This is a genomic window from Streptomyces sp. NPDC029674 (assembly GCF_044903205.1).
In the GTDB taxonomy this organism is placed as follows: Bacteria; Actinomycetota; Actinomycetes; order Streptomycetales; family Streptomycetaceae; genus Streptomyces.
The window spans coordinates 1-57,671 of sequence record NZ_JBJDPY010000030.1; the positions used below are offsets into that span (position 1 = coordinate 1).

The window sequence follows — 57,671 nt, forward strand, 5'->3', positions numbered from 1 at the left end:
CTTGTCGCCGCGGCCGACCCAGCGGCCCGCGGCCATGGCGGCCGCCTCGGTGACCCGGACGAGCTCCAGGGCGAGGTTGCGGTCGGGAGCCTCGGGGGAAACCTCGAGCTCGGACGGGAGATGATGCTCGGTCATCGGAGCGCACCTTTCTGCTGATACGACGACGGCCGGATGAGGGATTGTGAACGACTCTATCCGTAGGCCGACAAAATGAGCAGAGGGGCCCACGCATGAGCGGCCCCGGGCGGCGACGGAGATGGCGATGGAGATACCGGGGGAAGGGGCCCGGCCGACGCCTGAGAACATGGGGGCGTGGCAGGAAGACAAGGCACTCAGACGGTCAAGAACATGCTGTGGTCGTTGGTGGTGATCGTGCTCGCCGCGGGCGTGATCTACCTCTTCATTCCGCACGACGAGTCCAAGAGCTCGGTGAAGCGGGTCGACTACCGCGTGGAGCTCCTGACGGCCCGGCGGGCCGCGGCGTACCCGGTGGCGGCGCCCGAGGGCCTGCCCAAGACGTGGAAGCCGACGTCCGTGCGGTTCAACGGCGCCGAGGACGACGCGTGGCACCTGGGCTTCCTCGACCCGGACGAGGAGTACGTCGCGGTCGAGCAGTCGACGGAGAAGCCGTCCGCGTTCATCAAGAGGGTCACGCAGAACGCCTCGAAAACGGAGGCCGCCGACGAGATCGCCGGCCGCACCTGGCAGCGGTACGAGGGCTCGAAGTACGACGCCCTGGTGATCGAGGGGGAGGGCGCCACGACGGTGGTCACGGGCACGGCGTCCTTCGGTCAGCTGGCGAAGGTGGCGGAGTCACTGAAGATGTCCTGAACCACCTGGCCGCAGACACGGCTGCAGACACGGCCGCAGACACGGCTGTAGACACGCGAAAGGGCCCCCGGCGGCGTGCCGGGGGCCCTTTCGTGCGCCGTGCGTCAGACCGTCGTGACGACGTCGTCGTAGGCCAGGCGCGGGGAGCGCGGGAACCAGGCGTCCTCGCCCGGCTTGCCGATGTTGACGACCATCAGCGGGGTGTGGTCGTCGTCCAGGAACTCCTTCTGGACGCCGGCGAAGTCGAAGCCGGTCATCGGGCCCGCGGCCAGACCGGCGGCGCGCACGCCGACGATGAAGTAGCCGGCCTGCAGCGTGGCGTTGACCAGCGCGGCCTGCTCGCGGACCGGGCGCTCCGCGAAGAAGGCGTCCTTGGCCTGCGGGAAGTGCGGGAACAGCGCGGGGAGCTCGTGGTGGAACTCGTTGTCCGCGGAGAGGATCGCGACGAGCGGCGCGGCGGCCGTCTTCGGGCGGTTGCCCTCCGCCATGTGCTGGACCAGGCGCTCGCGGGCCTCGGGGGAGCGGACCAGGGTGACGCGCAGCGGCGACTGGTTGAAGGCGGTCGGGCCGTACTTGACCAGGTCGTAGATCGCCTGGACCTGCTCCTCGGTGACCGGCTCGTCCGTGAAGGTGTTCGCGGTGCGGGCCTCGCGGAACAGCAGGTCCTGGGCGGCGGGGTCAAGGGCGAGAGACATGGATCAACCTTCTTCGACGTACGGGGTGTGTCGGCCGGGCCCGTTTCCGAGCCCGCCACAACGACAGTACGCCGGTGCTGTTCAACTTTCAATCAAAACTGGAGCTGGGTGATCCGGTTCACAGCGCGCAGGTCGGTGCTGTACTGCCTCAGGAGTCGGTGTCCGCGTCCTCGTCCACCTCGGGCCCCGCAAGGGCCGCGTCGAGCCGGGCCCGGGCGCCGTCCAGCCAGCGGCGGCAGATCTTCGCCAGCTCCTCGCCGCGCTCCCAGAGGGCCAGCGACTCCTCCAGGGTCGTCCCGCCGGTCTCCAGGCGGCGTACGACCTCGATCAGCTCGTCCCGCGCCTGCTCGTAGCCGAGGGCGTCCGCGGAGCCCGCGGCCTCGTCCGTCTTGCTGGTCATGCGCCCACCCTAATTGTCGACTCGTACGGTCCGTACGGCTCGTACGGTGAATTCGCCCTCGGCCACGCGCGCCCGCAGCTCGTCGCCGGCGTCCACCTCCTCCGGCGCGCGGACGACCGCGCCGTCCGGCTTCTGCAGCACCGCGTACCCCCGCTGGAGGGTCGCGGCGGGGGAGAGGGCCACCACGCGCGCGTGGGTGTGCGTCAGCTCGGAGCCCGCCCGGTCGAGGAGGTGCCCGAGTGTGCGGCGGCTGCGGTCGACGAGCGCCGAGACCTGCTCCTCGCGCTCCTCCACCATCCGGTGCGGGTGCTCCATGGACGGGCGGCCCAGAGCGTGCGCGAGGCCGCGGGTCTCCCGGTCCAGGAAGGCGTCCATGCTGCGCCGGGCGCGGTCCCGGAGCCACTGCACGCGCTCGTACTCCTCGCCGACGTCCGGCACGACCTTCTTGGCCGCGTCGGTCGGCGTCGAGGCGCGCAGGTCCGCCACGTGGTCGAGGAGCGGGTTGTCCGGCTCGTGGCCGATCGCGGAGACGACGGGCGTACGGCACGCGGCCACGGCGCGCACCAGCTGCTCGTCCGAGAACGGCAGCAGGTCCTCCACGCTGCCGCCGCCGCGCGCCACGATGATCACGTCGACCCCGGCGTGGGCGTCCAGGTCCTTCAGGGCCTGCACGACCTGCGGCACGGCGTGCACTCCCTGCACGGGGACGTTGCGCACCTCGAAGCGGACGGCGGGCCAGCGGTGCCTGGCGTTCTCCAGGACGTCGCGCTCGGCGGCGGAGGCGCGGCCGGTGACGAGCCCGATGAGCTGCGGCAGGAAGGGCAGCGTCTTCTTGCGCTCCGGCGAGAACAGGCCCTCCGCGCCGAGGCTCTTCTTCAACTGCTCGATCCGCGCGAGCAGTTCGCCGACGCCGACCGGCTTTATCTCGGCGGCCCGCAGCGACAGCTGCCCCCGGCGCTCGTACCACTCCGGCTTGGCGCGGACGACGACGCGGGCGCCCTCGGAGACGACGTCGGCCACCGCGTCGAACACCTGGCGGTAACAGGTGACGCTCACCGAGATGTCGTGTGACGGGTCGCGCAGCGTCATGAAGACGACGCCGGCGCCGGGCCTGCGGGACAGCTGCGTGATCTGTCCCTCGACCCAGATGGCGCCGAGCCGGTCGATCCACCCACCGATGAGCCGCGATACCTCCCCCACGGGGAGGGGCGCGTCCGCGGACGTGTTGAGAGCCATGCGCCGAGCGTAGTCGGGCCGCTCGGCCTTTGGCGGTGTCGTGTCTTGCCGCCTGCCTGGCGCGGGGGCCTGCGCGTGTACCTGCGTCTGCCTCTGGCCGGGTGCGGGCCGTCCGTGGCTGGTCGCGCAGTTCCCCGCGCCCCTGGGGACCCCGGCCGAACGCACGACCGAGAGGCGCGCCCCTCAGGGGCGCGAGGAACTGCGCGCTCAACCCCCACCGTCCCGCACACGGGGGTGCGGTCCGGGCCACCCCCAGGGGCGCGGGGAACTGCGCGCTCAGCCCCCACCGACCGGCACACGCGGTGCGGTCCGAGCCACCCCCAGGGGCGCGGGGAACTGCGCGCTCAGCCCCCACCGACCCGCACACGCACAGCGGCCCGATCCACTCCCAGGGGCGCGGGGAACTGCGCGACCGCCCGAGAGCGACCCGCAGGCGCACGGGCGGCAGGACGGGGCGGGGCCCGCCGAGGGCCGGGCTCCGCACGAGAGGCCCGGCCCGCGAAGAGGTGCCCTACGCCTTCGACGCCCCCGCGCCCGCACCGCGATCCGCCCCCTGAGCCACCAGCACCACCAGCCCCACCCCCAGCCACACCGCCCCCACCACCTGGGCGGAGCCCGACGCCTCCCAGATGACCGCCACCACGATCGCCGCACCCAGGACCGGCACGAGGAGGTGGCGCCACCAGGAGAACGCCGCGTCGCGGTGGCGGACCGCGAACCAGCCCACCACGCTCGCGTGCAGCAGCAGGAACGCCGTCAGGGCGCCGATGTCGACCACCGACACCAGGTGGTCCATGCCGTCGTCGCGGCGGGCCGCCCACACCGCGGCCACCAGCGTCACCACGGCCGCGCACAGCAGCGCGACCCGCGGCGTACCGGAGTCCGTCTTCGACAGAACCCTCGGCAGCCGCCGGTCCCGCGCCATCGCGAAGAGCAGCCGCCCCGCCGCGGCCTGCCCCGCCAGCGCCGCGAACGCCGCGCCGATCGCCTTGCTCACGGCCACCAGGTCGTGCAGCCACGACCCGGCGGCCGAGTCCACCGCGTCGTAGAAGGCCGTGCCCTGCTTGCCCGGCTCCGCCGCCAGCTCGGCCGACGACAGCGGCTCCAGAAGGGCCACCAGATACGTCTGGGCGACGAACAGGACGCCCGCGAGCGCCAGACAGAGCAGCACCGCCCGCGCGACCTTCGCCGAACCGCCCGTCACCTCCTCGGCGAACGACGCGATGGCGTCGAAGCCCAGGTACGACAGGACGGCGATCGACACCGCGCCCACCACCGCCGACAGCGCGAACGCCCCTTGCGAACCGTCACCGGACAGCGGCGAAAGCCAGCCCCGCTGCGCCCCGTCCCGGATCAGCACCACCACGGCGGCCACGACGAAGACCAGCAGCACCACGACCTCCATCGCGAGCACCGCGAAGCCCACCCGCGCCGCCGTCCGCACGCCCCACAGGTTCAGCGCGGTCGTGATGAGCACCGCCAGCGCCGTCCACACCCACCGGGACACCGACGGCACGAGCGAGTTCATGGCGATACCGGAGAAGAGGTACGCGACCGCCGGGATGAGCAGGTAGTCGAGCATCGCCATCCACCCGGCGATGAACCCGGGTCCTTTCCCGAGCCCCGCGCGCGCGTAGGCGAAGACGGACCCCGCCTGGGGGACGACGCGGACCATCTGGGCGTAGCTGAATGCGGTGAACGCCATCGCGACCGTGGCGATCAGATAGACGAGCGCGACCGCGCCGTGCGACTTCGCGTCGAGCGTCCCGAAGACGCCGACCGGCGCCATGGGGGCGATGAAGAGCAGCCCGTAGACGACGAGGTCCCGGAAGCCGAGACTTCGCCGCAGCCCGTCCCCCCGAGGGGGCTCGGCGCTCCCCGCGGGCTCGGCATGGGCTCCCGTACTGGCGGACTGTCCGGACATCGTGCCTCCGTGCCTCCGTGGAGCGCCGTAAGAGCGACGCGTAGATCAACGCAGGTCCCCAGTCTCCCCAACCGGGCGATCTTTGACGCGCTGGACGCGGCCTTACGATGGGGGGCATGACTGCTACGCCTGGCTCCCGCCGTGTCCTGCTCGCCGCTCCCCGTGGCTACTGCGCGGGCGTGGACCGTGCCGTGATCGCCGTCGAGAAGGCCCTGGAGCAGTACGGGGCCCCGATCTACGTCCGCCACGAGATCGTCCACAACAAATACGTGGTGCAGACCCTGGAGAAGAAGGGCGCGATCTTCGTCGACCGGACGGCGGAGGTCCCCGAGGGCTCCATCGTCATGTTCTCCGCGCACGGCGTCGCCCCGACCGTCCACGCGGAGGCCGCCGAGCGCAAGCTGGCGACCATCGACGCGACGTGCCCGCTGGTCACGAAGGTGCACAAGGAAGCGGTCCGGTTCGCCAAGGAGGACTACGACATCCTCCTCATCGGGCACGAGGGCCACGAGGAAGTCATCGGTACGTCGGGTGAGGCGCCCGACCACATCACGCTGGTCGACGGCCCCGAGGACGTCGCGAACGTAGAGGTCCGCGACCCGGACAAGGTCGTCTGGCTCTCCCAGACCACTCTCTCCGTGGACGAGACCATGGAGACGGTCGACGCCCTGAAGGGCAAGTTCCCGAACCTCCTCTCGCCGCCCAGCGACGACATCTGCTACGCCACGCAGAACCGCCAGACCGCGGTCAAGAAGCTCGCCGAGGACGCGGAGCTGGTCATCGTCGTCGGCTCCAAGAACTCCTCGAACTCCATCCGCATGGTCGAGGTCGCCCTGGACGCCGGCGCCGCCGCCTCCCACCTCGTCGACAACGCCGACGAAATCGACGAGGCCTGGCTGGAGGGCGTCACCACGGTCGGCCTGACCTCGGGCGCCTCCGTCCCGGACGTCCTGGTCGACGGCGTCATCGAATGGCTCGCCGAGCGGGGCTACGAAGACGTGGAGACGGTCAAGACAGCCGAGGAGTCCATCACCTTCTCCCTCCCCAAGGAGCTCCGCAGGGACCTGCGCGCCGAAGCGGCCGAGCTGTCCCAGCGCTGAGGGTCGTCCCAGCGCCGAGCGCGCGGGAGCCGTACGGTGGGAGCCATGCAGATCTTCGGTGTGGACATCGGCGGATCCGGGATCAAGGGCGCTCCCGTGGACCTGGATCGTGGAGACCTGACAAAAGAGCGGCACAAGGTACTGACCCCGCATCCGGCGACGCCGGAGGCCGTGGTCGACGGTGTGTGCGAGGTCGTGGAGCACTTCGGCTGGAAGGGGGCCATCGGAGCGACCTTCCCCGGCGTCATCACGGACGGCACGGCGCGCACCGCCGCCAATGTGGACAAGAGCTGGATCGGCAAGGACATCCGCGGCCTGCTCTCCGAGCGGCTCGGCGGCGTCCCCGTCACCGTCCTGAACGACGCGGACGCGGCGGGCGTCGCCGAGATGCACTTCGGCGCGGGCCGCGACCGCAAGGGCACGGTCATCCTGCTCACCCTCGGCACGGGCATCGGCAGCGCGCTCTTCACGGGCGGCCGCCTCGTACCGAACACGGAGCTCGGCCACCTCGAACTGAACGGCCATGACGCGGAGAAGAAGGCTTCCTCCAAGGCGCGTGAGGACGACGACCTGAGCTGGGAGCACTGGGCGCACCGCGTCCAGAAGTACCTGGCGCACGTGGAGATGCTGTTCTCCCCGGAGCTGTTCATCATCGGCGGCGGAGTGAGCCGCAAGGCGCACAAGTTCCTGCCGCTCATCGAGGGCATCTCGGCGGAGATCGTCCCGGCGCAGCTGCAGAACAACGCGGGCATCGTGGGAGCGGCGATGGCGGCGGCCGAGGCGTAGCCTCTCCGCGCGTACGCAGCTTCCCCGCGCGTACGCGGACCTCCCGCTTCCTAGGCGGTGGGCAGGCGCTTCCCGGGGCTCGGGTTCGGGCTCGCCCCCGAGCCCGCACCCGCCGCACCCGCACCCGGCCCCTGCGAGACGGACCGCTCCTGCCTCCGCTGCGCCATCAGCCTGACCTTCCGTACGGTCACGACGAGCCCGGCGACGAGCGTTCCTGCGTACAGCCAGCCGGCGTGCAGGGCCAGCGTGGTCACGAGCCCCATGAACTGGCCGCCGAACCCGCCCGTGCCCCCCGAGACGGGCAGCACGCCGGCCGCGAAGCCGATCGGCACGCTCACCGGGGCGGTGATCAGGTCAGCCGGCCGCACCCACAGGGCCGTGAGCGCCGCCACGGGCAGGAACAGCACGCCGTACGCGACGACGGAGTCGCCCGCGACCAGGCGGATCAGGCAGGCGAGCAGGAACATCACCGCCGCGCAGAAGACCCCGCTGCCGAGCCCGGTCAGCCGGGGGTTGGGCATGCGCCGCACCGAGCGGTACAGCGTGCGGTACAGCGGTGCCCGGCGCAGGGCACGCAGGAACGGCGGGGCGGGACGGCGCGGCCCCGGCGCGGCCCGGTACACCGTGCCGGGCTGCTGGGGCCCGCCCTGTGGGGGCAGCGGTGCGGTCCGGCGCGGCGGCCGGGCCGGCGAGGCGGTACCGGAGGCGGACCGGGTGGCCTTGGGGCTGGACTGAGGGGGACGCGTCCTGTGTTGCTCCACTGGACCAACCTAGGCGGGGTACGGCGCCGAATCCGGCGCGGGACACGCCCTTGGGACGACCTTGGCCATGCGTTCGAAGCGGGGGCGACGGGCAGGCGGGGGCGGCGACGGCACGCCGTAGACTGGGGGATCGCCCCACGGTCGCTCCGGCCCTCCGGGCCGTCCACCCACACAGCCCTCACGTACGGGAAGTCGCAACGTGTCGCTCACGATCGGAATCGTCGGTCTGCCCAATGTCGGCAAGTCGACCCTGTTCAACGCCCTGACCAAGAACGACGTGCTGGCGGCCAACTACCCGTTCGCCACGATCGAGCCGAACGTCGGCGTGGTCGGCGTCCCCGACCCCCGCCTCACCAAACTGGCCGAGATCTTCTCCTCCCAGAAGGTCCTCCCGGCGACGGTCGACTTCGTCGACATCGCGGGCATCGTGCGCGGCGCGAGCGAGGGCGAGGGCCTGGGCAACAAGTTCCTCGCGAACATCCGCGAGTCGGACGCGATCTGCCAGGTCATCCGCGCCTTCAAGGACGAGAACGTCGTACACGTCGACGGCAAGGTCTCGCCCAAGGACGACATCGAGACGATCAACACCGAGCTGATCCTCGCCGACCTCCAGACCATCGAGAAGGTCCTGCCGCGCCTCCAGAAGGAGTCGCGCATCAAGAAGGACATCGCTCCGAAGGTGGCGGCGGTGGAGGCGGCCAAGGAGATCCTGGAGAAGGGCGACACCCTGTTCTCCCAGGGCATCGTCCAGGGCTCCGGCAAGGAGGAGCTCCTCCACGACCTGCACCTCCTCACCACCAAGCCCTTCCTCTACGTCTTCAACGTGGACGAGGACGAGCTGACGGACGACGACTTCAAGGCCGAGCAGCGCGCCCTGGTCGCCCCCGCGGAGGCGATCTTCCTCAACGCCAAGCTGGAGTCGGACCTCGCGGAGCTGGACGAGGACGAGGCCCTCGAACTCCTCCAGTCGGTGGGCCAGGAAGAGCCCGGCCTCGCCACCCTCGCCCACGTCGGCTTCCGCACCCTCGGCCTCCAGACCTACCTCACGGCAGGCCCCAAGGAGTCCCGCGCCTGGACGATCCCCCAGGGCGCCACGGCCCCCGAAGCGGCCGGTGTCATCCACACCGACTTCCAGAAGGGCTTCATCAAGGCCGAGGTCATCTCCTTCGAGGACCTGGTAGAGGTCGGCTCGGTCGCCGAGGCCCGCGCGAAGGGCAAGGCGCGCATGGAGGGCAAGGAGTATGTGATGCAGGACGGGGATGTGGTGGAGTTCCGCTTCAACGTGTAGCGGGTGACTTAGCGCTACGTCGCTGATCTGGCAGACGGGCAGATCAGGGAGGGTCCGACTCTTCGGGGTCGGGCCCTTACTTTTCCCACATTGGTCGGGTATCCGCAGAGGAGCCCAGCCCCAGGCGCAACACGCGCTGCCACCGATGTGACCACCGGTACGACAGTCAACACCGCCAGGTACGCTCGAACACATCGTCAACGCGGCCCGACGGGCTTCCGCTCCACCCCGTGGAGTCTCGAAGGACATGCCCCCACCCGCACGACTTGTTTCGTGCTGCCCGGGGGGAAGTCCTTGTTGTTCCGCGCGTCTGCGAAAACGGTCGCCGCCATGGCGCTCGACAGTTCGCTCTATCTTCACCTCACCGAGCAGTTCACCCACATGCACGGTTACCGGCCCAGCCCTTCGGAAGCGCGGTCCTGGGAGCGGAGCATCCCCGCGCTGACCGCCGCGCTCAATGACGCGGGACTCGGTGATGTGGAGGTCCTGCTCGAGTACGCGCTCCCGATGAACAGCAAGCGAGCCGACGCGGTCCTCGCCGGGATTCACCCACGCACGGGCGATCCTTCCTATGTTGTGGTGGAGCTCAAGCAGTGGAGCGATGTAGTCCCGGACGAGGACGACCCGGTCCTCTGCCACGTCGCTGCCTATACTCAGCCGGTCCTCAACCCCATCGAGCAGGTGCGCCGCTACTGCACGTACCTCGTCAACTTCAACGGCGCTGTCGCCGGCCACCCGGAGAGGGTCGGGGGAGTGGCTCTCCTGCATAACGCAACCGAGTTCGATGTGGCTGCACTGCGCGAGATCGAGTCCGACCAGTGGGGCCAGTTGTTCGCGGGCGACACCCGCGGTGGGTTCATCGACTACGTGCGTGCCCGGCTCAGCCCTGACTGTCCGGGCGCTGCAGTCGCTGACGCGCTGCTCGCCGGCAAGACGGTGCCCTCCAAGCAGCTGATGGCAGTCGCGGCACAGGAAGTCCGTGAGAGGGAGCAGTTCGTACTCCTCGACGAACAGCAGGTCGCTTACCGCAAGGTCCTCAACGCGGTACGCAGGGCCCAGCATTCCGACCACAAGGAGGTCGTGGTCATCACCGGTGGTCCTGGCACCGGCAAGAGCGTCATCGCGCTCTCCCTGCTCGGCGAGTTGTACCGGCGAGGCGTCCCGGCTTTGCATGCGACCGGGTCGCAGTCCTTCACCAAGACGATGCGCAAGGTCGCGGGTGCCAGGAAGCGCGAAGTGCAGGATCTCTTCAAGTACTTCAACAGCTTCATGATGACGGAGAAGAACAGCCTCGACGTCCTGGTCTGTGATGAGGCCCACCGCATCCGTGAGACATCCGCCAACCGGTACACGCCGGCCGCACGCCGGACCGGCAAGCAGCAGATCGACGAACTGATAGACGTGGCCAAAGTGCCCGTCTTCCTGCTCGACGAGCACCAGGTCGTGCGCCCGGGCGAGATGGGCACGGTGGAAGACATTCGAGCCGCAGCGGCACGCAGGGGGCTGAACTGCCCCGTCATAAGGCTGGAAAGCCAGTTCCGCTGCGGAGGGAGCGACGCCTACCTGCGCTGGGTGGTGCGGCTTCTGGGGCTGGAGCCCGGCGGCCCGGTGGTGTGGGACCCGGATGACCGCATGCAACTCCTGTTGGCCGAGAGCCCGGAAGAGATGGAAAGTTTTCTGGACGACCGCCGCGGCCAGCGCTACAGCGCTCGTATGTCAGCAGGCTACTGCTGGCCGTGGTCCCCGGAGCCCAAGCCGGGACAGCCCCTCCCGGCAGACGTGAGGATCGGCGCCTGGGCGCGCCCCTGGAACCTGCGCGGCGACCGTTCCGTCTCCGGCGCACCGCCGTCCGCCCTGTGGGCCACGGACCCGGCCGGTTTTGGACAGATCGGTTGTGTCTACACCGCCCAGGGCTTCGAGTACGACTGGTCCGGCGTCATCATCGGCCCTGATCTGGTGTGGCGCGGCGACCGATGGGTGACGGACCGTACGGCGTCCAAGGACCCGGTGTTCAAGCGATCGACACCCGACGCCGATGTGGAACGCCTGATCCGCAACACGTACAAGGTGCTGCTGACCCGCGGGATGGTCGGCACTGTCCTCTACTCCACGGACCGGGAGACGCAAGAGAGACTGAGAGAACTGGTGGGCGCCAGGCCGCGCGCGGCTGTCACGGCGTAAACGACCGGCCTGAACGACAGCTTTTTCGCCAACTTGCCGCCAACGTGCCATGAGGCGGCGGGCGGAGTTCGCGTGGGCCGCCGCGCTCCCTAAGATCACTTCTACCAATTGCGGCCCGACGGGCTTCCTCTATGCGAGGACACGCCCCCACCCGCACGAGTCACTCGTGCCCTGGGGGGATCACCTCGTGTCCATGCTCCTGCTGAGGCTGTCTGCGCAGGACCTGCTCACTTTGAACTCGCGGCGGCGGATGGTGCCGCATCTCGCCGCCAGGTACCAGCACTTCCGAGGGCGCGACGTCTCCGGTACAGAACGGAAGGCATGGGCCGAGAGTCTGGTCGAGTTGGCGGAAGACCTCGTTGAGGCGGAGCGGGGCAACGTCGAGATGGTCGTCGAGTGCGCGGCGACGGTCGACGAACCGAAGAAGGGAGAGCCGCCCCTCATCGACGTCGTGCTCGTGGGCCGACATCCGGAGACGCGTCTGCCGTCGTACCAACTCGTCGAGCTGAAACGCTGGTCGATGGTGACGCAGGTGGAAGCCGCCACCGCGAAGCTCGTGAATGTACCGGGGTACAAAAGCCCCAAGAAGCACCCTGCGTTGCAACTCAGGAACACATACCAACTGTTCACCGGGCCCCAGGGGCCACTGCGTGGCATCACCGTCGAATGCGGCGGGTTCGCGTATCTGCACAATGCCACCGACGACTCGGTTCGACCGTTGCTCGATACACTGGCCCCGACCGGAGCCTATGAGCGTGTGTACACCCGGGACAGCCGCGACCAGCTCCTTGCGGACCTGCGACGGCATTTCGCGGAGGACGGCGCGGATTCCGAGGCCGAGCAGCTCCTGCGGTTCATGAACCTGCGCAACACGCCGCTTCTCGACGCGATGATCAGATCTCGTGGTGAGGACACGGTGTTCACTTTGCGTGGACAGCAGAGGAAGGTGGCGGCGAGCGTTCTGGAAAGAGCCGCCCTGGTTCTCGGTGATCCCGATCAGCCCGCCCCGCCGTCGGACGACGGACGAGCCGTGTTCATCGTAACGGGCGGTGCGGGTACCGGAAAGAGTGCGGTGGGTCTGCAGCTCAGAGCCGAATTCGAGGCAGCCGGACGCACGGTGAAATACGCCAGCGGCAGCCGTGCGTTCAACGGAGCGCTCCAGGAGCAGGTGGGCTACACCGACAAGGAGTTCGAGGAGAGGTTCGCCTACTTCAGTTCCTTTGTGGCCCCTCCGGCCCCTCCCTTGGACGTCCTCATCTGCGATGAGGCGCATCGCTTGAGAGAGCGAACCACCGACATCTATCAGCGAGAGGAGAAGACGGGCAAGCAGCCTCAGGTGGACGACCTGCTCGATTCCTCCCGCCTCACTGTGTTCTTTCTCGACGAGAGCCAGTCCGTGCGCCCCAAGGAGGTCGGAACGGTGAGCCTGATCGAGGAAGCCGCAAAAGCGCGGGGAATCACTCCACTCCGCTATGGGCTCAGGGAGGAATGGCGCTGCGGTGGCAGTGACGCCTACATCCGCTGGGTGCGGGCTGTCCTCGACATCGAGGCAGGAACCACCGAGTGGACCCCCGACGGTTTGATGCATGTCGAAGTCGCGGACAGTCCGGAGGAACTCGAGCACATCATCAGGGCCGAGGCGCAGGCGGGAGCGACGGCTCGCATCGTGGCCGGCTTCTGCTGGCCGTGGACCGAGCCGGTGGGGCAGGGGAAGTCCGCACGTCTGGAGGCGGACGTGCGGATCGGCGACTGGCACCGACCGTGGAACGCCAAGGGCGACTCCTTCCGCGAGAACGGAGCGGTGCCGCCGTCCACGAAATGGGCAGTGCACCCGTACGGCATCAACCAGATCGGCTGCGTCTACACGGCTCAGGGCCTCGAGTGGGACTGGTGCGGGGTGGTCCTTGGCGAGGACATGGTGAGACGCGACGACCGCTGGGTCTACCGCAAGGGGCAGTGGCGTGAGGATGCGGAAAGCGGGGTCAAGCGTGTCAGAGTGCCTGGTTCGTTCGACAGGAAGCTCCGTGAGGGGACGGGAAGCGAGGAAGAGAAAGCGGAGGAGTTCGCCCGGTGTGTTCGGCACGCTTACCACGTGCTCATGACCAGGGCGAGCCGTGCGACGGTGCTGTACTCCACGGATGAGGAGACACAGGCGTACCTCAAGAGTCGCGTAGGTGATGTGCAGATACACGGCCTGCGGCCCACGTGGGAAAGCCTCCCTGCCGAGGCACGGGTACCGCATCTCCCCAGCCCGAAGAGGAAGGGGAACGACACCCCTCCAGGGCAGGAACTGCTCTTCTGAAGGTTCCTCGTCGTGTGGTGAAGCCGGAAAGGCTTAAGAGTGGCGGGCTCGCCGGGCCCGCCACATGCCTGCCTCAGATGAGGTGGCGCGCTGCCACCGCCAGCGCCTCCCACACGAGGTTGGAGATCACGCTCGCGGCGACGCCGGCCAGGATCTCGCGGATCCAGGGACGACGCGCAGGCTTGTACTCGACCGGTTCCATAAAAGCCCACTCCATGGTGTGAGTTCGGAATGGTAGGAACGGGCCGCCCTACCGGGCATCCGCCCCATTCGTCACTCACAGCCAGCGGACTGGACCGCGGACTCCGCCTCGTACCCTCCGGGAAGGTGCGCAGCAGTAAAAGCCTATCTCACGGGGCGCGGCCTCTCGCCAGGCCAACGACCCGGCCGCCGACTGGAGTTAGCGCTTGAGAACGGCCGAGATGGGCTCCCCTACGAGCAGTGGGGTCGCACACCGGCTTCGACGGCTGCTGCCTGCCCGTCCACCCGGGGAGCAAGGCGAACGAATACTGCCTGTCAGTGGGGCGCGATAAGGTCAACCAGGAGCTTTGGCCCGAAAGGGCGTGAGGAGACAGCGGAGGTCGGACGGTGGCGGCAAGAGACTCGCGTCCGGTGCCCAAGCCCGGACCCCCGCGTCCGGCGCAGCAGTGGTTCCAGGACCGGCCCTCCCCGTACCCCTGGGAGCAGGACGCTCTCGACCACGTACGTCGCCTGATGCCGGCCGCCGAGCCGTACCGCGCCTGGGCGACGTTCTCCTTCACCGCGCAGTCGGGCCGTATCAACGAGTGCGACCTGCTGATCGCAGTACCCGCCGGCCTCTACCTGGTCGAGATCAAGAGCCACCCAGGGCGGCTGGAGAACAACGGATCCACCTGGAACTTCCACGGTTCCGACCGCACCCGGACGATCAACAACCCGCTCCACTTCAACGACGCCAAGTCCAAGGACCTCAAGAGCAGGCTCCTGTGGGCGGCGCGCAAGCTGGGCATCCCGGAGCGGTCGGTGCCGCGTGTGGAACCGGCGATCTTCCTCTCGGCTCCGGATCTCGAGAGCCATCTCGACGATGTCCAGAAGGTCAAGGTCTACGGTCGTGACGACCGCCCCACCGGCCTGAAGCGCATCTGGCAGGACTTCCTCGGTCTGCCACCGGACCGCCCCGACCGTCGCATCACGCCCGACTTCTCCCGGGACACCCTGCCGCGTCTGCTGAAGGCCATCGGCGTCCAGCAGTCCACGGCCCATCTCAGGTTCGGCGACGCATGGAAGCTGCAGCCGCACCCCCTGGACCGTGGGCACTCCTGGGAGGACCGTCTGGCCACGCGCGACGACGGACTCGTGCAGGAGGAGGGTCGGGTCCGCATCTATCTGGTCGGCCATATGGCCACCGAGGCGGCGAAGAAATCGACCGATCGCGCGGCCCGACGCGAGTACCAGGTCCTGCAGGGCATCACGCACCGCGGCATCGTCGAGGCCGTCGAGATCCGCGAGCACCAGGGCGGACCCGCGATCCTCTTCCGGCACCGACACACGGATCTGCGTCTCGACCAGTACCTGGCCACCTACGGGGGAAAGCTCACCCCAGAGATCCGCCTCGACCTGGTACGGCAGCTCGCCGAAGCCGTCCGCTACGCGCACAACCGCGCCCTGTACCACCGGGCCCTGGCGGCCAGCTCCGTCTACGTCTCCTTCCGGTCCGACGGGGCGCGCCCCGAGTTGCGCATCACCGACTGGCAGACCGCTGCCCGCGACTTCGACAGCAACGCCACCTTCTTCCGCTCCATCGGAGGTTCGGCGCTCGACGCCGCTCTGATCGAGGACGCGGCCCGCCTCTATCTCGCTCCCGAGACCGACCAGCCGTATGCCGATCCGGCCGACCTGGACATGTTCGGGCTCGGCGCGGTCGCGTACCTGGTCCTCACCGGACAGCCTCCCGCCACGCAGCGCAGCGCGCTGAGCGAGCGGCTGCGTACGGACTCGGGGCTGCATCTGTACGCCGTCGCCGACGGATTCTCGGACGCGCTCGACGACCTGATCTTCAAGGCCACTCGCTCCGACGTCAACGAACGCCTTGGTTCCGCCGAGGAGTTCCTCGACCTGCTGGACAAGGCGGAGCGCGCCAGCGTGCTGCCCGAGGCACCCACGGCCGTAGGGGTTGATCCCCTGGAGGCGCTGCCCGGTCAGTCGCTCGACGCGGAATGGTCCGTACGCCGCGTCCTCGGCACCGGCGCCACGGCTCGCGCCCTTCTCGTGGAGCGCGCGGTCGAGGACGAGGACGGCGACGTACAGATCGACGATTGGGTCTGGGCGGAGCTGGCAGGTCACGTACATCGACTGGAAACGCAAGCGGTGCTTCGTCGAACCCGTCGACGGCGGTGGCCGAGCGAAGTGGAGCGGTGCCGGACTCGACTTCGGCATCTCTTTCGAGCTGACGCGCGCAGTACGGGAAGTACTCCTCGGAACGAACCCGCCGGTGGACCTCACTACGCGTGCGGAGAGGTATCTGGCCGAAGCGCGTGAGCGCTTCATGGAGGAGGTACATCCCGGAGGCACGGTGATCACCCGGGGCTCGGGCGATTACGTGAAGTGGTGGACATGGGCCGGCCATCGGGCGAACGCCACACTTGCGGCGACGCTGGCTGAGGTCGCCGTACCTGCTCAGCAGATCAACGATTGTTGGATCCGTCTGCGTGAGGACCTCACCCCCGACGCCTGGAAACAGGTTTCGGTTGCCGCCTCTGACCACCTGTGCCTGCCGGAGGTCGACGAGCGGGCAGTCAAAGGGCTGAAGTTCGCGGATGCGTTGCCACCCAGGCTCGCCGAATCGACGCTGGCGAGGCGGCTGGCGGATCTGGAGTCGGCAGCGCGAGTGCTTTCTGAACCGGTGCGGTTCGTTGTGCGACCACGATGAGTACGTGAGTCGACCAGGAGCTGCGTCAGAGCGTCAGTCTTCGGGCAGGCAGGCTTTTTAGCGAGCCTCACACGAGTCGGCCAGGCGGGTTCACGCCGTCCGCAGTACGACGATGGCCGGACGATTGGCCACAGCCGCTGGCTGACGACCGGTGAGGGTGGGGGCCTGCTCGGCCAGAGCTTCGAGCATCTGTGGACCGACGCCCACGGATGGTGGGTAGCGTTGGCGGGTCGATTCTTCTACATCCGGCATCACATAAGGGGGGCGGGCTCACCGAGCCCGCCCCCCTTATGTTGCGTCCGTCTGCCGGGTCAGACCCCCGCGTAAGAGTGCTTGCCGCCGAACAGGAAGTTCACCCCGTAGTAGTTGAAGAGGTAGGCGGCGAAGGCGGCCAGGGCGATGTAGGCGGCTCGGCGGCCCTTCCAGCCGGCTGTGGCTCGGGCGTGGAGGTAGCAGGCGTAGCCGACCCAGGTGACGAAGGACCAGACTTCCTTGGGGTCCCAGCCCCAGTAGCGGCCCCACGCGTCGCCGGCCCAGATCGCGCCCGCGACGATCGTGAACGTCCAGAGCGGGAAGATCGCGGCGTTGATCCGGTACGAGAAGCGGTCCAGGGTCGCCGAGGCGGGCAGGCGGGACATGATGTCGTTGCCCGCGACGCGGGCCCAGAGCACCAGGCGGGCGCTGACCGGGCCCTTCTTGTCGCGGAGGGCGAGGGCCAGGCCGCGCTCGGAGGCGGCGACGCGGCCGTCGGTGAGGCGGACCTCGTACCGGTCGCGGAAGAGGTAGACCAGCGCGGACAGCGCGCCCAGGTAGAGCGTCGCGCCGCAGAAGATCGCCGTGGAGACGTGGATCCACAGCCAGTACGAGTGCAGCGCCGGGACGAGCGGGGCGCTGTCGGTGTAGAGCCAGGTGACGGCGATGCCCAGGTCGAGCAGGACGGTGGTGACCAGCGGCAGGCCGATCCAGCGCACGTCCTTCTTGAGGAAGAGCAGGGTGAGGTAGACGCCGACCGCCACCGTCGCGAAGGTGGTGGAGAACTCGTACATGTTGCCCCACGGCGCCCGGCTCACGGAGAGCGCCCGGCTCACCACGCCACCGGCCGCGATGAGGAAGGCGAGGGTGGTGAGGGAGATGGCGATGCGGCCGTACAGGTCGCCCTGCGTGTCGTCGCCGTGCGCGCCGGGGCCGTCGGCGATGTCGCGGGTCTCGGAGCGTGAGCGTTCGATGACCTTGGGGCGTTCCAGGACGGCGGTGCCGCCGCCCTCGGCCGCCTGTGCCCGGGTCTTGCCGCCCGCGGCGCCGCTCGCCTCCTCGGCCACGAGTGCGGCGGCCGTGCGCCCGACCTTGCTGCGACTACCGAAAATCCATTCGGTGATATGGGCGAGGAAGGCCAACGTGTAGACGGCCATTGCCGAATAGATCAGCACATTACTGATATTCGCCAAGTTCTCGTTGGCGGCCAGATTCATTTCTCGACCCCTTTGGAGGATTCAGACTGCGGCCCGGGCACGCTCCGCACCCGTGGGTGAGCCTAGCCTCCGCGACAGTCGGGACGGCAGCCGGGGGGCAGGTGCGGCTGCGTCGCAATGTCCGTCTTATTGCGGGCAGTTGGGTGGGGGAGGTGGCGGCGGCCGCCGTTGGGCGGGGTGGTTTCGGGTTCAAGTGGTGCGCGGCAAAGGGCGCGTGGGTTTCGGGCGGGCGCGGGTGCCCCGGGCGCCGGGCGGGTTGACGGTCAATCAGGGCGCGTGATTCAATCGATCTTGATTCGATCAAAAATCGAGCGAGCTGTGCCCGGCACCCTTAGGTGTGCCGCATGCTGTGTTTCGTGGGGACCCGTCAACGGGGGCCGGGTTCCCATTCTGTGCGTGACAGACGCGTGACAAGCGCGTGATGAGCCGATAGCCCCGTTCCGTTTCCGAAGGGGGAATTCGGCCCGGTCGCCGGTCGTGCCGAGTGTCAGCCTATGCGTGCAGCAAGTGATAAGGGTGCGGGGCGTGGTGCCGGGATCGAGGGCGGATCTCTGCACGGGTCTCTCGAATCGCCCGTGATCGAGTCCATGAACTTCCTCAACGAGATCTCCCACCGTTTCCCGGAGGCCCTCTCCATGGCCGCCGGACGGCCGTACGAGGGGTTCTTCGACACCGAGGACGTACACCGTCACCTCCGGGTCTTCGAGGACCACCTGCGGTCGGAGTACGGCGGGGACGAGGCCCGGGTGCGTCGCACGATGCTGCAGTACGGGCGGACCAAGGGGATCATCCACGACCTGGTCGCGAAGAACCTCGCCGTCGACGAGGACATCCACGTCGACCCGGAGAGCGTGGTCGTCACCGTCGGCTGCCAGGAGGCGCTCTTCCTCACGCTGCGCGCGCTGCGCCGCAGCGACAAGGACGTGCTGCTCGCCCCGATGCCCTGCTACGTGGGCGCGACCGGCGCCGCAGAGTTGACGGACATGCGGGTGCTGCCCGTCCGGGAGAACCCCGACGGCATCGACCTCGACGACCTGGTGCGGGTCGTCGAGGAGGCCAGGGCGGCCGGGCTGCGGCCGCGCGCCTGCTACGTGGTGGCGGACTTCGCCAATCCGTCGGGCGCCACCCTCGGGGCCGTCGCCCGCGAGGCGCTGATCCGGCTCGCCGAGGAGCACGACTTCCTCATCCTGGAGGACAACCCCTACGGGTTGTTCCACGCGCCGGACAGCGCGCCGCTGCCCACGCTGAAGTCGCTCGACGGCGACCGGCGCCGCGTCGTCTACCTCGGGTCGTTCGCCAAGACCGGACTGCCGGGCGCCCGCGTCGGGTACGTGGTCGCGGACCAGCGGGTGCGCAGGGACGACGGTCGCGAGGACGGCGTACTGCTCGCCGATGAGCTCGCGAAGATCAAGAGCATGCTCACGGTGAATACGTCACCGGTCGCCCAGGCCGTCATCGGCGGCAAGCTCGTGGCCAACGGCTACAGCCTGCGCGCGGCCAATGCCCGGGAGGCCGAGCTCTACCAGGGCAACCTGCGGCACGTGCTCGATGAACTGGCCCGTAATTTCCCCGAAGGTACGCAGCCCCGCGTGACCTGGAACACGCCGGCCGGTGGATTCTTCGTCGTCCTCACCGTTCCGTTTCCCGTCGACGACGCGCTCCTCGAACACTCCGGCCGCCACCACAAGGTCCTGTGGACGCCGATGCACCACTTCTACGGCGACGGAAATCCGCGACCTCAAATCCGGCTTTCCTTCAGCTATCTGTCACCGGAAGAAATCACGGTCGGAATCGACCGGCTCGCGCTGTTCATTCGCGAGCAGTGCGACCTCTGAGCTCTCCAGCATATTGATAAGGAATGTCATGAGTCCCTTGGGCGATCTGCGCGTCGATCACGTCGGTTTCGCGGTCGGTGATCTCGCCGAGGCAACGAGCTTCTTCGTGAACAACTACGGCCTGGATGTGTACGCGCGGGCCACGGACGACACCGTCGGCATGGCCGCCGTCGGCCGCGAGGGCATACGCCTGCTGCTCACCGACGCGCGCGGCTCCGACCACCCGGCATCCGCCTACGTACAGCGGCACGGTGACGGTGTGTCGGACATCGCGCTGAGCACCGCCGACGCCGCGGCCGCCTACGCCGAAGCCGTACGGCGCGGGGCCCGCCCGGTGGCCGAGCCGCGCGAGCGCGACGGCGTCGTCACCGCGACCATCGGCGCGTTCGGCGACGTGACGCACACCTTCGTGCAGCGCGCCGGAGCCGGGGAGCAGGGTGCGGACCGTTCGCTGCCGGGTCTGACCCCCATGGCCGGGGGAGAGGCGGAGGCCGGGACCGGAGCGGGGGCCGGCGTCGGGCTGCACACCATCGACCACTTCGCCGTCTGCCTCGAAGCCGGTCAACTGGACGACACCGTCGCGTACTACGAGTCCGCCCTCGACTTCGAGATGGTCTTCACCGAGCGCATCGTCGTCGGCGGCCAGGCCATGGACTCCAAGGTCGTGCAGAGCCGCTCCGGCGCGGTGACGCTCACCCTGATCGAGCCGGACACCTCCCGGGAGCCCGGCCAGATCGACAAGTTCATCAAGGAGCACGGGGGCGGCGGCGTGCAGCACATCGCCTTCGCCACCGACGACATCGTCCGCGACGTGAGCCTCCTCGGCGCCAACGGGCTGCGCTTCCTCAGCACGCCCGGCACGTACTACGAGCAGGTGCCCGAGCGGCTCGACCTGCGGCGTCACTCCGTCGAGGCGCTGCGCGAGCTGAACATCCTGGTCGACGAGGACCAGGACGGCCAGCTCCTGCAGATCTTCACCAAGTCGGTCCACCCGCGCGGCACGCTCTTCTTCGAGGTCATCGAGCGGCTCGGCGCACGCACCTTCGGCAGCGGCAACATCAAGGCCCTGTACAGCGCCGTCGAGCTGGAGATGGAGCGGGCGCGGCAGGAGGACGCGGGCGCATGACCGTGCCCGCGCACGAAGTGGACCGCGGGGCCGCCGCGTTGACCGTCGCCGAGGTGGCGCGGCTCGCCGCCGGCCGGCTGCCCGCCGACATACGGGACTTCGTCGACGGCGGCAGCGGCGACGAGTCCACCCAGGCCGCCAACCGGGCCGCCCTCGACGCGGTCCGCCCCGTGCCGAGGGTGCTCGGCGGCACGGGCGAGGCCGACACGTCCGGCACGCTGCTGCGCAGTGCGGCCGCGCTGCCGCTGGCCGTGGCCCCGATGGCGTACCAGCGGCTGCTGCACCCGGACGGCGAGCTCGCCGCGGCACGCGCCGCGCGCGACGCCGGGACCCCGTACATCATCAGCACGCTGAGCAGCCATCCGATCGAGGAGATCGCCGCGGCCGGCGGGGTCTGCTGGTTCCAGCTGTACTGGATGCGCGACCGGGGCGTGGTCCTGGACCTGGTCCGGCGCGCGGAGGCGGCCGGGTGCGAGGCGCTGGTCGTCACCGTCGACGTGCCGCACATGGGCCGCAGGCTGCGCGACGTGCGCAACGGGTTCACGCTGCCGGCGGACGTACGGGCCGCCAACCTCGGCCCGTCGCCCGGGACGGCCGCGCACACCCGGCAGTCCGGGGCCTCCGCCGTCGCCACCCACACCGCGCTCGCCTTCGACCCGGCGATCGGCTGGGACGACCTGGCGTGGCTGCGCGAACGGACCACGCTGCCGCTGGTGCTCAAGGGCATCCTCGATCCGCGGGACGCCGTGCGTGCCGTCGGTGCCGGTGCGCAGGGCGTCATCGTCTCCAACCACGGCGGCCGCCAGTTCGCGGCCGCGCCGCCCAGCGTCACGGCGCTGACGCCGGTGCTCGACGCGGTCGGCGGGCGCTGCGCGGTCCTGCTCGACAGCGGGGTGCGGACCGGCGCCGACATCCTGCGCGCCCTCGCGCTCGGGGCCGACGGCGCGCTGTGCGGGCGGCCCGTGCTGTGGGGGCTCGCCGTGGACGGCGAGGACGGCGTACGGCACGTACTGCGGCTACTGCACGCCGAGTTGAGGGAGGCCCTGCTCCTGTCGGGCTGCCCCGACCTCGCGGCGGCGCGCGACCTCGACGTCGTACGGCTCTGAGGCGGCGCACTAGGGTACGAATACGGGAAGGGGGCGGCCGGATTCAGTTCCGGCCGCCCCCTTTCCCGTACTCCTAACGGTGGTTACACAGCCGCCAGCTGCGGGAACAGCGCGACGTCCGCCGCCGCCCGCAGATAGTCGGCGCCCGTGGTGCCGCCCGTGCCCGGCACCCGGCCGATGATCTTCATCGTGACGCCCCAGTGGGTGCGCTTCATGCCCCGCCAGGCCGCGTCCAGGGCGCGCATGGCCTCTTCGAGGCGCCGCGCGTCCGCCGTCGGCCAGCCGCCCGCGCGGGCCAGGAACTCCTCCTGCAACGTGCTGTCGAGGGTGAACAGCGGCCCCTTCTCCGGGGAGTGCGCCTCACCGGCCCGCTTCGCGCTCGCCGTCTCGACCAGCTGGTAGGGCCGGGACTGGATGGCGCTCGCGCCGTGCGTGTGGTCGCGTATCACCGCGAACGACTCCGGCGGCATCGTGGTCAGGACCCGGTACAGCGGGGACGTCGCACCCGTGAGGCGGGTCGTGGCCGTCTCCAGGTACGCGGCCGCGTCGGCGGGCCGGTCCGTGCGCACCGCCTCGACGGCGAACGTCAGCTGCCTCGCCACCCGCGCGAAGAGCCGCTCGAACAGCTGGATGGAGCGGATGAACATCCGCTCGTCGTGGACCGTCGTGACCGGCAGCAGCGCGATCTCCACGGCCCGCAGCAGCGCGGGCGGCGCCTCGGCGCGCAGCGCGGCGACGGCCTCGCGCGCGGCCGGCGCCGCCGCGTCGGGCCCGCTGTCGCCGAGCGCGGCCCGCACGGCGTCGAGCGGCGCGGGGTCGGCGAGGGCCATCGGCGCGTACTCGGGCAGCCGGACGAGGGCCCGCAGGACCGCGGTGGTCCGGGTCCGCTGCCGGTCGCTGTCCCCGGCCGCGGCGAGCGCGTCGGTCTCGCACACGACGAGGTCGGCGAGGAGCACCGCCGTCAGCAGGTCGTCGGCGTGCTCCGTCGCCCGCGGGCTGCCGTCCGATCCCCACTCGGCGACGCGCAGGACGTCGTTGCCCGCGTACGAGACGTAGTTCATCGGCCGGTCGGTGAAGGTCAGCGGCAGCCAGGTGTCGAACAGCCAGTTGTCCGGCGACGACCAGGGCCGGGCGCGGCCCGCGCACTCGATGCCGAGCCTCGTGCCGCGCAGCAGGGCGACCAGCTCGGGCGCGGCCGCGGCCTTGCCCACCTGCTGGTAGTAGCCGACGACGTGCTCGTACGGGAAACCGCCGAAGTCCTGCCGGCCCTCCCCGAGCACCTGGTGGGACCAGGCGGTCACCGCGTCGACCGCTGTCCGCAGCGCTTGTGCGCGGCTCGCCCGGGTGCCGAGGCCCAGGGCCGTGCCGCCGACGCCGATCTGCCCGTCCTCGCGGTGGTCGGCGGATCCCCCCACCGGCGTCTTCTCCGTCATGTTCACGCTCTCACCAATTCACCAGTCACTTGTGTCACCAGGTCCCCGTCGCCCGTGTCACGCGTCGGCGCGGTCCGTATCCGCGCTCATGGCGTCGATCAGGCTCTTGGGGCGCATGTCGGTCCAGTTGTGCTCGATGTGGTCCAGGCACGCCTGCCGCGTGTCCTCGCCGAAGACGCGGTCCCAGCCGGCGGGCACCTCGACGAAGGACGGCCAGAGCGAGTGCTGGCCCTCCGCGTTGACCAGGACCAGGTACGTGTCGTTCTCGTCCTCGAAGGGGTTCGTGGCCATGTCGTTCTCCTAATTGCTGAGCGCTAGATGCGGTCGTTCGCGTGTGAGTCGAGAATCGGAGCGATGACGTCCAGGGCCGCCGGCGTCGTCATCTCCAGGTGGGTGCAGTCCACTTCGAGCTCGTGGATCTCGCCCGTCACGTGGGCGTCCCACGCCTTCGTGGCGTACGGGTGCGAGCCGGTCGCCCGCCCGGAGCGGAACGCCAGTACGTCCCCGCGGAAGACGCCGGGCGTGAACCGGTCCGCTATGCGGCGGTTGTTGGCGGCCACCCGGTGCAGTGCCGCGATGCCGTCCTCGCCGAGGCCGGCGAGCGGGCTGTCCTGCTCGCGGAGGAGCGCGGCGACCCGGGCGGTCGAGAGGGGGCCGGTGTCCTCGGTGGGCCCGGCCGCGGCGGCGAGCACGGTGAGGATCTCCTGCAGCAGGTCGCCCTCCTGCTCCGCGTCCTGCGGGGCCTCCCAGTGCGAGGGGTACGAGTCGAGGAGCGCGAGCAGCTCGACCTCCGCGCCTTCGCTCTGCAGCCGGGTCGCGATCTCGTGCGCCACCAGACCGCCGAACGACCAGCCGACGAGCCGGTACGGGCCCTGCGGCCACACCTCACGGATCCGGGCCACATAGTCGGCGGCCATCTCGGGAAGGCCGGCCGCGGGAGTGTCGGCGGGGTTCAGGCCGCGCGCCTGCAAGGCGTACACGGTGGCGTCCGGGCCGAGCCGGGTGATGAAGCCGGTGTAGCACCAGCCGATGCCGACCACCGGATGGATGAGGAAGTACGGGGCCGGGGCGCCCGCGTCCTTGCCGCCGCGTCCCTCGCGGAGCCGCAGCAGCGGCGCGAACGGGTCGTCGTCGGCCGGGTCCTCGCCGCTGTCGCCGCCGTCCTGGCGCAGGCGCGCGGCCAGGGCCGCGACGGTCGGGGCCTCGAAGACGCTGCGGATCGACGCGGCGGTGCCCAGCTCGGCGCGGACGCGGTTCACCAGGCGGGTGGCGAGCAGGGAGTGCCCGCCGAGGTCGAAGAAGTCGTCGTCGACGCCGACCTCGTCGACACCGAGCACCTCGGCGAACAGGCGGCACAGCGCCGCCTCTTGAGCGGTGCGCGGTGCGCGCCCGGTAGTGCCGCGGCCCGCTGTGACGCCGGGCGCGGGCAGCGCCTTGCGGTCCAGCTTGCCGTTCGGGGTGAGGGGGAGGGCGGGGAGCGGGACGATGGCCGCGGGGACCATGTAGTCGGGGAGCAGGGTGCGTACGTGGGTGCGCAGTTCCTCGGGGTCGATGGCCTGCGCCGGGTCGGCCGGGACGGCGTACGCGATGAGGCGCTTGTTGCCCGGGTGGGCCTCGTGGACCACGGCCACGCTCTGTGCGACCGAGGCGTGCCGGGTCAGGGCCGCCTCGATCTCGCCCAGTTCGATGCGGTAGCCGCGGATCTTCACCTGGTGGTCGGTGCGGCTCAGGTACTCGAGCGTGCCGTCCGGGGACCAGCGGACCACGTCGCCCGTGCGGTACATGCGGGACCCGGCCGGGCCGTGCGGGTCGGCGACGAAGCGGGACGCCGTGAGGCCCGGCTGGTCCAGGTAGCCCCGGACGAGGCCTTCCCCGGCGAGGTACAGCTCGCCCGGGACGCCGGGGAGTACGGGGCGCAGGGCGCTGTCGAGGACGTAGGCGCGGGTGTTGCGGATGGGGCGTCCGATGGAGGGACCGGTCTGTGAGGCCGAACCGTCCTGCGTGGATTCTCCCCCGACCCGGGTGAGGGTCGCCGCCGTCGACCAGACGGTCGTCTCCGTCGGCCCGTACAGGTTGGTGACCTCCGCGCCCGTACGCGTCATGCGCTCCGCGAGGTCCGGGGGCAGGGCCTCGCCGCCCACCAGCATCCGCAGGCCCTCGGCGGCGGACGCCCGCTCCGTGAGCAGCGCGTGCCACAGCGTGGGCGTGGCCTGCATGATCGTCGCCCCGCTCGCCTCGATCAGGCCGGCGAGGGCCGCGGGGTCGACGACGGAGGACCGGTCGGCCACCACGACGCTTGCCCCGTGCAGCAGAGGCAGGTGCAGTTCCAGGGCGTGGATGTCGAAGGCGACCGTGGTCACCGCGAGCATCCGGTCCCCGGTGCCGAGCGGGAACCGCTCACCCATCGCCGTGAGGAAGTTGAGGAGGCTGCGGTGCGGGACCACCACGCCCTTGGGCGCGCCGGTGGAGCCCGAGGTGAAGATCGTGTACGCCGGGTGGTCCGGGCGCAGCGGGGCCACCCGCTCCTCGTCCGTGAGGTCCCGTCCGGCGTGACCGGCGGCCTCCGCGCGGAACTCCGCGCCGTCCAGGCAGAGCGCGTCCACTCCCCCGGGGAGTCCCGCCGCGCTCTCACGGGTGGTGAGGACCGCCGCCGGGCGGGCGCCCGCGAAGACGGCCGCGACCCGGTCGCGGGGGTGGGCGAGGTCGACCGGGAGGTAGGCGGCGCCCGCCTTCTGGACGGCGAGCAGCGCGACGACGAGGCGCGGGGAGCGCGGCACGGCGAGAGCGACGACGCTCTCCGGGCCGATGCCGCGCGCCACCAGGAGGCGGGCGACACGGTTCGCCTCGGCGTTCAGCTCCGCGTAGGTGTAGTTCTCGGAGGCGGAGTGCTCGGAGGTGTAGTTCTCGGGGGTGTGGTTCTCGGGTTCCTCGTGCCACAGGGCCACGGCGTCCGGTGTGCGGGCCGCCTGCTCCTCGAAGAGGGCGGGCCAGCACCGCTCCGACGGCTCGGCGGCGGTGTCGTTCCACTCGGTGAGGACGCGGTGCCGCTCGGCCGCGTCGAGTACGTCCACGTGGCCGGCCGGCAGGTCCGGGTCGGCCACCACGGAACGCAGCACGTTCCGCAGCCGGTCCGCCCAGCCGAGCACGGTGGCCTCGGTGAACAGGTCGGGCCGGTACGTCAGGCGCAGCCGCAGCGCCTCGCCCGGCAGGACGGTCAGGGTCAGCGGGTAGTGGGCGGCGCCGCTGCCCTCCGTACCGGCGATCTCCATGCCCCGGTAGGCGGGCGGGCCTTCGCCGGCCGGTGCCGGATAGTTCTCGAACACGTACAGCGTGTCGAAGAGTTCGCCGCCGGTACCGGCGAGCTGCTGGATCTCGCCGAGGCCGAGGTACTCGTGCGCGGCGAGTGCCGCGCGCTCCGTCTGGAGCCGCGCCATCATCGCCGTCACGGACTCGGCGGGGTCGACCCGCAGCCGTACCGGGAGGGTGTTGGCGAACAGGCCGATCATCGACTCGACGCCGGGCAGGTCCGACGGGCGGCCGGAGACCGTCGCGCCGAAGACGACGTCGTCCGTGCCGGTGAGCGCGGCGAGGACCAGCGACCAGGCGCCCTGCACCACGGAGTTCAGGGTGAGCCCGCGACGCCGTGCCAGGTCGGTGAGGTCCGCGGTGAGTTCCGCGCCCAGGGCCGTCTCGGTCTCCTCGGGGACGACGGTCTCGCGGCCCGCGCCGGCCGGGCCGAGCAGCGTGGGCTCCCGCAGGCCGTCGAGGTGGTGCCGCCAGGCGGCCTCGGCGTCCGTGCGGTCGCGGGCGGCCAGCCAGCGCAGGTAGTCGCGGTAGGGCCGGGGCGGGGGCAGGGTGTGGTCGCTGCCGTCCTGCGCGTACATCGTGAACAGCTCGTGCAGCAGCAGCGGCACGGACCAGCCGTCGAGCAGGATGTGGTGGCTCGTCATCACGAACCGGTACTCGCCCGGCGCGAGCCGGATCAGGAGGCAGCGGACCAGCGGCGGCTTGCGCAGGTCGAAGCGGGTGGCCCGGTCCTCGGCGAGCGCGGCGTCGAGCCGCTCCCGCCGCTCGCCGGGTGCGACCGGGGCGAGGTCGAGCAGCCGCCACGGCATCCGGACGCGGTCAGGGACGACCTGTACGGGTTCGCCGCCGCGGCGCTCGCGGAAGGCGCCCCGCAGGTTGCCGTGCCGGGCGAGCAGCCCGTCGGCCGCGCGGCGCAGCGCGCTCGCGTCCAGCTCACCGCGCAGGTCGAACACGAACTGCAGGTGGTAGACGTCGGCGCCGCGCTCGTCGTACTGCGCGTGGAACAGGAATCCCTCCTGCAGCGCGGTCAGCGGCAGCACGTCCTCGATGCGGGCCTTGGCGCGCGTCATCCCTGATCCCCGTTCTCGGTGGTGTGGTCGTCCGTGGTGGTGGCGGAGTGACCGGCGTCGCCGAACCCGTCGGGGCCGCCGAAGCCGTCCGTGTCGCCGAACCCCTCCGCGTCACCCGAGTCACCGAACCCGTCCATGCCGGCGAACTCGTCCAGGTCGGCGAACTCGTCCTCGAAGGCGTCGATGTCGGCCTGGTCAAGGTCCACCAGGTCGAAGTCGGATGCCGTCGCGCCGCCCGCGGTGTCCGACTCCACGTGGTGGGCCATCGCGGTCAGGGCGCGTGTCCAGGTGTCGGCCATGGCGGTCACCTGCGCCTCCGTGAGGAGTCCGGCCGGCCAGGTCCACGTGGCGCGCAGCTCCGTGCCGTCGGCCGACGCGCGGGCGACGGCGTTGACCGTGAGCGCCGTGCGCAGCGGCATCGCGCCCGGCGGCAGGCCCGCCCCTTCCCCGTCCGCCGCCTCGGGCGCGAGGCCCCAGTCGGCCGTACGGCCGGGCGCGTCGAAGCGGCCCAGGTAGTTGAAGCCGATCTGCGGCGTGGGGAGGGCGGCGAGCTCCGGCGCCGTGTCCGGGTTGAGGTAGCGGAGCAGGCCGTGGCCGATGCCCTGGTCGGGGACGGCACGCAGCTGTTCCTTGGCGCGCTTGAGTACGTCCCCGACGGCGGGGCCAGCCCGCCACAGGTCGTCCCAGTCCACCTCGCCCGGGTCGATCCGCACCGGGTGGACGCAGGTGAACCAGCCCACGGTGCGGGACAGGTCGAGCCCGGCGGTGAGCTCCTCGTGGCGGCCGTGGCCCTCGACCTCGACGAGCACAGGACCGCCCCGCGGCCGGTCGCCGCGGCCGGACAGGGCGGCGAGGGCGAGCGCGGTCAGCAGGACGTCGTTGACGCCCGCGTTGAACGCGGCGGGCACCCGGGAGAGGACCGTGTCGGTGACCTGCGCGGGCAGGGTGACCGTCAGGGACCGCGCGGTGGCGGTGGTGTCCCTTGCGGGGTCGAGGGGACGCGCGCCGAGCGGCTGCTCGGGCCGGTCGTGCAGGCCCTTCCAGAAGGCGAGTTCCGCGGTGCGGGACGGCTTGGCCGCCTCCTCGGTGAGGAGGGTCGCCCAGCGCCGGAGGGAAGTGCCGACCCGCTCCGGGTGCGGAGTGCGCCCGGCGGCGACCTCCTGCCATGCCGTGCTGAGGTCGTGCATCAGGACCCGCCAGGACACGCCGTCCACCGCGAGGTGGTGGAGCGTGAGCAGGAGGCGCCCGGAGGCCGCCCCGCCCGCGTCGAACCAGACCGCCTGGCACATCACGCCGTCCGCGGGGGAGACCCGCTCACCCGCGGCGGCGGCCTCCTTGGCGAGTACGGAGCGCGCCGACGCCTCGTCCATGTTGGTCAGGTCGACCCGGCGCAGGAAGCCGCCCGCGTCCACCGAGCCCACGGGCCGGACCCGAAGCCCCAAACCGCCCTCGCCGCGCGTGACTTCGAGCCGCAGCGCGTCATGGTGGTCGACCAGCGCCTGCAAGGCCGTCGCCAGGCCCGTCTCCGTCACCGCCGCCGGGACCTGGAGGAGCACCGACTGGAGCAGACCGTCCAGCGTGCCGCCGCGCTCCAGCAGGTCGTGCACGACCGGGGTGAGCGGGACCTCGCCCGTGCCGTCGTCGGCGGGCGCGTCCTCCGGCGCGGTGACCGTGCCCGCCGCGGCGGCGAGCTGGGCCAGCGTCCGGGCCTGGAAGACGTCCTTCGGGGCGAGTTCGAGACCTGCCGCGCGGGCCCGGCTCGCGAGCTGGATGGAGCCGATGCTGTCGCCGCCGAGCTCGAAGAAGTTGTCGTCGACGCCCACCTCTTCGACCCCGAGGACCTCGGCGACCAGGCGGCACACGACCTCTTCGCGCTCGGTGCGCGGGGCGGTCCTGGCCGCCGCCGACCGGAACACCGGGGCCGGCAGCACGGCCCGGTCCAGCTTGCCGTTGGCCGTGAGCGGCAGCTCGTCGAGCGCCACGACCGCCGCCGGGACCATGTACTCGGGCAGCGACTCCGCGACGTGGGCCCGCAGCTGGGCCTGGTCGACGCCGCGCGCCGGGTCGGCGGGCACGGCGTACGCGACGAGCCGCTTGTCGCCGGGCCGGTCCTCGCGGACCACGACGGCGCTCTGCGCGACCGACGCGTGCCGGGTCAGGACCGCCTCGATCTCGCCGGGCTCGATGCGGAAGCCGCGCACCTTGACCTGGTCGTCGGCGCGCCCGACGAACTCCAGGGCGCCGTCGTGCCGGCGGCGCGCCAGGTCACCGGTCCGGTACATGCGGGCACCCGCGGGCCCGTACGGGTCGGCGACGAACCGCTCACCGGTCAGCCCCGCGCGGTCGAGGTAGCCGCGCGCCAGACCCGCGCCCGCGATGTACAGCTCGCCGACGCAGCCGACCGGCACCGGGGCGAGCGCCGCGTCGAGCACGTACGCCCGGGTGTTGGCCATCGGACGGCCGATCGGCAGCCGGTCGCCCAGCTCGTCGGCGGCGCCGACGACATGGGTGGTGGCGCACAGGGTGATCTCCGTCGGCCCGTACAGGTGCCGCACCACGACGTGCGGCGCCGCGCGCAGCACGCTCTCGACGGCCGCGACGGACACGACGTCACCGCCGGTGAGGATCTCCTTGACGCCGCCGAGCGCGTCACCGAGGTCGTCGGCGACGACCCGGAAGAGGCCCGCCGTGAAGTGCACCCCGGTGATGCCCTCCGCGACGATCAGCCGCTTGAGCTCGGCGACGTCCGGCTCGCCGGGCGGCGCGAGCACGACCCGGCCGCCCGCCAGGAGCGGCACCCACAGCTCGTAGTTGGAGATGTCGAACGCGTACGGGGCGTGCATCAGGACCTGCTGATGGTGGCCGCCTTCGGCCCACGACGGGTCGAGGGCCAGCTCCAGGAGGGAGCGGTGGGTGATCGCGATGCCCTTGGGCTTCCCGGTCGACCCGGAGGTGTGCATGACGTACGCGAGGCTCTCCGGCCGCTCCGGCACGGCGGGCGCGCTGTCGGCGGACCCGGCCTCCTCGGCGAGGACGACCTCCGCGGCGTTCCCGGGCAGCCCGCGCTCGCGCCAGGAGCGGTCGGTGACGAGGACCCGCGCGCCGGAGCCCGCGAAGACCTCCCGCATGCGCTCGTCCGGGTAGCTCTCGTGCAGCGGCGCGTACGCGGCGCCCGCCTTGAGGATGCCGAGCAGCGCGACCACGAGCTCCGCGGACCGCTCCATCAGGACGGCGACGCGGTCCTCGGGGCGGACGCCGAGCCCGGTCAGGCGGTGCGCGAGCCCGTTGGCGCGCCGGTCCAGCTCGGCGTACGTCAGGTGGCTGCCGCCGACGGTCACGGCCACCGCGTCGGGGCGGGTGCGCGCGAGCCGTTCGAAGGTGGCGTGGACCGTCGAGTCGAGCCCGTCGACGGCCGTCTCGGTGGCGTTCCACTCGGTGAGGACCCGGTGCCGCTCGTCCGCGCCGAGGATGTCGATCCGGTCGACGGGCAGGTCCGGGTCGGCGAGCACCGCGGACAGCAGCCGCCGCAGCCGGGCGGCGATCAGCTCGGCGCTCTCGTGGTCGAACAGGTCGGCGCTGTATTCGAGCATGCCCCGGATACCGGCCGAAGTGCCGTGCTCGTCCGCGCGCTCCTGAAGGCTCAGCGACAGGTCGAACTTGGCGACGCCGATGTCGACCGGCTCACCGGCTGTGCGGAGACCGGGCAGTTCGAGGTCGGCCTCCGGAGTGTTCTGGAAGGCGAGCAGGACCTGGAAGAGGGGGTGGCGGGCGCGGGAGCGGGTGGGGTTGACGAGCTCGACGAGGCGCTCGAAGGGCACGTCTTGGTGGGCGTACGCGTCGAGGTCGGTCGACCGCACCCGGGTGACCAGCTCACGGAAAGTGGGCTGGCCGGAGACGTCCGTGCGCAGGACCAGTGTGTTGGTGAAGAAGCCGATGAGGTCGTCGAGTGCTTCGTCGGTGCGGCCTGCGATGGGGCTGCCGATGGGGATGTCGTCGCCGGCGCCGAGGCGGTTGAGTAGGGCGGCGAGTGCGGCCTGGACCACCATGAAGACGGAGGAGGACGACTCGCGCGCGAACTCCGCGAGGCGGGCGTGCAGTTCCGCGTCCCACTCCAAGGACACACGTCCGCCGACGTGGGTGGACTCGTTGGGCCGGGGCCGGTCGGTGGGCAGGTCCAGCTCTTCGGGCAGCCCGGCGAGGGCGTGCTGCCAGTGGGTCAGCTGGGTGTGCGCGACCGTGCCCGGCTCGCCCTCGTTGCCGAGGAGTTCGCGCTGCCAGAGTGCGTAGTCGGCGTACTGGACGGGCAGTGGCTCCCAGCTGGGAGCGGTGCCGTTGAGGCGGGCCGCGTAAGCCGTGCCGAGGTCGCGGGCGAGCGGGCCCATCGACCAGCCGTCACCCGCGATGTGGTGCAGCGAGATCAGCAGGACGTGCTCGCAGTCGCCGACCGTGAACAGCGCGGCGCGCAGCGGCAGTTCGCGCGACAGGTCGAAGCCCGCGCTCGCCGCCTCCTTCAGCAGCTCGGGCAGCCGTCGCTCGTCGGTCCGTACGAGGGAGAGGGCGAAGGCCGCGTCGGCGGGTGCCAGGACACGCTGCTCCACCTGCCCGTCGCTGGAGGGGAAGACGGTGCGCAGCGACTCGTGGCGGGCGACGACGTCGCCGAGCGCGGCCTCCAGGGCGGCCGTGTCGACGGTGCCGGTCAGACGCAGGACGACCGGCATGTTGTAGAGGGCGTCCGCGTCGTGCAGCCGGCCGAGCATCCACAGCCGGTGCTGGGCGAAGGAGAGCGGCAGCGGTGACGGCCGGTCCCGCGGCTCCAGGGCCGGGCGGCGCGCGGAGTCCGGGCCGGCGGAGACGGCGGCGAGCCCGGCGACGGTCGGCGTCTCGAAGAGCGCGGCCAGGGGGAGCTCGGCACCGAGGACGGTGCGGATGCGGCTGATGAGGCGGGTGGCGAGCAGGGAGTGCCCGCCGAGGTCGAAGAAACTGTCGTCGATGCCGACGTGGTCGACGCCGAGGACATCGGCGAAGAGGCCGCACAGGACTTCTTCGCGCGGGGTGCGCGGGGCGCGTCCGGTGGTCACCTGGCCGTAGTCCGGCACGGGCAGCGCGTCGCGGTGCACCTTGCCGGTGGGCGAGAGCGGTATCGCGTCGAGCGCGACGACGGCGGCCGGGACCATGTACTCGGGCAGCAGGTCACCGACGTACGAGCGGAGTTCGGACGCGTCGACGCCCCGTGCCTGGCCCGCGGGTACGACGTACGCCACGAGCCGCTTGTCGCCGGGCCGGTCCTCGCGGACGACGACGGCGGAGTGGGAGACCGACAGGTGCCGGTCGAGCACGGCGGCGATCTCGCCGGGTTCGATGCGGAAGCCGCGGACCTTGACCTGGTCGTCGGCGCGGCCCAGGTACTCCAGCTCGCCGTCACGGTTCCAGCGGACGAGGTCGCCGGTCCGGTACATGCGCTCCCCGGGCTCACCGAACGGGCAGGCCACGAAGCGCTCGGCGGTCAGACCCGGACGGTTCAGGTAGCCGCGCGCGACACCGTCACCCGCCAGATACAGCTCACCCATGACCCCGGCCGGGACCGGCCGCAGCCCAGACCCGAGCACGTAGGCACGCGTGCCCGTGACCGGACGGCCGATCGGCGCCGAGACGGCACCCGTCAGCGGGCTGCTGAGCGTGGCGCACACGGTCGACTCGGTCGGGCCGTACGCGTTGAGCATCGTCCGCCCCGACGACCAGCGGGCGGTCACCTCCGGCGGGCACGCCTCACCGCCGGTGATCAGCCCGCGCAGCGTGGGCACGCTCTCCGGGTCGAGGGTGGCGACGAAGGCGGGCGGCAGCATGGCGTGCGTGACGCCCTCGTCGGCGATGAGCCGCACGACGGCGTCCCCGACGACCTGCTCCGGACGCGGCACCACGAGGGTCGCGCCCGCCAGCAGGGTCATCACCAGCTCACCGGCCGACGCGTCGAAGCTGAGCGAGGCGAACTGCAGCACCCTGGAGCCGCCGTCCACACCCAGGGCCTCCTGGTGGGACAGGGCGAGACTCGCGAGCCCGCGGTGGGTGACCTGGACGCCCTTCGGGGTGCCGGTGGAGCCCGAGGTGTAGACGACGTACGCGGGGTGGCCGACGCGCAGCGGGGAGACCCGGTCCGCGTCGGTCAGGTCGGCGCCGGACAGCGCGGCCGTCTCCGCCACCAGGTCCGGGTCGTCGAGGCGCCAGCGCGGCACGGAGTCCGGCACACGGTCCCCGGCGGTGCCCACCGTGAGCAGACCCATGGGTGTGGCGTCCGCGCACATGTACGCGGCACGCTCGGCCGGGTAGTCCGGGTCGACGTTCAGATACGCCGCGCCCGCCTTCACCACGGCGAGCGCCGCGAGCACGAGGTCGGCCGAGCGCGGGACCGCGAGGGCCACCACCGAGTCGGGGCCCACCCCACGGCCGGCCAGCAGCCGGGCCATGCGGTTGGCGCGGGCGTTCAGCTCCGCGTAGCTCAGGGCCGTGCCGTCGTGCAGGACGGCGGTCGCGTCGGGCGTACGGGCCACCTGCGCCTCGAAGAGCGCCGGCAGCGGAGCCGCCTCCGCGCGGGCGCCCTCGGTGGCGTTCCACGCGGTGAGGACGCGGTGCCGCTCGTCGTCGCCGAGGACGTCGATCCGGCTGACCGGGACGTCCGGCTCGGCGACGGCCGTACGCAGCAGGTGCTCCAGGCGGCGCGCCAGGAGGGTCGCGGTGTCCGGTTCGAAGAGGTCGCGGTTGAACTCCAGCAGACCCTCTGCGCCACCGCCGTCACCGCCCGGCTCCCGCACGCTGAACACCAGGTCGAACTTGGCGACGTCGGTGGCGGCGGGCTCGGCTTCGATGGTCAGTCCCGGCAGGGCGAGGCTGACCTCCGGGGTGTTCTGCAGGACCAGCATCACCTGGAAGAGGGGGTGGCGGGCGCGGGAGCGGGTGGGGTTGACGAGTTCGACGAGCCGTTCGAAGGGCACGTCTTGGTGGGCGTATGCGTCGAGGTCGGTGGTGCGTACGCGGGTGACGAGTTCGCGGAAGGTGGGCTGTCCGGAGACATCTGTGCGCAGGACGAGGGTGTTGGTGAAGAAGCCGATGAGGTCGTCGAGGGCTTCGTCGGTGCGGCCTGCGATGGGGCTGCCGATGGGGATGTCGTCGCCGGCGCCGAGGCGGTTGAGGAGCGCGGCGAGGGCCGCCTGGACCACCATGAACACCGAGGAGGACGACTCGCGCGCGAACTCCGCGAGCTGAGCGTGGAGTTCCGCGTCCCAGCCGAACGGCACCATGCCGCCCCGGTGGCTGGCGGTCGCCGGACGCGGGTGGTCGGTGGGCAGGTCGAGCTCTTCGGGAAGCTCGGCGAGGGTGTTCTGCCAGTGGGCGAGTTGGGCGTGTGCGACTGTGCCGGTCTCGTCCTCGTCGCCGAGGAGTTCGCGCTGCCAGAGGGCGTAGTCGGCGTACTGGACGGGCAGCGGTTCCCAGTCGGGCTCCGAGCCGTCGAGGCGGGCCGCGTACGCCTCGCCCAGGTCGCGGGCGAGCGGGCCCATCGACCAGCCGTCACCCGCGATGTGGTGCAGGGAGACGAGGAGGACGTGCTCGGACGAGGAGACGGCAAAGAGCCGGGCGCGAAGCGGCAGTTCGGCGGCGAGGTCGAAGCCTTCACCGGCTGCTGCCGTCAGCAGTTCGGGCAGCTGCTGCTCGTCGGTCTCGGTGACGGGCAGGGATACGTTCCAGGTGTCGAGGACTGCCTGTCGGGCTTCGCCGTCGACCTCGGGGAAGACGGTGCGCAGGGATTCGTGGCGTCCTACGACGTCGTTGAGGGCGGCGCGCAAGGCGTCCCGGTCCAGGTCTCCCCGCAGGCGCAGGACGACGGGCATGTTGTAGAGCGCGTCGGTGCTTTCGAGGCGGTTGAGGAACCACAGGCGGCGCTGGGCGAAGGACAGCGGTACGGAGTCGGGGCGTTCCGTCCGGCGGACCAGCGCCGGGCGTGCTTCCTCCGTGCCGGAGAGGTCCGCGATCCCCGCCACGGTGGGCGCGTCGAACAGGGCCGTGAGTGGCAGTTCGACGCCGAGTGCGGCGCGGATGCGGCTGACGAGGCGGGTGGCGAGCAGCGAGTGTCCGCCGAGGTCGAAGAAGCTGTCGTCGATGGTTACGTGGTCGACGCCGAGGACGTCGGCGAACAGGCCGCACAGGACTTCTTCGCGTGGCGTGCGCGGTGCGCGTCCCGTCGCCGTGGCGGCGAAGTCGGGGGCGGGCAAGGCGCGCCGGTCCAGCTTGCCGTTCGGGGTCAGCGGGAGTGCGTCGAGGGCGACGACGGCGGCCGGGACCATGTACTCGGGCAGCGAGCCGCCCACGTGCGAGCGCAGTTCGGCGGAGTCGACGCCCCGGGCCGGATCGGCGGGGACGGCGTACGCGACGAGCCGCTTGTCGCCCTGCCGGTCCTCGCGGACGACCACCGCCGCCTGCGCGACGGAGGCGTGCCGCCTGAGCACGGCGGCGATCTCGCCGGGTTCGATGCGGAAGCCGCGGACCTTGACCTGGTCGTCGGCGCGGCCCAGGTACTCCAGCTCGCCGTCACGGTTCCAGCGGACGAGGTCGCCGGTCCGGTACATGCGGCCCCCGGGCTCACCGAAGGGGCAGGCCACGAAGCGTTCGGCGGTCAGGCCGGGGCGGCCCAGATAGCCGCGCGCGACACCGCCGCCCGCGACGTACAGCTCACCGGGCACACCGGCCGGGACCGGCCGCAGCCCCGAACCGAGCACGTAGAAGCGGGTGTTGGCGAGCGGGCGACCGATCGGCAGGGCGCCGGGGGCGAGCTCCGCGTTCGGGGCGACGCGGTGTTCGGCGCAGCTGACGGTGGTCTCCGTCGGTCCGTACACATTGCGCACGGCGACCGACGGGTGCGCGTCGCGCCAGGAGCCGAGCGCCCCGGCCGTGAGGGCCTCACCGGCGAGCAGCAGGTCGCCGGTCGGCGAGGCGGACTCCGGCAGGGCCTCCAGGGTCGGCAGGTGGCTGGGCGTCGCCTTCAGCAGGGTCGGCGAGGTCGCGGGCAGCCCGGCGTCGTCGAGACTGCCGACGGTCACGCATCCGCCGACCGTGAGCGGCGTGAGGAGCGCCGTCACCGTCATGTCGAAGGAGACGGACGAGTGCAGCAGCGCGGAGCCGCGCGCACTCTCGTAGCTCGCGCCCGCCCACTCCAGGTAGTCGACGAGGTTGCGCTGTTCGACGACGACACCCTTCGGGGTGCCGGTGGAGCCCGAGGTGTAGATGACGTACGCCGGATGGTGCGGGTGCAGCGGCGCGGTCCGCAGGTCGTCGCCCGGGTTGTCGGCCAGGGGCGCGACGGCGTCCGCGAACAGCGGCGGCACGGCGGCGAACTCGGCGCGCCCCCGCACCGTCTCCTCGGTCGTCAGGAGCAGCGCGGGCGCGGCGTCGCCCAGCATGTACGCGATGCGGTCGGCCGGGTAGCCGGTGTCGACCGGCAGATACGCGGCGCCCGCCTTGAGGACGCCGAGCAGCCCCGCGAGCAGCAGCGGCGACGGCGGCAGGGCGACGGCCACCAGGTCCTCGGGGCCGGCGCCGAGCGCCGTCACCCGGCGCGCCACGCCGTTGGCGAGCGCGTTCAGCTCCGCGTAGCTCAGCCGCTCGGCGCCGTGCGCGACGGCCGTGGCGTCGGGTGTACGGGCGGCCTGGGCCTCGAACAGTTCCGGCAGCGTGGCGGGCCGGACCTCGGTCGCGGTGTCGTTCCACGCGGTGAGGACGCGGTGCCGCTCGTCGTCGTCGAGAACGTCGATCCGGCTGACCGGGGCGTCCGGGTCGGCGAGGAGGGCCCGCAGGACGCGTTCGAGGCGCGCGGCGAGGGCGGCGGCGGTTCCGTGGTCGAAGAGGTCCCCGTTGTACTCGAGGGTCCCGGCGATGCCGCCCGGCCCCTGGCCGTCCTCGCTCCGGCGCTCCGTGACGTTGAACGACAGGTCGAACTTGGCGACCCCCACATCGGCGGGCTCGACCGCGAAGGAGAGTCCCGGCAGTTCTAGGCCGACCTCGGGGGTGTTCTGGAAGGCGAGGAGGACCTGGAAGAGGGGGTGGCGGGCGCGGGAGCGGGTGGGGTTGACGAGCTCGACGAGCCGTTCGAAGGGCACGTCTTGGTGGGCGTACGCGTCGAGGTCGGTGGAGCGTACGCGGGTGACGAGTTCGCGGAAGGTGGGCTGGCCGGAGACGTCCGTGCGGAGCACCAGTGTGTTGGTGAAGAAGCCGATGAGGTCGTCGAGGGCTTCGTCGGTGCGGCCTGCGATGGGGCTGCCGATGGGGATGTCGTCGCCGGCGCCGAGGCGGTTGAGGAGCGCGGCGAGGGCCGCCTGGACAACCATGAAGACGGAGGACGACGACTCACGCGCGAACTCCGCCAGGCGGGCGTGCAGTTCGGCGTCCCAGTCGACGCCGACGCGCCCGCCCGTGTGGCTGGCGGTCGCCGGACGCGGCCGGTCGGCGGGCAGATTCAGTTCCTCGGGAAGCCCGGCGAGGGTGTTCTGCCAGTGGGCGAGCTGGGCGTGCGCGACCGTCCCGGACTGGTCCTCGTCGCCGAGGAGTTCGCGCTGCCAGAGGGCGTAGTCGGCGTACTGGACGGGCAGCGGCTCCCAGTCGGGCTCCGAGCCGTCCAGGCGAGCCGCGTACGCCTCGCCCAGGTCGCGGGCGAGCGGGCCCATCGACCAGCCGTCACCCGCGATGTGGTGCAGCAGCAGCGCGAGCACGTGCTCGCTGTGGCTGAGCTTGAACAGGGCGGCACGAAGCGGCAGTTCGGCGGCGAGGTCGAAGCCTTCACCGGCTGCTGCCGTCAGCAGTTCGGGCAGCTGCTGCTCGTCGGTCTCGCTCACCGGCAGGGATATGTCCCATGTGTCGAGGACTGCCTGTCGGGCTTCGCCGTCGACCTCGGGGAAGACGGTACGTAGCGACTCGTGGCGTCCTACGACGTCGTTGAGGGCGGCGCGCAAGGCGTCCCGGTCCAGGTCTCCCCGCAGGCGGAGCACGACGGGCATGTTGTAGAGCGCGTCGGTGCTTTCGAGGCGGTTGAGGAACCACAGGCGGCGCTGGGCGAAGGACAGTGGCACGGATTCGGGGCGTTCGGTCCGGCGGACGAGCGCGGGGCGTGCTTCTTCCGTGCCGGAGAGGTCGGCGATCCCCGCCACGGTGGGCGCGTCGAACAGGGCTGTCAGCGGCAGTTCGACGCCGAGGGCTGTGCGGATGCGGCTGACGAGGCGGGTGGCGAGCAGGGAGTGTCCGCCGAGGTCGAAGAAGCTGTCGTCGATGGTCACGTGGTCGACGCCGAGGACGTCGGCGAACAGGCCGCACAGGACTTCTTCGCGCGGGGTGCGCGGGGCGCGTCCCGTCGCCGTTGCGGCGAAGTCGGGGGCGGGCAGGGCGCGCCGGTCCAGCTTGCCGTTAGGCGTCAGCGGCAGCGCGTCCAGGGCCACCAGGGAGGCCGGAACCATGTACTCCGGCAGCAACGCGCCGATGTCGGACCGCAGTTGCGCCGTGTCGACGCCTCGCGCGGGGTCGGCCGGAACCACGTACCCGACCAGGCGCTTGTCACCGGGACGGTCCTCCCGTACCAGCACCGCCGCCTGCGCCACGGCGGGACTGCCGGTCAGCGCGGACTCGATCTCGCCGAGCTCCACGCGCAGGCCGCGGATCTTGACCTGCTCGTCGGCCCGGCCCAGGTACTCCAGCTCGCCGTCGGCGGTCCGGCGGACGAGGTCGCCGGAGCGGTACATGCGCTCGCCGGGCTCACCGAAGGGGCAGGCCACGAAGCGTTCGGCGGTCAGGCCGGGGCGGCCCAGATAGCCGCGCGCGACGCCGTCACCCGCCAGATAGAGCTCTCCCGCGACACCGGCGGGGACCGGTCGCAGCCACGCGTCGAGGACGTAAGCGCGCATGTTGGGGACGGGCGCGCCGATGGCCGGCCGCGCGGTGCCGGACAGGGGGCCGCTCAGGGTGGCGCAGACCGTGATCTCGGTGGGGCCGTAGGCGTTGAGCATCGTCCGGCCGGGCGACCAGCGGGCCACCAGCTCGCCGGAGGAGGCCTCGCCGCCCACGAGCAGGGTGCGGACGGAGGGCAGGTCGCCCGGCGTGAGGACGTCGAGGACGGACGGCGGCAGCAGTGTGTGCGTGATCCGCCGCTCCGCCGCCAGCTCCACCAGCGGGGCGCCCGGCCGCAGCCGGTCCGCGGGGGCGAGCACCAGCGTGGCGCCGGACAGCAGCGCCATCGACAGTTCCCAGAACGCCGCGTCGAAGCTGAACGAGGCGAACTGCAGCACGCGGTCGCCGGGCCCGAGGTCCCACACCTTCCGTGTCTCCAGCAGCCCGGCGACACCCGTGTGGGTGACGACGACGCCCTTGGGGCGGCCGGTCGAGCCCGAGGTGTAGATGACGTACGCCGGGTGGGAGCGGTGCAGCGGGACGCGGCGCTCGGCGTCGGTGACGTCGTGCGCGGCGAACTCCGTGACGTCGGCGGTGTCCAGGGTCAGGTGGTCGGTGCCGGCCGGCAGGGCGGCGGCGAGGTCGCTGGTCGTAAGGGTCAGCGCGGGCGCGGCGTCGCCGAGCATGTACGCGATGCGGTCGGCCGGGTAGGCGGGGTCGACCGGCAGGTAGGCGGCGCCCGCCTTGAGCACGGCGAGCACCGCGACCGGCAGCTCCGCGGAGCGCGGCAGCATCAGGGCCACGGTGTCCTCGGGGCCGATGCCGCGCCGGACGAGGAGCCGGGCCAACAGGTTGGCGCGCTCGTTCAGCTCGCCGTAGGTCAGCGTGGTGTCCTCGTGGACGACGGCGGTCGCGTCCGGGGCGAGGGCGGCCCGCTCCTCGAACAGCTCCGGGACGGTGCGGGCCGGGAGGTCCGTGCCGGTGGCGTCCTCACCGTCGGCCAGTAGGGCGTGTTCGTCGGCCGTCAGGAGGTCGAAGTCGCCGATGCGCCGCTCGGGGGCGGCCGCCGCGTCGGTGAGGAGCCGCAGCAGCCGGGACATCAGCCGCTCGACGGTGTCCTGGTCGAACAGGTCGGTGCTGAACTCGACGAAGCCGTCGAGCCCGGCGGGGGAGCCGTCGGCGGCCCTGGTCTCCGTCAGGCTCAGGGAAAGGTCGAACTTGGAGCCGCCGGGGTGGACGCCGTAGGGGGCGACGTCCAGGCCGGGCAGGGTCATCCCGGACGCCGGCGTGTTCTGCAGCGCGAGGAGGATCTGCACCAGCGGCTGGCGGCCCGCGACCCGTGCCGGGTTGAGGGCCTCGACCAGGCGCTCGAAGGGCAGGTCCTGGTGGGCGTAGGCCGCCAGGTCGGTGGTGCGGACGCGGTCCACGAGCTCGCCGAAGCCGGGGTTGCCGGACGTGTCGGTGCGCAGCACCAGCGTGTTGACGAAGAAGCCGACGAGTTCGTCGAGCGCCTCGTCGGTGCGGCCCGCGACGGGGCTGCCGACCGGGATGTCGGTGCCCGCGCCGAGGCGGCTCAGGAGCGCGGCGAGACCTGCCTGGAGCACCATGTGGAGGGTCGCGCGGCGCTCGCCCGCCAGCGCGAGGAGGGCCTGGTGCAGGCCGGCGTCGACGGAGACGGGAAGCGCCGAGCCCTCGTTGCCGGGGGTCGCGGGGCGCGGTCGGTCGGCGGGCAGCGCGAGCTCCTCGGGCAGGCCCGCGAGCGCCGAGCGCCAGAAGTCGAGCTGCTGCCGGGCGAGGCTGCCCGACTCGCCGTCGCCGCCGAGGAGTTCGCGCTGCCAGAGCGCGTAGTCGGCGTACTGGACGGGCAGCGGCTCCCAGTCGGGCGCGGTGCCGCCGAGGCGGGCCGCGTAGGCGTCGCCCAGGTCGCGGGCGAGCGGGGCCATGGACCACTCGTCGCCCGCGATGTGGTGCATGACGAGTGCGAGGACGTGCTCCCGCGGGCCGTGCGCGAACAGCGTGGCCCGCACCGGTATCTCGCGGGACAGGTCGAAGTCGGTCCGGGCCGCCGCGTCGAGGAGCGAGGCCAGCTCCTCCTCATCGGTCCCGGTCACCGGCAGCGGCACGTCCCACGTGCCGAGCACCGACTGCCGTGCCTGGCCGTCGACTTCGGGGAAGACGGTCCGCAGGGACTCGTGGCGTCCCACGACGTCGTTCAGGGCGGCGCGCAGCGCGTCCCGGTCCAGGTCGCCGCGGAGCCGCAGGGCGAGCGGCATGTTGTACGTCGAGCCGACACCGCCGGCCCGGCGCAGGAACCACAGCCGCTGCTGGGCGAAGGACAGCGGCAGCACCTCGGGCCGGTCCACCGGCACCAGCGCCGGACGCACGGACGCCGCCCCGCCGCCCTCACCGAGGCTGTCGGCGAGCCCGGCGACGGTCGGCGACTCGAAGAGCCGCACCAGCTGGATCTCCGCGCCGAGCTCGGCGCGCACCCGCACGGCCAGCCGGGTGGCGAGCAGCGAATGGCCGCCCAGGTCGAAGAAGTTGTCGTCGATGCCGACCCGCTCCACGCCGAGGACCTCGGCGAAGAGCCGGCACAGGGTCTCCTCGCGGGCGGTGCGCGGCGCGCGGCCGCCGCCGCCGTCGAACCGGGGCGCGGGCAGGGCACGCCGGTCCAGCTTGCCGTTGACGGTCAGCGGCAGCGCGGCCAGGGCGACCACGGCCGCCGGAACCATGTACGAGGGCAGGGCCTCGCTCGCGTACGCCCGCAGCGCGGCGGTGTCGAGAGCCGCACCGGCGTCACGCGGCACCGCGTACGCCACGAGGCGCTTGTCGCCGGGCCGGTCCTCGCGGACGACGACCGCGACCTCGGCCACCGCGGGGTGACGGTCGAGCACCGCCTCGATCTCGCCCAGCTCGATGCGGAAGCCGCGGATCTTCACCTGCTGGTCGGCGCGGCCCTCGTAGGAGAGGAGGCCGTCGGCCGTCCAGCGGGCCAGGTCGCCGGTGCGGTACATGCGCTCGCCCGGCTCGCCGAAGGGGCAGGCCACGAAGCGTTCGGCGGTCAGCCCCGCGCGGCCCAGATAGCCGCGGGCGAGACCGGCACCCGACACGTACAGCTCGCCGACGGCGCCGGGCGGCGCCGGACGCAGCCGGTCGTCGAGGACGTAGGCGCGCAGGTCGGGCAGGGCGGGCCCGACGGTGCTCCCGTTGTCCGCCGCGGCGCTCTCGCGGGTCAGGGCCTGCTGGGTGACGTGCACGGTCGTCTCGGTGATGCCGTACATGTTGACGAGCGTCGGGGCGTCATCGGCGTGCCGCTCGTACCACTCGGCGAGCCTGCCCGGAACCAGCGCCTCGCCGCCGAACACGACGTGCCGCAGCGCGAGTTCGCGGCCGGGGCGGCGCTGGTCGGCCTGGATGAGCTGGTAGAACGCCGACGGGGTCTGGTTGAGGACGGTGACGCGCTGCTCGGCGAGCAGGTCGAGGAACGCCTCGGGGGAGCGGGACACGGCGTGCGGCACGACGACGAGACGGCCGCCGCACAGCAGGGCGCCCCACAGCTCCCACACCGAGAAGTCGAAGGCGTACGAGTGGAACAGCGTCCACACGTCGTCCGCCCCGAAGCCGAACTGCTCCTCGGTGGCGGAGAACAGCCGGGTCACGTTGCGGTGGGTGACGACGACGCCCTTCGGGCGGCCCGTCGAACCGGACGTGAAGATCACGTACGCGGGGTGGTCGGCGCACAGCGGGGCGGTCCGGTCGGCGTCGGTGGGGTCGTGCGCGGGCTCCCGGCCCGGGTCGCGCGCCTCGCGCACCGCCGCCACGCCGTCGAGGACGAGCACCGGCCGCGCCTCGTCGAGGACGGTCTCGCGACGGGCCGCCGGCGCGTCCGGGTCGACCGGCAGATAGCCCGCGCCGCTCTTGAGGACGGCGAGTACGGCGACGACCAGCTCGACGGAGCGGGGCAGGACCAGGCCGACCAGGCTCTCGGGGCCGGCGCCGCGCGCGATCAGGCGGTGGGCGAGACGGTTGGCCCAGGTGTTGAGCTCCCCGTACGTGAGCGTGGTGTCCTCGCACACCACGGCCACGGCGTCGGGCGTCCGCCGGGCCCGGTCCTCGAACCACGCGGGGAGGGTGCCCGCGTCGAGGCCGGCGGCCGTGCCGTTCCACTCGGTGAGGACGCGGTGGCGCTCCTGCCCGTCCATGACGTCGACGGTGCCGATCGCCCGGCCGGGCTCGGCGGTCAGCGCCCGCAGGTAGGCGATGAAGCGGCGCCCGTGCTCGGCGATGTCCCGCTCGCCGTACGCCGCGGTGTTGCCCGCGATGCGCACACCGATCCCGTTGTCGCCGCTGCCGCCCTCGAAGACGAGGACGAGGTCGTCGACGGGACCGCTGGGCATCCCGTGCGCCGCGCCCGTGCACGGCCCGAACCGCAGACCCTCCTCCAGCGGAAGGAAGTTGATGGACGGGCCGAACATCCGGCGGGAGAACCCGCCGAGCCCGAGGTCCTTGCGCAGGTCCTCGCCGCGGTAGCGCTGGTGGCGCAGCAGCCCGCGCATCTCCTGGCCGACGTGGCGCTGCAGCTCCTCGAAGGACATGGCCGGGTCGACGGAGACGCGCAGCGGCAGGATGTTCGAGGCCATGCCCGGGGTGGACTTGGTGACCGGGGTGAGGCGTCCGGTGACGGGGAAGCCGAGCACGACGTCGTCGGTGCGGGTGAAGTGGCGCAGATACGCCGTGGCGGCCGCGGTGAGCGTGACCTGCCAGGTGGACCGGGACTCGCGGGCGAGCCGCTTGATCCCGTCGAAGTACTCGGGTTCCAGGCGGCCCTCGAAGCGGGGGGACTCGCCCCACAGGCCGGTGGCGCGGTCGGGGAGGTTGAGGATCTCGGCGTCGTCGCCGAACCGGTCGAGCCAGTAGGCGCGGTCCCGCTCGCTCCGCTCGCTCTCCGTGTACTTCGCGTGGTCTTCGGTGAATTCGGCGAGCGAGGAGAAGGGGCTGGGGCTCGCGGAACCTTCGAAGTCCTTGTTGTAGCACTGCGCGACGCGCTGCACGAGCAGACTGAATCCGTAGGCGTCGCAGATAATGTGGTGCACGCGGGTGTACCAGTAGAAGCGGTCCGGGGCGACCTGGAACAGCATCATCACGAACAGCGGCCCGTGCCGGAGGTCGAAGGGCCGGTCGAGGTCGTCCTGCATCGCGGCCAGGGCCGCGGCGTGCGGATCGGCCTCCTGCGACACGTCGAGGAAGGGCAGCGGCCAGTCGCGCTCGGCGCGCACCGACTGCCACGGCACGCCGCCCGTCTCACCGAAGGTGACGTGGAGGGCCTCGGCCTCGTCGGTGGCCTGCCGCAGCGCCTTCTCGAACAGCCCCCGGTCGAACGGACCCTGGATCTCCACGTAGCCGTTGATGTTGTACAGCAGGCTGTTCGGAGCCAGCTCCTGGGCGAACCAGATGCGCTGCTGCGCCGCCGACAGCGTGTGACCGGTGGAATGCGTACCCGTACCCTCGAACACCCTGCGAATCCCCCACGGATCAACGGGGGCAGGTCAGGTGAAGAGATCTTTCGCCTCTGGCCCCCCGGCGCGGCGGGCTCCTACGGCGTCCCGCGCGCACTTTCCAAAGTCGAACAAGATCATGCTACATCCGCCACGAGGGGGTCGAGGACGGGTCGAGACGTGACGGAGGGCGGTCTCACGCTCCGTCACGTTGCCTGTCTCACATGGCATTTGGGCGCCGGATCGGCTATGGGCGCGACTCCCCGGCAGGCCCTAACCCACCCGGTCCGCCGGCCCCACCTCCAGCCACGTGTACCGGTCCGGCGGGGTCTCCTGGCCGACGATCCTGTGCTTCGTCTCGAGGAGGAGGCCCGTGCGGGGGTCGACCACGTAGCGGTCCTTCGTGCGGTGGGTCACCTTCTCGCCCGGGCCCGTGCTGTACCACGCCTTCCGGGTGATCTCGACGGCCACTCCGGCGCGGCCCTTGCTGTCCCGTACGTCGCCGATCAGCTTCATGCCGGGGGTGTCCGCGAGGATGCGGAAGAGCGCCGCGCGCAGCTCGGGGCCGACGGGCGCGTCCTCAAGCAGGATCGCGACCTGCTGCGAACGGCTCTCCGGGTCGGCGGAGAAGAGGGCCGCGAGCGCCTTCTCGTCGGTCGGCAGCTTCTCCAGCGCGGGCCAGGTCAGCCACTTCTCGCCGACCGGCCACTTCTTGACCTTGCCCTCCTTCCCGGCGGGCGGCTCGTGGACCGTGCCGTCCGCGTCGACCGACCAGACGCGGCCCTCGCGGTCGAAGTAGGTGGTGTCCGTACGCTTCCCGTCGTCCTGGTTGTCCGTCTCGACCCGCACCTTCCAGTACGCCGGTTCCGTCGCGGGAGCATCCGCCGCCACCTCCGCCACACCGTCCAGGAACTGGCTCGCCGAGGCCGTCGCCGCCGGTTCGCCGCCCATGTCGAGGACGGGGTACGCGACGGCCCCCGTGGCGATCGCGGCCACGGCGGCCGCGGCGACGAGGAGCCTGCGGCGGCGCGGGAGGCGGCGGGTGCGGAGGAGTGCGGCCGGCGCCACGGCGGCTTCGCGGTCGGCCGCGCGGGTCACCGCGGCCCGCGCGGCGTCCACCGCGCCGGCGGACGGCGGGTCCACCCGGCCCGCCGCGACGAGCTCCGCGCCGCCGGGAAAGTCGAGCAGGTCGGTGAAGTCGTCGGTGATGTCGTCGGTGGTCATGCCGGGTCTCCTGTCAGTTTGAGGGGCGCGTCGGCGCGCAGCCTGCGCCGGGCGCGGTGCAGCCGGGAGCGGGCCGTGCCCGCGGGGATGCCGACCACGGCGGCGGCCTCCCCGGGCGTCAGCTGCTCCCAGGCGACGAGCAGCAGCAACTCGCGCTCGTCGGGCGGGAGTTCCGCGAGGAGCGCGCGCAGTCGCGGCGCCACGGCGGCCGCGTCGAGCCGCTCGTCCACCGCCTCCCACGGGTCGTCACGGCCGTCCCCGGCCGGTCCGGGGCGCTGCCGGCAGGACCGCCGCCAGTGCGCGGACAGCACGTTCCTGGCCACGCCGAACAGCCAGGCACGCGCGGGCCCGCGGGCCGCGTCGAAGCCGCGCCGCGCGGTGTACGCCTGGAGCCACGCCTCGGCCAGCAGGTCGTCCGCCGCGCCGGGCGCGCGCCGGGCGAAGTAGCCGTGCAGCGCGGGGGCGTGCCGCCGTACCAGCGGCTCGAACGCCGAGGCGTCGTGCGCGGCCCGGACGAGCAACTCATCGTCGGACACGGCGTCCGACGCAGACGCCGACTCCGGCGAGTCCGACGCAGACGCCGTCACCCCGGGGCCGTCCCGTTCATCCGATGTCACGGTCCCTCCCTCTCCGACCGCCGGACGGCGGTCTCACCCCCTACTTGGCATCGAACCCCGACAGCGTTCGCCGAAGCGGGAGGAGGGAGGGGGAGGGGGAGAGGGAGGCGGGGCGGGGCGGGTCAGTCGAAGCGCAGGATGCGCGGCGCGAACGCGCCCTCGGGACCGGCGGCCCTGCCGACCGACCACACCGATTCCGTGCCCGGCACCGGCGCCAGCTGCATCCGGGAGGACGCCCCCTCACCGGCCACCGTCGGCTCGTCGTACCCGGTGAACGTCTGCCCGTCCCAGGCGAGGAAGTCCGGTCCGGAGACGAACGGCGGCCAGCTCCCCGGCGGACCGTACTTCTGCGAGCCGGCCACCGCGACCCAGCCCAGCTCGCCGGAGGGCGCGGGCGCCAGCGAGCTGATCGAGCCGAAGTCGGTGGGCACGGTCACCCGGTTCCACGCCTGTCCGTCGAAGCGGACCAGCAGGGGCGGGATCGGCTTGCCGACCGGGCCGCCGACGAACCCGGCGGTGCCGCCCGCCCACACCTCGGTGTCGGAGACCGCGTACACGCTGCCCACGGCCGCCCGGGGGAACCCGAACACGGTCGTCTGCTGCCACGCCTTGCCGTCCCAGTGCGAGACGGCCGCGCCCATGTGCGTGTCGCCCGCGGCCCAGACGTCGTCCGCCGCCTTGACGTGCAGGCCGTACACGGACCCCGGCGGCACCGGCATCTCCTGCCAGCCGGATCCGCTGCGGCGCAGCAGCACCTGCGCGCCGGGCCGCGAACCGATCAGCCACGTCTCGCCGCCGCCGGCCACGACCTTGGTCAGGGTGACGTCGCGCGGCGCCCGGCTCTCCCGCCACTCCTTGCCGTCGAAGCGGAGCAGACGGGCGGCGCCCGCCGTGTCACGGCCGACCGCCCAGGCCGCGGTCGGCGAGGTCGCGGCGACGGACAGCAGCTCGCCCTGCCAGCCGGCCCCCGGCAGCTTCTGGCGCTGCCACGCGGTGCCGTCCCAGCGCAGCATCAGCGGGAAGCCCGGCGCCTCGCGGCCGACGGCGTCGGTGCCCACAGCCCATGCCCGGCCGGGGCCGAACGCCACGGCCTCGTTCAGCCCGGCCTGCGGGCGCACCTCGGCCGGCACCGGAACGTGCCGCCAGGCCCCGGGTTCCGCGGCCGCCGACGCCATGGCGGTCACGATGACCAGGGCGGCGGCGAGGGGTGCGACGAACAATCTGCGTGCCATGACGAGCAGTCCGCGTGCCATGGTCAGCCTCCCAGCCGCTCGCTCATCAGATTCGGTTTCGAGCCGTAGATCTCGACGGTCCCGAAGGACAGCAGCGAGGAACCGGCCCTCGCCAGCGCAGTCGGCTTGACGTTGATCGCGTTCGGGCGCTCGGGGCCGTACGAGAAGGTGGTGCGGTCACCGTCCACCCGCGCGTACTTCGACTGGAACGCGCGGTCGCTGCGCACCGGCAGCCAGAGCGCGCCGTCCGCGCCGCGCACGAGGGCCTCGGTGAAGGTGTTGCCCAGCGGTGGGTAGCTGGTGCGCCAGGTGCGGCCGTTCCACGTCATCAGGTAGGTGCGGGTCGCGTTGTCGATGTACTGGGCGCCGCTGACCGTGGCCCGGCCGGACCGGTCCAGCATGATCGTGTGTACGTTGCCGTTGGCCGGCAGCGTCACCTGCGCGTCCCGCCACGCCGTGCCGTCCCAGCGCAGGATGGCGGTGCCGGTGCTGGTGTCCGCCCAGGCCCAGGCGTCGGTGGCGGTACGCGCGGTGACGCCCGCCACGAAGTGCACGTCGGGCGGGGCGGACTGGGCCGTCCAGCGAGACCCGTCGTAGTGCAGCACCTTCAGTCCGTCGTCGTCCTGGCCGACCACCCACGCGGCGCCCGGTACGGCGGCGAAGTCCTGGTAGACCCACATGGTCTGCGGCAGCGGGACGGCACTCCACTTCCCCGCCGACCGGCGCAGGATCTCTCCCTTCCCCTCACCGTCGGTGTGGAAGAACCACACCTCGTCGCCGACGATCTGCACCTTGCTGAGCCGGCCCGGCTCACCGGCTCCGGGGAAGGTCGTGTCCCGGCTCCACGCCGTGCCGTTCCACCGGTACAGGAACGGCCGCATCTCGTCCGCGGTGTACTCGTACCCGGCCGCCCACGCCTCGTCCGGCCCGCGGGCGGCGAGGTCGTACACGTCGGTGGGCGGGGCCGCCGCGGGCACCGGCAGCGCGGACCAGCCCGGCGTCACGGCCGTGGCCGGCGACACCGACAGGGCGCACGCGAGCACCAGGCAGACAACAACCGCACGGAGACCGTTCACGAGACCCCCCAGGGTGCGAAGGTCGCACAGGCTATGGGCGTTCACACACCCGTGCACAGGTGTCATCCGGCCGATGAACCCTGCCCCGCCCGTCCCTCGCTCCCCTCCTTCACCCCGCCGGTCCCGCCAGCCCCGTCTTCGCCCCCGCCCCGCACAGCGGAACCACCGCCGTCAGCTCCCCGAGAGCCCCGTCCCGCACGGCCGCCCAGCACGCCACGCCCGTCGACTCGACGTAGAGCCCGCGGGCGGCCAGATCCCGCTGTGCGGAGGCGATCTGGGCCTCCGTCACCGTCAGAAAGGCGCCTCCCGCATCGCGTACCGCGCGCAGGATCTGCCGGGCGCGGAGCGGGCGGGGGATCGCGATGCCCTCCGCGTGGGTCGGTGCCATCGGGGTCTCGCCGACGACGTCGTCCGCGCCGGCCCGCCACGCGGCGGCGAGCGGGGCGACCGCCGCGGACTGCACGGCGTACAGCGCGGGGCGGCGTGCGATGAGCCCGGCCGCGTACAGCTCACGGACCGCGAGGGCCGCGCCGAGCAGCAGCGTGCCGTTTCCGACGGGGACGACGAGGGCGTCGGGGAGGCGGCCGCCGAGGTCCTCCCAGAGTTCGTGGACGTACGTCTTGGTGCCGTGGAGGAAGTAGGGGTTGTGGACGTGCGAGGCGTAGAACGTGCCGGGTTCGTCGGCGGCGGCGCGGGCGGCCAGGGCCGTCGACTCGCGGTCGCCGTCGACGACGTGGAGGCGGGCCCCGTGCGCGCGGATCTGCTCCAGCTTCTTCGGCGACGTGCCGGCGGGGACGTACACGGTGCAGTCGAGCCCGGCACGCGCGCAGTACGCGGCGACGGCCGTGCCCGCGTTGCCGCTGCTGTCGGCGATCACCCGGTCCGGGCCGAGGCGCTGGGCGAGGGCGGCGAGCAGCACCGCGCCGCGGTCCTTGAAGGACAGCGTCGGCATCAGGAAGTCGAGCTTGGCCGAAACCGGCCCCGCGAGCGGCACGAGGGGCGTGCGGCCCTCGCCGAGGGAGATCGCGGGCGCGGGCAGCGGCAGGCACTCCGCGTACCGCCACAGCGAGTTGACGCGTCCCGCGAGGGCGTCGAGAGGCGCGGGTACGGGGGAGAAGTCCAGGTCGAGGGGGCCGCGACAGGCGGGGCACGACCAGGCGAGCGAGCCCGCGGGGACGCGTGTCCCGTCGGCCGGGCAGCGGAAGTCGGGGAGGGCGGGTGTGCCGGTCGTGCCGTCTGTCGTCTCTGTCATGCGCGCAGGCTATGTGGGGCGGTTGTTGAAGCTGGGACAAGAGAGGCGTGTGACGGCCGTCGAAGGGGCGTCACCGCAGGGCGGCCGGGCCCTGTTACGTCCGGTCCTGACTCTTGTGGGATTCCTATGGATCCGCCAATCTTTCGTCCCGACGGAGGCAAGAGCAGGCATGTCGTCTTGACATGCCCCTGCCGCATGTCCCCGCGAGTGTGGGCACCACGGCACCAATCCCCCACCAACGCACCACCTATTGAGGAGGACCCCTCAGATGGCAGTGATGCGTCACAACCGCCGAAGACTGGCCGGGATCAGCGCGACAGCGGTCGCGGCCCTCGCCCTCGGCGTCGTCTCCGCCCTCCCGGCGAACGCGCAGCCGGACCGGGCGGAAGGCACGATCGAGAACGCCGGCGCACCCGGCGCGATCAAGAACAGCTACATCGTGAGCCTCGACAAGAACGGTCCGAAAGCGCGCTCCGCCGCGGGCAAGGCCCTCGCCAAGGAGTACGGCGCCAAGATCGAGCGGACCTACGACAAGGCTCTCAACGGCTACGCGGTCGAGCTGTCGGAGGCCGAGGCGAAGAAGTTCGCGGCGGACCCGGCGGTCGACGCGGTCGTCCAGAACCGGACCTTCACTGCCTCCGCGACCCAGACGAACCCGCCGTCCTGGGGCCTGGACCGCATCGACCAGAAGACCCTGCCGCTGGACCAGAAGTACACCTATCCGGACTCCGCGGGCGAGGGCGTCACCGCGTACGTCATCGACACCGGCGTCCGCATCAGCCACAGCGACTTCGGCGGCCGTGCCTCCTACGGCTACGACGCCATCGACAACGACAACACCGCGCAGGACGGCCACGGCCACGGCACGCACGTCGCGGGCACCGTCGCGGGCACCCTGCACGGCGTCGCCAAGAAGGCCAAGGTCGTCGGCGTCCGCGTCCTGAACAACCAGGGCTCCGGCACCACGGCACAGGTCGTCGCGGGCATCGACTGGGTGACCAAGAACGCGGTCAAGCCCGCCGTCGCCAACATGTCGCTCGGCGGCGGCGCCGACAGCGCGCTCGACACGGCGGTACGCAACTCCATCGCGTCCGGCATCACCTACGCCGTGGCGGCGGGCAACGAGTCGACCGACGCGTCGACCAAGTCGCCCGCGCGCGTGGCGGAGGCCATCACCGTCGGTGCCACGACCAACACCGACGCGAGGGCGAGCTACTCCAACTACGGCAGCATCCTCGACATCTTCGCCCCGGGCTCCTCGATCACGTCGACGTGGAACTCCAGCGACAGCGCCACCAACACCATCTCCGGTACGTCGATGGCCTCCCCGCACGTCGCGGGCGCGGCCGCTATCTACCTGGGCCAGAACCCCGCCTCGACCCCGGCGCAGGTGTCCTCGGCCCTGGTCAGCGCCTCCTCGACGGGCGTCGTCACCAGCCCGGGCACGGGCTCGCCCAACCGTCTCCTGAACGTCACCGGGGGCACGACCAACCCGCCGGGCAAGAAGTTCACGAACGACACGGACTACGCGATCCGCGACAACGCCACGGCCGAGTCCCCGGTGACCGTGACCGAGGTCCCGGGCAACGCGCCCGCCGCGCTGAGCGTGCCGGTGACCATCCAGCACACGTACATCGGCGACCTCCAGGTCCAGCTGATCGCCCCCGACGGAACCGCCTACACCCTCAAGGGTTACGGCACCGGCGGCAGTTCGGACAACATCAACACCACGTACACGGTGAACGCCTCCTCGGAGACGGCCAACGGCACGTGGAAGCTGCGGGTCAGCGACAACGCGGCGCAGGACACCGGGAAGATCGACTCCTGGAGCCTGCAGTTCTGATCTCTGAAGTACCTCAGTGATCCTCGTCCTCGCGGTACGGCTCCGGGTCGGTGACCCAGCCCGCCGCGAGGACGAGGCGCGAGGTGCGGTGGACGGCGAGGAAGCCGAAGGGGCGGTCCATCGTGACCGCCAGCCCGGTCGTCACGTGCGGGGGCAGCCCCATCCAGTCCATGGCGACCGCGGTGACCGCGGCGGCACGGAAGCCCGTCGCGCCGAACGTCGCGGTCGCCGTCTGCCGGGCCGACTCCACCGCAAGGTCCCGGTCGGAGATTCCCGGGAAGGAACCGGGAAGAGGAGCACCCGCGGCCGCCAGGCCGAAGAGGCCGGGACGCGCCTGCAGATCGTGTTCCGCCCCGACGGTGAACTCCACGGCGTGCAGCCGCACGTGGGGCGGCTCGCCGGGAGTGTCGGCGCGAGATTCGCACAGGGCGACGCCCGGGCCGGCCGGGCTCCGTGTCAGCTCGCTGCCCGGTGTCGTGGGGACGTCGCCCGACAGCATCCCGACTCCCGTGGCAAGCACCTCTCCAGGGTTCATGCACGCCTCGCCGAGCAGCAGGTGCACGTCCACCTCCTCGGTGCCGCGCACGGTGACTCCTGTGACACGGCCGTCCGAGCAACGGCCCACCTGTACGGCGTCCAGCCCGGGAGCCGACCGCTGGAGCCCGGCGATCCGGAGGCCGCGCCACGGGCCCCCCGCAGGCTCCGCCGGGCGACGTTCGAACGGCACTTCCCAGTCCGTTCGCAGCGCCAGCGCGCTCGCCAGGACGAGTTCCGTGTCCGGCGTCAGCCCTGCCGGCATCCGCTCGATCTCCCCGCCCGTCCGCTCCGCCGCCCACGCGTCCAGCGCCGCCCCGTCCTTCTCCGGGTCACCGGTCAGCACGCCCAGCGCGTCCACCGGCACCCCGCCGCGCCACGCGTCGCGCAGGGTCAGGGTGCGTTTCGTCCAGAGGCCGAGCGCCGCGTCCAGGCCCCGCACGCGGCCCATCGCGGCCAGCAACTGCCGTGCGGCGGGCGCCGCTTCGTCCGGCCGCACCCCCACCGCGTCGGCGAGCTCCGTGCGGGCCGCGCCCCCGGCGCCGTCCGCGAGGAACGCGAGGAGGGGCCAGACGCCGGGCGCCGAGAAGACGGTGCTGCGGTCGGCGGCCGCCGTCGTCGCCCACCGGGAGGTCAGGCCGTTGACGGCCCGCACCACCGCCCGAGTTGTCAAGGTTTGCCGTTGCATTACCTTTTCGCCCCCGCCCCCGATTACGATGCGCCAAGCTTTCCGCACCGCCCGCCCTTGAACCAGGAGCACGCTACCCGTGGACATACCGCCGCCGCCCGGCCCGTACGCGCCCCCGCCGGGGCAGCAGCCGTGGCAGCAGGGGCAGCAAGGAGCCCCGTGGCCGCCGCACGGGCACGCCCCGTACCAGCAGTGGCCCGGGCCGTACTCCCCGTACTCCCGGCCGCCGGTCAACGGCTTCGCGATCGCCTCCCTGGTCTTCGGCATCCTCTGCTTCCTGCCCGCCGTCGGCCTGATCCTCGGTCTCGTCGCGCTCGCGCAGATCAAGAAGAAGGGTGAGCGGGGCAAGGGGATGGCGATCGCGGGCAGCATCCTCTCCGTGGTCGGCGTCCTGCTGCTCGTCCTCGCCGTCGCCACGGGCGGCGCCCGCGAGTTCGCCGAAGGGTTCAGGGACGCGGCGCGGGAGTCCGCCGGTTCCTTCCCGGTCGACAAGGGCGGCTGCTTCGACGCGCCCGACGGGGAGCTCGACTCGATGCGGTACGCCTTCCAGGTCCACGAAGTGCCGTGCGCGGGGCGGCACGACGGCGAGGTCTTCGCGTCGTTCCGCGTCAACAACGGCAGTTACCCCGGCGAGGACGCGCTCGTCGGCCTCGCCGAGACCAAGTGCACCAAGCTCCAGTGGGATTACGTCCTGGACGGCTGGGCGGACTTTGACGACGCCGACATCTACTACTTCATGCCCGACCGGTCCACCTGGCGCCGGGGCGACCGCCACGTCACCTGCCTCTTCGGCGCCGCGGAACCGGAGCGGCCGCTGAAGGGCTCCCTGCGCCGCGACGCCACGACGCTCGACGCCGACCAGCTCGCGTACGTGAAGGCGGACCGCCCCTTCGACGACGCGTATCAGTCGGAGCCCGCGGCGGAGCGGGTCGAGGACGACCTCGAAGGGCACAAGAAGTGGGCCGCCCGCGTCGACAAGGGCCTCGCCGAACGGGTGCGGCTGCTGCGCGCGCACGATTGGCCGAAGGCGGCGCGGGGCCACATCGACGCGCTCGTCACCGAGCTCGGCAAGAGCCGCGAGGAGTGGGCGAAGGCGGCCGGGGCCACCGACGCCGACAGCTTCAACGACCACTACGTAGCGGCCCTTCAGCGACTCGGCGACAAGAACGCCATCGCGGCACGCAAGTCCCTGGGCCTCGGCACCACTTCGCCGCGTGACGCGACTCCGGAGGACGGCGCGGAGTCGGGCCTCGGCGAGGACCACGGCGAGGGCGCCGCGGTGTGACCCTCTCCGGGGCGGACGCCTGAGAGGATTTTGTCCGCTTCTGTGATAGTTCTTCGGCGTGACGTCCGTCGTGCCGCCGCCCGCCGTGACCCGGTCCCTGCTCCTGGCCGCCTGCCTGCTGAACGCGGCGCTCGCCGTCCTCGTCGCCGCCCCCCTGCCCCGCGTCCCCCTCCTGGTGCTCGTCGCGGGCGGGATCACCTCCTGGGGCCTGGTGCTGCTGCCGCCCGGTCTGCTCGGGCTCACCGCCGCCGCGTTCGCCGGCCGCCGCCACCCCTGGTGCGCGGGGCTCGCCGCGCTCGCCTCCTTCGCGGCCCTCGTCTACGGAGTGATGCCGTACGCCGCCGCCTACGGCACCGCGGAGCGCCAGGGGCAACGGCTCGCCGCCACGCGGTACTTCGACGGCGTCAACCACGCCGAGGCGCCCGACCGCGCGCGGACGCTCACCTACGCGCGCGTGGGCCGCGGCCACGGGACGACGCACCGCACGAAGGGGCAGAAGCTCACGCTGGACCTCTGGGCACCGCCCGGGCGGTCCGGGGCGCGGCGCCCCGCCGTCGTGTGGGTGCACGGCGGCGGCTGGAACAAGGGCCACCGCAGCCAGACCCCCGAGTGGAACCGGTGGTTCAACGCGCGCGGGTGGTCGGTCTTCGACATCGACTACCGCCTCGCGCCCCTGGGCACCCAGCTCGACCAGATCGGGGACGTCAAGTGCGCGGTCGGCTGGGTGCGGCGCCACGCGCGCGTGTACGGCGTCGACCCGCAACGGCTGCTGCTCGCGGGCAGTTCGGCCGGCGGCAACCTCGCGCTCGCCGCCGCCTACACCGAGGACGACGCCCGCGTCCCGCCCTCCTGCGCGGTCCGCGACGGCTCGGTGTCGGGAGTGCTCTCGCTCTACGGGCCCACCGACATGCGGCAGTTGATCGCCGGCACCGCGCTGCGCCGCGACCCCATGATCCCGGCCCTGATGGGCGGTTCGGCCGCCTCCGCCCCCGCCCGCTACCGCCTCGGCTCGCCCGCCCGGCTCGTCCGGGGCGACGTGCCCCCGACGCTGCTGCTGCACGGAAGCGCGGACCGCGCGGTGCCGGTGGCCCAGGCGCGCGAGCTGGCCCGGCGTCTGAAGGGCGCCGGCGCACCCGTGACGTACGTCGAACTTCCGTGGGCCGATCACTGTTTCGACGTGAACTGGGGAGGCTGGGGGAGCCAGATCGCCCGGGCTGCGACCGAACGTTTCCTCGCGACGCTCGACCGTCCGCCATATCCGCGGAAAGGCCCCGCGTAAAGACCTGCGCCGGGAGAAATCATCACTTCGAGTGATTCCTTGGCCTTGGGTTGCACGCAACAACCCACGGTTGCCAGGCTGTTGCTGTCTGTCAACCTGATGGGAGTGGCCAGTGACATTCGGTGAACAGCCGGCGTATTTGCGGGTCGCGGGTGATCTCCGCAAGAAGATCGCCGACGGTTCGCTGCCGCCGCGTACGCGCCTCCCCTCGCAGGCGAGGATCCGCGAGGAGTACGGGGTGTCGGACACGGTCGCCCTGGAGGCGCGCAAGGTCCTGATGGCCGAGGGCCTGGTCGAGGGGCGCTCCGGCTCCGGCACCTATGTGCGCGAGCGCCCCGTCCCCCGCAAGATCGCCCGCACCGGGTACCGCGCGGTGAACGGCGGCTCGACCCCGTTCCGCCAGGAGCAGGCCGCCGACGGCGTGCGCGGCACCTGGGAGTCCCGCAGCGAGCAGACCGAGGCCGGCGCCGCGATCGCCGAGCGGCTCGCCATCCGCGCGGGCGACCGCGTGATGTGCACCAAGTACGTCTTCCGGGACGCCGGTGAGGCCATGATGCTCTCCACCTCCTGGGAGCCCTTGGCCATCACCGGCCGCACCCCCGTCATGCTCCCCGAGGAGGGCCCGCTCGGCGGCTGCGGAGTGGTGGACCGGATGGCGGCCATCGACGTGATCGTGGACAACGTCGCGGAGGAGGTCGGCGCCCGCCCAGGCCTCGCCGAGGAGCTCACCGCGCTCGGCGGCGTCCCGGGCCACGTGGTCCTCGTCGTCCACCGCACGTACTACGCGTCGGGCCGCCCGGTGGAGACGGCGGACATCGTGGTGCCCGCCGACCGCTACCAGGTCGCGTACCACCTGCCCGTGAAGTAGCCCTCTCCGTAGCCCATCACAAAGGGCGCTTCGCCGTACGCCCGTGGGGGCGCACCCAAAGGGTGCGCCCCCTGCTGTTTGCCCGGAGTTGGCCGAGAGCGGCCCACCCGCGTACCTCTTTGTGCAAAGCCGTATCCGCTGAGTAAAGGTCGGGCGTAGGCTCGGGCATATGCGGATTGCGGTTTCCTTACAGATCGAGGCGTGGGGCGCGCCGGGGGTGGCGAACGGAGGGGCGCGATGAATGACGGGACGGCTCTGCTGCCCTGGTTCGTGATTCGGCAGGACGACAACGGCAACCGCTACCGCGTGGGCAGGTACGCGACGAAGGCCGAGGCCCAGCGGATCGCGGACCGCCTCGACGACCGGGGGAACAAGCAGCTCTACTCGATCGAGAAGATGAGCCAGAACGGCGGCGGACGGTAGCAGGCCCTAGGCTCCGCGGCATGAACGAACGGATCGTGGTGGGCGCCGCCCTGTACGACGACGGACGCCTGCTCGCCGCGCGGCGCAGCGCGCCCCCCGAGCTCGCGGGCGGCTGGGAGCTGCCCGGCGGCAAGGTCGAGCCCGGCGAGCGGTGCGAGGACGCGCTGGTGCGCGAGCTCCGC

General features: G+C 72.0%; 33 protein-coding genes and 2 pseudogenes (1 of these 35 running past the window's edge). 17 read left to right on the forward strand and 18 right to left on the reverse strand.

Annotated features, from left to right (window positions below):
• Positions 1–135: fructose-bisphosphatase class II (locus ACI2L3_RS38275; protein WP_362720339.1), on the reverse strand; the 135-nt coding region annotated here is incomplete at its 3' end.
• 177 nt (positions 136–312) lie between these two features.
• Between ACI2L3_RS38275 and ACI2L3_RS38280 the strand changes: the two genes are divergently transcribed.
• On the forward strand, positions 313–831 hold the full coding sequence (locus ACI2L3_RS38280) for a DUF4245 domain-containing protein (RefSeq protein ID WP_404757083.1): 519 nt from the start codon (positions 313–315) through the stop codon (positions 829–831).
• Between the two features lie 104 nt (positions 832–935).
• On the opposite strand, the gene ACI2L3_RS38285 is transcribed toward ACI2L3_RS38280, so the two are convergent.
• The 4 genes from ACI2L3_RS38285 to ACI2L3_RS38300 form a co-directional block, all read right to left on the reverse strand.
• The gene (locus ACI2L3_RS38285; protein WP_404757084.1) at positions 936–1,526 is read right to left on the reverse strand and encodes a malonic semialdehyde reductase; all 591 of its coding nucleotides are present in this window, start codon (positions 1,524–1,526) and stop codon (positions 936–938) included.
• A gap of 148 nt (positions 1,527–1,674) precedes the next feature.
• Positions 1,675–1,926: an exodeoxyribonuclease VII small subunit gene (locus tag ACI2L3_RS38290; RefSeq protein WP_404757085.1), complete on the reverse strand. Its 252-nt coding sequence runs from the start codon at positions 1,924–1,926 to the stop codon at positions 1,675–1,677.
• A gap of 9 nt (positions 1,927–1,935) precedes the next feature.
• The gene (gene xseA / locus ACI2L3_RS38295; protein WP_404757086.1) at positions 1,936–3,162 is read right to left on the reverse strand and encodes an exodeoxyribonuclease VII large subunit; all 1,227 of its coding nucleotides are present in this window, start codon (positions 3,160–3,162) and stop codon (positions 1,936–1,938) included.
• A 511-nt stretch (positions 3,163–3,673) separates the two neighbouring features.
• A complete protein-coding gene (locus tag ACI2L3_RS38300) occupies positions 3,674–5,086 on the reverse strand; it encodes an APC family permease (RefSeq protein ID WP_404757087.1) in 1,413 nt (470 codons plus the stop codon).
• Between the two features lie 107 nt (positions 5,087–5,193).
• On the opposite strand from ACI2L3_RS38300, the gene ACI2L3_RS38305 reads away from it, so the two are divergent.
• Together ACI2L3_RS38305 and ppgK are read left to right on the forward strand one after the other, a co-directional pair.
• The gene (locus ACI2L3_RS38305; RefSeq protein WP_404757088.1) at positions 5,194–6,186 is read left to right on the forward strand and encodes a 4-hydroxy-3-methylbut-2-enyl diphosphate reductase; all 993 of its coding nucleotides are present in this window, start codon (positions 5,194–5,196) and stop codon (positions 6,184–6,186) included.
• Positions 6,187–6,231: 45 nt separating this feature from the next.
• Positions 6,232–6,972: a polyphosphate--glucose phosphotransferase gene (gene ppgK / locus ACI2L3_RS38310; protein ID WP_404757089.1), complete on the forward strand. Its 741-nt coding sequence runs from the start codon at positions 6,232–6,234 to the stop codon at positions 6,970–6,972.
• Between the two features lie 50 nt (positions 6,973–7,022).
• Here the strand turns inward: ppgK and ACI2L3_RS38315 are convergent, their stop codons facing one another.
• Entirely contained in the window at positions 7,023–7,733 is a 711-nt protein-coding gene (locus tag ACI2L3_RS38315; protein ID WP_404757090.1) for a DUF6542 domain-containing protein, read from the reverse strand.
• Between the two features lie 199 nt (positions 7,734–7,932).
• Here ACI2L3_RS38315 and ychF point away from each other — a divergent pair, with 199 nt between their 5' ends.
• The 3 genes from ychF to ACI2L3_RS38330 all read left to right on the forward strand — a co-directional run bounded on the left by ychF (position 7,933) and on the right by ACI2L3_RS38330 (position 13,504).
• Positions 7,933–9,021 carry a redox-regulated ATPase YchF gene (gene ychF / locus ACI2L3_RS38320; protein WP_404757091.1) on the forward strand — a complete coding sequence of 363 codons (1,089 nt, stop codon included), beginning with the start codon at positions 7,933–7,935 and terminating at the stop codon, positions 9,019–9,021.
• A 294-nt stretch (positions 9,022–9,315) separates the two neighbouring features.
• Positions 9,316–11,202, forward strand: a complete 1,887-nt coding sequence (locus ACI2L3_RS38325; RefSeq protein ID WP_404757123.1) for a DNA/RNA helicase domain-containing protein — start codon at positions 9,316–9,318, stop codon at positions 11,200–11,202.
• Positions 11,203–11,395: 193 nt separating this feature from the next.
• Positions 11,396–13,504: a DUF2075 domain-containing protein gene (locus ACI2L3_RS38330; RefSeq protein ID WP_404757124.1), complete on the forward strand. Its 2,109-nt coding sequence runs from the start codon at positions 11,396–11,398 to the stop codon at positions 13,502–13,504.
• 73 nt (positions 13,505–13,577) lie between these two features.
• On the opposite strand, the gene ACI2L3_RS38335 is transcribed toward ACI2L3_RS38330, so the two are convergent.
• Entirely contained in the window at positions 13,578–13,721 is a 144-nt protein-coding gene (locus ACI2L3_RS38335) for a DUF6408 family protein (RefSeq protein WP_351463102.1), read from the reverse strand.
• 395 nt (positions 13,722–14,116) lie between these two features.
• Here ACI2L3_RS38335 and ACI2L3_RS38340 point away from each other — a divergent pair.
• Together ACI2L3_RS38340 and ACI2L3_RS38345 are read left to right on the forward strand one after the other, a co-directional pair.
• Positions 14,117–15,574, forward strand: a pseudogene (locus tag ACI2L3_RS38340) (NERD domain-containing protein); the annotation flags it as partial.
• A gap of 229 nt (positions 15,575–15,803) precedes the next feature.
• Positions 15,804–16,412, forward strand: a pseudogene (locus tag ACI2L3_RS38345) (ATP-dependent helicase); the annotation flags it as partial.
• Positions 16,413–16,723: 311 nt separating this feature from the next.
• On the opposite strand, the gene ccsB reads toward ACI2L3_RS38345, so the two are convergent.
• Complete coding sequence (gene ccsB, locus ACI2L3_RS38350; RefSeq protein WP_404757092.1) at positions 16,724–17,881, reverse strand: c-type cytochrome biogenesis protein CcsB; 1,158 nt, start codon at positions 17,879–17,881, stop codon at positions 16,724–16,726.
• Between the two features lie 587 nt (positions 17,882–18,468).
• Between ccsB and ACI2L3_RS38355 the strand changes: the two genes are divergently transcribed.
• Genes ACI2L3_RS38355 through ACI2L3_RS38365 form a run of 3 tightly spaced genes read left to right on the forward strand, consistent with a single transcriptional unit; the run spans position 18,469 to position 21,948 of the window.
• A complete protein-coding gene (locus ACI2L3_RS38355; protein ID WP_404757093.1) occupies positions 18,469–19,716 on the forward strand; it encodes a PLP-dependent aminotransferase family protein in 1,248 nt (415 codons plus the stop codon).
• Between the two features lie 28 nt (positions 19,717–19,744).
• Complete coding sequence (gene hppD / locus ACI2L3_RS38360; protein WP_404757094.1) at positions 19,745–20,842, forward strand: 4-hydroxyphenylpyruvate dioxygenase; 1,098 nt, start codon at positions 19,745–19,747, stop codon at positions 20,840–20,842.
• The gene (locus ACI2L3_RS38365) at positions 20,839–21,948 is read left to right on the forward strand and encodes an alpha-hydroxy acid oxidase (protein WP_404757095.1); all 1,110 of its coding nucleotides are present in this window, start codon (positions 20,839–20,841) and stop codon (positions 21,946–21,948) included. The genes hppD and ACI2L3_RS38365 overlap by 4 nt, the downstream gene beginning before the upstream one ends.
• Positions 21,949–22,031: 83 nt before the next feature.
• Here the strand turns inward: ACI2L3_RS38365 and ACI2L3_RS38370 are convergent, their stop codons facing one another.
• The 9 genes from ACI2L3_RS38370 to ACI2L3_RS38410 all read right to left on the reverse strand — a co-directional run bounded on the left by ACI2L3_RS38370 (position 22,032) and on the right by ACI2L3_RS38410 (position 50,569).
• Positions 22,032–23,381, reverse strand: a complete 1,350-nt coding sequence (locus tag ACI2L3_RS38370; protein ID WP_404757096.1) for a hypothetical protein — start codon at positions 23,379–23,381, stop codon at positions 22,032–22,034.
• A 57-nt stretch (positions 23,382–23,438) separates the two neighbouring features.
• Positions 23,439–23,672 carry an MbtH family protein gene (locus ACI2L3_RS38375; protein ID WP_404757097.1) on the reverse strand — a complete coding sequence of 78 codons (234 nt, stop codon included), beginning with the start codon at positions 23,670–23,672 and terminating at the stop codon, positions 23,439–23,441.
• Between the two features lie 23 nt (positions 23,673–23,695).
• Complete coding sequence (locus tag ACI2L3_RS38380) at positions 23,696–27,757, reverse strand: amino acid adenylation domain-containing protein (RefSeq protein WP_404757098.1); 4,062 nt, start codon at positions 27,755–27,757, stop codon at positions 23,696–23,698.
• Entirely contained in the window at positions 27,754–45,186 is a 17,433-nt protein-coding gene (locus ACI2L3_RS38385) for a non-ribosomal peptide synthase/polyketide synthase (RefSeq protein ID WP_404757099.1), read from the reverse strand. The genes ACI2L3_RS38380 and ACI2L3_RS38385 overlap by 4 nt, the downstream gene beginning before the upstream one ends.
• 255 nt (positions 45,187–45,441) lie before the next feature.
• Positions 45,442–46,392 carry a CU044_5270 family protein gene (locus ACI2L3_RS38390; RefSeq protein WP_404757100.1) on the reverse strand — a complete coding sequence of 317 codons (951 nt, stop codon included), beginning with the start codon at positions 46,390–46,392 and terminating at the stop codon, positions 45,442–45,444.
• Positions 46,389–47,009, reverse strand: coding sequence for an RNA polymerase sigma factor (locus tag ACI2L3_RS38395; RefSeq protein ID WP_404757101.1), 621 nt, complete (start codon positions 47,007–47,009; stop codon positions 46,389–46,391). The genes ACI2L3_RS38390 and ACI2L3_RS38395 overlap by 4 nt, the downstream gene beginning before the upstream one ends.
• A 122-nt stretch (positions 47,010–47,131) precedes the next feature.
• Complete coding sequence (locus tag ACI2L3_RS38400; protein ID WP_404757102.1) at positions 47,132–48,262, reverse strand: hypothetical protein; 1,131 nt, start codon at positions 48,260–48,262, stop codon at positions 47,132–47,134.
• Between the two features lie 2 nt (positions 48,263–48,264).
• Positions 48,265–49,317, reverse strand: a complete 1,053-nt coding sequence (locus ACI2L3_RS38405; protein ID WP_404757103.1) for a hypothetical protein — start codon at positions 49,315–49,317, stop codon at positions 48,265–48,267.
• Positions 49,318–49,426: 109 nt separating this feature from the next.
• A complete protein-coding gene (locus ACI2L3_RS38410; protein WP_404757104.1) occupies positions 49,427–50,569 on the reverse strand; it encodes a threonine synthase in 1,143 nt (380 codons plus the stop codon).
• 268 nt (positions 50,570–50,837) lie between these two features.
• Here ACI2L3_RS38410 and ACI2L3_RS38415 point away from each other — a divergent pair, with 268 nt between their 5' ends.
• On the forward strand, positions 50,838–52,412 hold the full coding sequence (locus ACI2L3_RS38415) for a S8 family peptidase (RefSeq protein ID WP_404757105.1): 1,575 nt from the start codon (positions 50,838–50,840) through the stop codon (positions 52,410–52,412).
• 13 nt (positions 52,413–52,425) lie between these two features.
• Here the strand turns inward: ACI2L3_RS38415 and ACI2L3_RS38420 are convergent, their stop codons facing one another.
• Positions 52,426–53,619, reverse strand: a complete 1,194-nt coding sequence (locus tag ACI2L3_RS38420; protein WP_404757106.1) for a serpin family protein — start codon at positions 53,617–53,619, stop codon at positions 52,426–52,428.
• A 94-nt stretch (positions 53,620–53,713) separates the two neighbouring features.
• Here ACI2L3_RS38420 and ACI2L3_RS38425 point away from each other — a divergent pair, with 94 nt between their 5' ends.
• From ACI2L3_RS38425 to ACI2L3_RS38445, 5 genes are all read left to right on the forward strand, one after another.
• Positions 53,714–54,919: a DUF4190 domain-containing protein gene (locus tag ACI2L3_RS38425; RefSeq protein WP_404757107.1), complete on the forward strand. Its 1,206-nt coding sequence runs from the start codon at positions 53,714–53,716 to the stop codon at positions 54,917–54,919.
• Between the two features lie 58 nt (positions 54,920–54,977).
• On the forward strand, positions 54,978–56,198 hold the full coding sequence (locus tag ACI2L3_RS38430) for an alpha/beta hydrolase fold domain-containing protein (protein ID WP_404757108.1): 1,221 nt from the start codon (positions 54,978–54,980) through the stop codon (positions 56,196–56,198).
• Between the two features lie 112 nt (positions 56,199–56,310).
• Positions 56,311–57,066 carry a GntR family transcriptional regulator gene (locus ACI2L3_RS38435; protein WP_404757109.1) on the forward strand — a complete coding sequence of 252 codons (756 nt, stop codon included), beginning with the start codon at positions 56,311–56,313 and terminating at the stop codon, positions 57,064–57,066.
• 237 nt (positions 57,067–57,303) lie between these two features.
• Entirely contained in the window at positions 57,304–57,489 is a 186-nt protein-coding gene (locus ACI2L3_RS38440; protein ID WP_404757110.1) for an SPOR domain-containing protein, read from the forward strand.
• A 20-nt stretch (positions 57,490–57,509) separates the two neighbouring features.
• Positions 57,510–57,671, forward strand: partial view of a (deoxy)nucleoside triphosphate pyrophosphohydrolase gene (locus tag ACI2L3_RS38445; RefSeq protein WP_404757111.1) — the 5' portion only. Its footprint extends 237 nt past the window's final position; 162 of the gene's 399 nt are visible here — the first part of the coding sequence; it begins with the start codon at positions 57,510–57,512; the stop codon falls past the right edge of the window.

Excerpts from the sequence above, each read along its gene's own strand:
- ACI2L3_RS38285 (WP_404757084.1), bottom strand. The coding sequence starts at position 1,526 with ATGTCTCTCGCCCTTGACCCCGCCGCCCAGGACCTGCTGTTCCGCGAG.
- ACI2L3_RS38290 (WP_404757085.1), bottom strand. The coding sequence starts at position 1,926 with ATGACCAGCAAGACGGACGAGGCCGCGGGCTCCGCGGACGCCCTCGGC.
- xseA (WP_404757086.1), bottom strand. The coding sequence starts at position 3,162 with ATGGCTCTCAACACGTCCGCGGACGCGCCCCTCCCCGTGGGGGAGGTA.
- ACI2L3_RS38300 (WP_404757087.1), bottom strand. The coding sequence starts at position 5,086 with ATGTCCGGACAGTCCGCCAGTACGGGAGCCCATGCCGAGCCCGCGGGG.
- ACI2L3_RS38305 (WP_404757088.1), top strand. The coding sequence starts at position 5,194 with ATGGGGGGCATGACTGCTACGCCTGGCTCCCGCCGTGTCCTGCTCGCC.
- ppgK (WP_404757089.1), top strand. The coding sequence starts at position 6,232 with ATGCAGATCTTCGGTGTGGACATCGGCGGATCCGGGATCAAGGGCGCT.
- ACI2L3_RS38330 (WP_404757124.1), top strand. The coding sequence starts at position 11,396 with ATGCTCCTGCTGAGGCTGTCTGCGCAGGACCTGCTCACTTTGAACTCG.
- ACI2L3_RS38335 (WP_351463102.1), bottom strand. The coding sequence starts at position 13,721 with ATGGAGTGGGCTTTTATGGAACCGGTCGAGTACAAGCCTGCGCGTCGT.
- ccsB (WP_404757092.1), bottom strand. The coding sequence starts at position 17,881 with ATGAATCTGGCCGCCAACGAGAACTTGGCGAATATCAGTAATGTGCTG.
- ACI2L3_RS38355 (WP_404757093.1), top strand. The coding sequence starts at position 18,469 with ATGAACTTCCTCAACGAGATCTCCCACCGTTTCCCGGAGGCCCTCTCC.
- hppD (WP_404757094.1), top strand. The coding sequence starts at position 19,745 with ATGAGTCCCTTGGGCGATCTGCGCGTCGATCACGTCGGTTTCGCGGTC.
- ACI2L3_RS38365 (WP_404757095.1), top strand. The coding sequence starts at position 20,839 with ATGACCGTGCCCGCGCACGAAGTGGACCGCGGGGCCGCCGCGTTGACC.
- ACI2L3_RS38370 (WP_404757096.1), bottom strand. The coding sequence starts at position 23,381 with ATGACGGAGAAGACGCCGGTGGGGGGATCCGCCGACCACCGCGAGGAC.
- ACI2L3_RS38375 (WP_404757097.1), bottom strand. The coding sequence starts at position 23,672 with ATGGCCACGAACCCCTTCGAGGACGAGAACGACACGTACCTGGTCCTG.
- ACI2L3_RS38380 (WP_404757098.1), bottom strand. The coding sequence starts at position 27,757 with ATGACGCGCGCCAAGGCCCGCATCGAGGACGTGCTGCCGCTGACCGCG.
- ACI2L3_RS38390 (WP_404757100.1), bottom strand. The coding sequence starts at position 46,392 with ATGACCACCGACGACATCACCGACGACTTCACCGACCTGCTCGACTTT.
- ACI2L3_RS38400 (WP_404757102.1), bottom strand. The coding sequence starts at position 48,262 with ATGGCACGCGGACTGCTCGTCATGGCACGCAGATTGTTCGTCGCACCC.
- ACI2L3_RS38410 (WP_404757104.1), bottom strand. The coding sequence starts at position 50,569 with ATGACAGAGACGACAGACGGCACGACCGGCACACCCGCCCTCCCCGAC.
- ACI2L3_RS38415 (WP_404757105.1), top strand. The coding sequence starts at position 50,838 with ATGGCAGTGATGCGTCACAACCGCCGAAGACTGGCCGGGATCAGCGCG.
- ACI2L3_RS38440 (WP_404757110.1), top strand. The coding sequence starts at position 57,304 with ATGAATGACGGGACGGCTCTGCTGCCCTGGTTCGTGATTCGGCAGGAC.